The organism is Paenibacillus senegalensis JC66 (assembly GCF_000285515.1).
Classification (GTDB): Bacteria; Bacillota; Bacilli; order Paenibacillales; family NBRC-103111; genus Paenibacillus_L; species Paenibacillus_L senegalensis.
On the sequence record NZ_HE610958.1, the window covers coordinates 507,958 to 565,628 of the forward strand.

Sequence of the window (57,671 nt, forward strand, 5' to 3'; positions counted from 1 at the left end):
CCCCCCAAAGTGAAGAACAGCTGCGAAGCTTATTCAAGTACTTTCGGGGTGCCCCCAGCACAGGATGTCCTGCACTGAAAGCAATATATCCGTAAGAGCGATTAGCTCATATCAATCAACGTTTCGCACACGGTCCTTAGACCGCTGCACTGGCTTTATTACTCACTCATTGTTCAGTTTTCAAAGGGCTGTTGCATTTGCTGTCGCTGTGTGTCAAAGCTTGTCAGCTCAAAAGCGACTTTTATATAGTAGCACGATCTTCTTATCTTTGCAACGGGGACTTTAATTTTCATCTATTCCAATTTTTCAGTCAATTATCTCATTTAGAATAAAAGGACTCTTTATCGAAGAAACAATTCTCCTAAAAGAGTCCTTTTCACACACAGAAACCGTTATTCTCCGCCCAGCAAAGCATAACGAAGGATGATCAGCACTGCTAAAATCCACATCAGCCAATGAATCTTATGCTCCTTGTTCCCCATCAATTGAGCCACTAGAGCAAGCAAGACAAAGGCTACGATACCAAAAGAAATACCATTGGCGATACTGTAGGTCAGGGGCATCAAAACAATTGTCAAGAATGCCGGAATGGCAACGACCATGTCATGGAAGTCAATTTCCCTGATCGACTGGATCATCAGCAGACCAACAATAATTAATGCCGCAGCTGTTGCCGATCCCGGGATTAGTGCGATAACCGGGGCCAGGAACAAGGCGAGCAAGAAGCACACGCCGGTGGCGATAGCTGTCAGTCCGGTACGTCCTCCCATGGCAATCCCCGAAGAGCTCTCAACAAATGCGGTTGTCGTACTTGTTCCAAGCATCGCTCCGCCGCTTACTGCAAAAGCATCAACCAGCATTGCTTTCCCTACGCGCTTACGTCCCTGCTCTTTATCCTTCATCAAGCCCGCCCGGTTTGCCGTACCTACCAGCGTACCGAACGTATCAAACATTTCCACGAACGTAAAGGTCAAAATAACGGATACGATACCTACATTCAAAATCCCCGCAAAGTCAAAGGCTCCAAACTCCAAAGCAGTAAAATCAGGAATCCAGGGAGTTTGACTGCTGCTGATATTCGTCAGATCCACATGACCCATCAGGATAGCGACTAAAGTCGTTCCCAGGATCCCGTATAAAATGGAGCCCTTGACCTTCATCACCATAAGCAGGGAGATCAGGAAGAGACCAACCAGCACCAGTTGAACATCAGGATTGTGCAAACTTCCCATCTGAATGACGGATTCAAAGCTGAGGAGAGGAGTAAACGTACCTGCAGGCACGTCCCCTACTGTTTCAACAGCAATGGACATCAAACCGCTGTTCTTCAATCCGACTATCGTAATAAACAGCCCTATCCCGACTGTAATGGCGTGTTTTAAACTGTCAGGCACAGCCACCAGCAGCATCTGACGGACTCTGGTAATCGTGAGCAAAATAAAAATAATCCCTGAAATAAAGACGGCTGTCAAAGCCATTTGCCAGGTAATCGTTCCATTCGATGAAATGATAACAGTGGCGAAATAAGCATTGAGCCCCATCCCTGGCGCTAATGCCACCGGGAAGTTAACGAAGAACCCCATTGCAATGGTAAAAATACCTGCGGCAAGCGCTGTTGCAAGAAATACCGGATACCATTCCATCCCGGTTTTCCCGAACGCGGTCAGCACGTCTGGGTTAACGGCCAGAATGTACGCCATGGTCATAAAGGTCGTAATTCCCGCCAAAATTTCCGTTCTTACGTTTGTCCCGTTTTGTTTGAGTTTAAAAAAACGATCCATGCATGCTACTCCTCCCAAAATGTGGTTAGAACAACAAAAAAGCTTAAGGCATCGCGACCTCAAGCTTTTCAAAAGAAGACGGGCAAAGCGAAGGCAGAGCTGCTTGTCTACCTTTACAATACCAATCTTTTTTCGTAGCCAGATCATTTACGGTGACCTCGTAGAAACTCCCGAGCCAATTCCCGGGATTATACGAAAACTGTTATTCTCCCCCTCATTTTAGGAGGACGTTTCCGTTCTGTCAACTGTAAACACGAACATTTTTTTCAGAGTGTTCGTTTACGTTCGGATAGCTACAGATTTTTCCATAAAGAACAGGGTATCCTCGTTTAAAAAACTATCGCGTCAACTTGTTCAAGGTATGCTTTCTTAAGGTGTGCTTTCGCTGCCAAAGCCAATATACTGATCGTAGGCATCGAAAATATGACGGGCAATCGGAGCTGCTCCATAGGCGCCAAACCCTCCCTCTGGAACTACAACAGCTACAGCCAACTGAGGATTTTCTGCTGGCGCATATCCTATAAAAATAGCATTTTCCACGGTCTTTCCTGCCACCTGTGACTCGGATGTGCCTGTCTTCCGGTTAAACGAATAAGTAACACCCTCGAAACCGCCCACCTGACTTTTCATCCCATCTCTCAGAACTTTCCAGTAAGCATCCGGGAATGTCTCCTCATTCAACAGCTCCGGCTCAATTTCTTTGATCAGCTCGCCCTCGTAAGTGGTAATCCGGTCGACGAAGAGCGGTTTATACCGTTTGCCTTCATTAGCAAGCATGGCGGCATATTGCGCAAGCTGTAAGGTGGTATAGCGAGCCTCCTGGCCAAAAGAGCCATTAATTAACGGGAATTGTGCTTGCAGCCGCTCAGCGGTATCGTAGTAAAAATAATCACCGGATAATTCACCGGGCAGGCCGCTTTCCGTACTTACACCCAGTCCAAATCTGACCATATAAGAATGCCATACATCCAGCGGATTGGGCACCTTGGTATAGAGTTGATTTCCCACCATTTCCGCCATAAAAGTGTTAGAGGATACTTCAATCGCTCTAGCCGGGGTTATCCATCCAAAAGCTTTGCGATCTGAATTAGGAACCCGGGCGTTGTTATCTCGCCCGTAATAATAAATTCCCTCATCATAATAACGCGTAGTAGGAGTGATCAATTGCTCGTTAAGGCCTACGAGGACGGTTAGCGGCTTTATTGTTGAACCTAAAGGAACCAAGGAAGTCGGATGACGGCCAATCTGGTCCTCAGGTACGTCCGCATATCTTTCCCTGATCGTTCCATTCGTATACTGGTACTGAATTTCCTTCAGCTTATTCTCTAAGATCGTCCCCATCCAGACATTCGGGTCATAGTCAGGCATGCTGGCCATGGCGACCACTTTGCCCGTATTCACCTCCATGGCAACGGCATACCCGGAACGGGCATTGCTTCCGCGCGCATAAGTACGGTTCAGCGGATTCGTATTGAGCATCTTAATATGCTCTGTAATCGCCCTTTGTGCTGCAAGCTGAACTTCATTATGCAGAGAGAGATATAGATTGTTGCCTTTTACCGGGGGGGTAATTTGAACTTCACCGACAATCTGACTGGTTCCGTTGACCGGATAGGTTTTACTCCCATTCTTTCCCCGCAATTCATCCTGATAGAGAAACTCCAGCCCGTCCAATCCTACGTATTCATCATTTAAATAGTCGGACTGCTCTTCCTTGTATTTATTCAGATAGGAGGCTTCCATGTTCATCGCTGTAGAATACGGACGCAGGTAACCGACCAGCTGCACGGCAATTCTCCGTTCATCGTACACGCGTGTGCTTTCTTCTGCCACCTCCAAACCGGGAAGCTCGTCCCGATGCTCGCTGAGATAGGCGATTTCCTCTTTGGTCAGATTAGATTTGATGCGTCTCGGCCAATATAAATATGCCGGCGCTTTCGTCTCCTCACCATGGATATCATACCCGACATCCATCCTCAGCAAAATTTCCTCAGCATTCAACGGCGGCTGCCTAGGGTCTCCCAGCTCGGCAAAAATAGTCTCCAGGCGGTAAGCGAGCGCAATCGTATCCTCCTGCTTATGCCCAGGCTCCAACCGATAAGAAACCGATTGTGTCGAGGTCGTGGAAGCAATGGGAGACTGCTCGCGATCATATATATTGCCGCGAATAGGTGAAATAGTGATGTCCCGGTTCAGACTGTTTTTTTCTACTATTGCCAAGTCCGGCCCTTCGACAAACTGCAGGATAGCTAAACGTACCACAAGCACGGAAAACAATAAAAAGGTAGCGAAAAAGTAAACGTTTAATCGGAGCGAAAGCTTCTTCTTGCGATTCTCTTCTTGCTGCTCATAGTTCGTTAATTCATCAAATTCTGAGTTCATGACAAGCGAATTTTCCTTTCCCTGGACATTCCTTCTTTGTTCATTTTAACCAAAGTGCCGGGAAATCTACCAGGAAATTGACGATCTGTAACGGAAATGTAATGAATGAAATCAGAAAAATACCAGTTGGACTTCCCTATTGTCCGATTGTCAGCTGGTTAAAAAGAGCATAGAGCTGGTTACTTCGATTTCCACTCCGGGCTGACTTCCGCGTGGGAGTACTGGCACGCTAACGCTTGTGAGCCGCCTTATTCCGATATAATTTCCTTATTTCTGGGAATTATATCGGAATAAGATCCTTGATAAGCGTTACATTTTCAGAGCGTCTTTTTTGGACCAAATAAGAACCAGGGCAGGCGTTAGCGCTATCCCGCTGTCACCCCTATCAGGTCGGCGACTTTCCCTCATGCTGAAGTGTTTCCCACTTGAGGACTTCGCGGTACGATTCTTCACACAAACCTCTTACTGCTTTTAAACCGCAGCCGCTAATCAAAAGTCTTATTCCAAATCAAAATTAATCCGAATGATCAATTGGAGTAACTTCGCTTCTTACCCGCTCTCTCCATTTTAATATGTTGGAAATCGCCTGTTCCTCGCCCCCCAAATAGATGTCCTCAATAGTCATCGACCACTGTTTAAGACTCCGTTTGCGGAGTTCATTCGGAGTAGAATTAGCTATTTTGCCTACATGCGATACTAGCTCCCGATTTTTCTTGAGTATATAAGGTGTGTCCCAATCATTATCATAAGCTTCAGTAAATAAACGAACCAAAAGCTGGTACCCTTCGTGTGTAAAATTAGAAGGATGCTGGATCATATAACAAGAGACCAGCCAAAAATGAAGAGCGTACAACTCCGGGTTATTATGTTCCCAAGTAAGGGGAAATCCAAACAAATCATAGCAGGAAAATCCATCGACTCCCCTGGCGCCACACTCCGTGCACCTTCCAGACTCCATTACCGTACTATTGTCTACCATTTGATTTACCTCCGTCGTGCAAAAAATGAAAGCTGCAGATATGTCCCAACAGAATACCCTATCCCCCTGCGTTAGTGTCAATACTAATCAGATAAGCGGGCCCATGCGGATATATCCTCATCCTAATGATACAGAGCTATGTAACAGTGAAGTCACCCGGACCGAAGATGTTTTGAATGGCATTATCGGCTACCGGACCAAATTATTCAAACCACCGTATGGTTTTTTGTACAATGAATTGGTTGGAAGGCTGGCGGAGATGCAATACTTAGTCATCGACTGGTCTTTCGATTCTCTGGATTGGCAGGAAGAAGCCCCTGAAATCATCACCACAAGAGTGCTGGAGACCGTTCAGCCAGGAGGAATCATTCTCATGCATGATGGTGCGGATCGGGATGGAAACCGAACGCCGACTATCGAAGCCCTGCGTCAAATTATTCCAGAGCTGCAGCGCCAAGGCTATCAGTTTGTTACCGTACCCGAGCTTTTGAATGTTCCTTTTGTGAAGTAACGGAAGTTGGTGTTCGCGTTTGAAGTTCATGTATAGAGGGGCATGCGTTTTAATCGGGAGAAAAATTTAGAGCCACCTGCGGGTGGCTCTTTCTTTGCTTATAAAACTCTGCCTTCTTTCTTGACTTTTTCATCCATTCCTGAGCCCATAGCTAACCCTATACCCATTCCAATCGGTAATCCTAATGCAATGTTATCAAAAAGGAGCATGCCAAATAGTAAACCAAAGCTAACTCCAAAAGCCATATACATGCCAATATAGTAGCCCTTCGGCACCAGATTATGCCGCTCCTTTAGATGGGAGGTGAGGTGGTTTATTAGCTGTGTGTGCTCCTTAACGTCATGTTTGGTAAGCTGATCTCCCCTGCCGGCAAGTTGTGCAATATGCTCCTCCAGTTGGATAAAGAACTGATTACATTCCTTACACTCAGATGAAAAGGAATCCAGTCTGTGAATTATTCTCGCAGTTTGCTCCAACGCAAGCTTTTTAGCCCCTTTCGTATTGGCAAGCTCTTCGATTATAGCCTGAAGTCTATCCACCCTCTGTGCTTCCATTGTATCAGCTCCGTCCAATGAGTTCTTATTATGACATACGCATTATATGGGCGTTCGGTTCAAAAAAATAAGAAGGGCATCACCTTTTATCAGTGATACCCTTTTATGACCCAAAAGACTCAGTCTTTTACATTAATTATCTTGCTACTCCCACTCAATCGTGGCTGGCGGCTTGGAAGTAATGTCATACACAACCCGGTTAACATTATCAACCTCATTGACAATCCGGTTCGAAATTCTTTCCAGTACTTCAAAAGGAATTCGTGCCCAGTCTGCGGTCATGCCGTCAATGGAGGTAACTGCCCGCAGTCCAACGGTATAGGAATAGGTCCGAGCATCTCCCATAACGCCCACGCTCTTCATGTTAGGAAGGGCAGTGAAGTACTGCCAGATTTCTCTTTCCAGACCTGCTCTTGCGATCTCCTCATGAAGAATCGCATCCGATTCACGCACAATATGCAGCTTGTCCTCGGTTACCTCACCCAGGACACGGATCGCCAACCCCGGACCAGGGAACGGCTGACGCCATACAATAACTGGGGGCAGCCCGCACTCTTCCCCAACCTTGCGCACTTCATCCTTGAACAGAGCTTTCAAAGGCTCGACCAGCTTAAACTTCATGTCCTCCGGCAATCCGCCCACATTATGGTGCGATTTGATCGTTTGCGCGGTTGCCGTTCCGCTCTCTACAATATCGGTGTACAGGGTGCCTTGGGCCAAAAATTCGAAATCATCGAATTTAGCCGATTCCTCTTCAAACACGCGAATGAATTCATTCCCGATCAGCTTTCTTTTCAGCTCAGGATCTTCCACTCCAGCCAGCTTGCCGAGAAAACGGTCTTTAGCGTCTATTTTCACAACCTTCATATCGAACTTCCCGGCGAAGGTCTCCATTACGCTTTCAGCCTCTCCTTTGCGCAGCAACCCGTGATCGATGAACATACAAGTTAACTGATCGCCGATCGCCTTATGGATAAGCATGGCAACTACAGAAGAATCTACCCCTCCGCTCAAAGCGCATAATACTTTTCCGTTTCCTACCTGTTTGCGGATATCGTTAATCGCGTCATCGATGAATGTTTCCATGCTCCAGCTTCCTTCACACTGGCACACGTTATACAGGAAATTGTGAATCATCTCGTTTCCATAAATGGAGTGGCGTACCTCAGGATGGAACTGTACTGCGTACATCTTCGCTTCCGGACAGCTCATCGCAGCTACCGGGGCATGCTCCGTAGAAGCCTCGATAATAAACTTGTCCGGCAGCTCGATAACCATGTCTCCGTGGCTCATCCAGACCGTCTGCTTCTTCTCCAAACCAAGCATCAGCGCGCTGTCTTGTCTGAACTCAACGTCCGCCTTGCCATATTCACGCTTTTCCGCCCGTTGAACCTTGCCGCCGAGCTGATGCGCCATCAGCTGCATTCCGTAGCAAATTCCCAGCATCGGAAGCCCGAGCTCATAAATAGCCGGATCCACATGAGGGGCGTTTTCTTCGTATACACTGGACGGCCCCCCGGAAAACACAATTCCCTTCGGCTGCAGCTCTTTAATTTTTTCCACCGGGGTGTTATAAGGAAGAAGCTCGCTATACACGCCCAGATCCCGGATTCTCCTGGCAATCAGTTGATTGTATTGTCCGCCAAAATCAAGCACGACTATCATTTCGTTTGGTTTATTCATCGGTACCTGCCCTTTTTATCGTATTAGCGGGCCCGGTTATGGAAGGCCAATCCCGCTCTTCATTAATGAAGATTATTATATAGGAGTGGCGAGAGAGGCGTCAAGAAAAGCAAAACAGTCCTGCCAATGGAACAGGACTGTTCAGGCGTATTGCCCATCACAGGCACATTGCCGACCGACCGCCTACTGCGATCACAAGTATTCTGCCCATTGCTCGCCTACTGTCCATCGCACGCATACCGCCGATCGCACGCGCACCGCCCATCGCACGCGCACCGCCGATCGCAGGCATACTGCCCCTACTCAGCTACCTGCTTTCCGGCTTCGGCTTTTCTCCGGTTTCGCCAAGCCTTTAATGAACGCAAGCCAGGTTCGCCACATCGTTGAGTCCGGCAGCGATTGACTCGGGCGACGGCCGTAGCGCTGCTGTTCGTCCCAGCTTGCCAGCTCCGCCATCCGCTTAGTTTCCTCCTCCGTCAAGCTAAGGGCGCTTACGTATTCCCTTAAGGTCATATGAACCAAGCGCGGCCCTCTTTTCTTATAGAGCCGAAGCCAAAGCTCATCCAAGCGTTTCATCCCGCGTCTAGCCGAACGGGATCTGTTCGGATTCCCGCTTTCTATATAAGCTGGAGAGGTTTGTGACTGTCTGCTTCGCAGCAGCTTCCACCCCCATACAGCCAATATAGCGATCGCGATTCCTGCCGAACATTTGGCTGCTGTGGCTATATGGCTTTTTAGAAAACCAGGAACAGCTTCAACCGGAGCCATTAATAATCCGGCAAGCATGGACCCGAACTGATGGAGCTTCCCGCTCCCAAAGACCCTATTCTCTGAGGCCCCGCCACTAGTACCATCGGCCTCACCGTTAGGCGGCTCTTTCTGCTCGCTTTGACCGGGAAGCATTTCAGCATCAGCAGCGTACTTATTGTCATTTTCCGCGGTCATGTTCAGATTCTCCGCACGAGAAAGCTCGGCAAAGCCCGGAGTCGGCTCGAACGCTACCCAGCCATGCTCCTGCAGGTAAACCTCAGGCCAGGAATGGGCATCGGCATTGCGCACTGTTGCCAAATAGCCGTCTCCCGAGAAGGAGGACAATTCCAGGCCATCAACTCCCGCAGGCTGCGCAGCGCGGATTTCTCCGGGGGCGAAGCCTTTCACCCAGCGGGCCGGCACACCTGCCGACCTCAGTAAAACAACCATAGAGGTCGAGAAATAATCACAATAGCCCAGCGGATGCTCGAAAAGAAAGTAGTCGACGAAATCCTCCCCCGCAGGCGGGACTACTGCCATGTCCAGACTGTAGCTATAGCCGGTGCGAAGGAAATGCTCAATCGCCTTCGCTTTATCATAGTCGTTATCATAGTCGATCGTCAGGTCTGCTGCCAACTGCCGAACGCGCTCCGGGAGTGAGGCGGGGAGCTGCAGATAGGCCTCCCAATCCGTATCCGGGTAAGGCTCATATCCCGAAATCAACAGCTCGCCTTCCCGCTCTGGCAGCATCACTTCCACCGAATATTGCTTTAACGGAGTAGAGGAAGTAAGGACGGACGCCCCGGTGAACAAATCAATGTCCAGGTTTGCCGGATCAGCGGGCTGTCCGTTTTTCAAAACAAGCTCTTCCACCTGACGTATCGTCCCTCCTGCAAACAAGCGGTTAGCCGGAGCCCGTTCGGTCAGAAGCACCTGTTGTACAATCACCCGCCGCCCCTCTTCCGGCTCGGATTGAAGGAGGACAGAAGCTGCGTCATTCTCCAAGAGAGATTCACGGTTAATACTTGCCAGTTCCAAAGTATTCGGAGACTGGCTCCAGCCGCGCCCATCATAATAGTTTCGCGATTCCCCCCGCCAATAGACAACCTCTTCTGTCCAAGCAGCAAAAACAATACCCGAGTCGGGAATTAACGGGCCCCCCAAACTGGAATCATTGCTGGAATAGCCGCTCCTTGCCCCCGCATAGGCGGTCACTCTCACCTCTTCTGCGGACTGCATGGGTGCATCCAGCTTGCGCTTCATCGCTTCCGGCAGAAGATCCGCTAACGCTAAATTCTGGTCTTGGAGCTTCATCGCCTCAGCTACAGAAGGTGCCAGTTGGTACCCTCCCCACCCCGCTCCCATGCATAAAGCTATGACCAGGCCCGCTCCTGCGAGCCAGCCTCTCAGCCAGCGGCCGTGCACGACCGGGATTTGCTCCAACCTGCCCGCCAAAGAAGCCAACGATGCAAGCAGCAGTCCGGCGGCCAATCCTCTGGCCATGGAAGCCGTTGTGTCCAAGCCATAACCCGCATGCAGCAGCAGTAAATAAACAACAGTAAGCAGCGTCAGCCAAAGCATCGATTTCCTTAACAGAACTAGACTATGGAGCACGTAGACCAGCATAGCCATCCCCGCCAAAAACAACAGCGTTCTAGCAGCACCGCTAACCAGCTCCGGCGCTCCCTGCCTTAATGCGTTTATATCTGCCAAAAAAAGATCGGCGAGCGTCACCCACCAGCCATCCAGAGGAAATTGGTGCGGATAATAGAACACCGCAACCCACATAAATACGGATACTCCCTTGACAACTATGTCCAGAGCCGATGGCAGCCGCACCAAGTCAATCGCAAGAAAAGAACCCATAGCCGCTATAAACAAGGGAACATGATACAGCTTGACGGAAGCGGGAAGCTCCCCTAACGGAATAAGCCATTCTCTCAGCAGCAGAAACAACAGCAGTGCCGCCATTGCATCAAGCAGCCATTTTTTCGCTCCAGTAAGCGGGGGGGCAGAATCATCAGGCTCCGAAGCTTGTTCCGGTCGTCGTTCGATCGCCTGTTGTTGGATCGCCCGTTGTTGGATCGGCCGTCGTTCGATCGGTTGCCGTTGTCGATCCAGTTCTTGGAACATAAGTCCCCACCTCCTCACGATGCCGCTGCTTCTGCGTACGCAGGACGCGAATACCTGCTGCTTGAAGACCGTCCAGCCAAGGGATATTGAGCAGCGTCCGCCCAGGCTCCTCCGCATAAATCAAGGTGACCGTCCGCCCCCGATTCAGGCGAACAAGCTTCAGCCTCCTGACCAGCAGTTCGTCTACAGTCGAGCATATATAGATGAAATGACCCGGCGGGGAGCTGGCGCATATGCTTTGGAGCCATTGATCCTCCCAGCCGCTATAACTAGGCTGCAATGCCGCAAGCCACCGCGCTGCCTGGCTCCAGTCCGCTGCCGCAGGCTCAAGCTGGAGTGAAGCTTGTCCGCAAACCATGCGGATTCGGCTGCAGCGGGGCCATTGCTGGAAACTAATACCCGCCGCCAAGCTCACTCTCCATTCAAAGCTGTCTCCTTCGAGCCCATTGGATGGGTCGATGCACAATTCTAAGACTTCGGACCGAGACTCCGCCAATTCGCGGACTTTTAATTCACCGCTCTTGGCTGTCGCCTTCCAATGAATGCGATTATAGGAATCACCATCCACATATCCGCGCAGCTGCGGTGTCCAGTCTTCCTCCGACCGGTATCCTTTAACCGTTAACGCCTCATTCTCGCCGGAGCTAGAATACAGCGAATGCGGAGCGGCAAAGGGGGAGGGATAGACAGTTAGCCACTGCTCCGCACGGAAGCTGCGACGCCGCTGCATCAAACCAAACCAGTCCCCGGCGGCAGCCTCCATTTTTTCCAAACGGTAGATTCCGCGCGGCAGTCCCTGCAAAGGATAGGTGAAAACCACACGAGAGCGAAACCAGGGAAAAAGCAGGCGCCGGATCTGCCTCATCTCCCCTGTGCCTTGATGAACCCAGCAATCCACTAGTTCCAGCCATGGCAGCGGCCAGCGTGAATGGCGTCGCCACTCTCCCTGCACTTCTGTCGTCTCGCAGGGGGATAGACACTCCTTGGAAACGACTCTGCGCATGCTTGTCCCCGCCATACCTAGCCACGGGGTTACGGCGGAATAGAAGAGCAAGCCCCCCAGCACACAGGCGACGAACAGAACGGAGGACTCTGTGCCAACTGCAAACAGAACAAGGCAGAACCCTAGACATAAGACTACCAGCACTACATTCGCCCACCTCATGACGGTCCTGTTCCTTTGCCGATACGCGGCAGGCCTGGAATATGTACTTGATTGACAATCTGGTTTAACAGTCCTTCAGCGTGCTGGCGGTTTATTCTTGCCTCTGCTGTAAGACGCAGCCGATGAGCAACAACAGGAGATAATGTTTGCTTAACATCGTCAGGCAGCACATAGCCTCTCCCCATGAGAAGCGCTCTTGCCTGGGAAGCATGCATAAGCGCTAAAGACGCCCGCGGGCTAGCCCCAAGTGCAATCCACTGGTGGTGTCGGGTGGCTGAGACCAGCTCTACAATGTACTGCTTAACCGATTCATCGACATGGACACTGCGCACCCTGCGCTGAAGCTCCTTAAGCTGCTCCCGTTCAATTACCGGTCTCACCCTGTCTAACGGGTGGCGATCGGGATTTCTCCCCAGCATCTCCGCTTCATGGGCAGCACTTGGATAACCGAGCCTAATACGTATTAAAAAACGATCCAGCTGGGCTTCCGGCAGGGGGTAGGTACCCTCGTACTCTATCGGATTTTGCGTGGCGAGCAGGAGAAACGGGACCGGCAGCGGAAACGTAATTCCATCTACGGAGACATGCTTTTCTTCCATAGCTTCCAGTAAAGCGGATTGGGTTTTCGGTGAAGCCCGGTTGAGCTCATCAGCCAGGACAATATTAGAAAAGAGAGGGCCCTCTCTAAACTCAAATTCATTGGTCTGCCGATTGAGAATGGATACTCCCGTAATATCTGCCGGCAATAGATCAGGAGTAAACTGCAGCCGTTTAAAGCGGCAATCAATCGTTTTTGCCAATGCCCGCACCAGTGTAGTCTTGCCGACTCCAGGCACATCCTCCATGAGCACATGGCCTCCGCAAATCACCGCAATCATCAGCAGTTCTATGGCATCCCTTTTGCCTATGACAGCCTGCTCCATACTTTCTATCATTTGCTGCAGGATTTCTTCCGGCTGATCTGTAAATATCGAACGCCTAATTGTCAAGCTCATCCTGTCGCCCTCCTCACTTAAAGACCTGTTTGTCTAGAATGAGAAGGCTTACAGGCGCCGCAACCCGGCTTTGGCGGAAATACCTCCTCAACTAGCAGCTTTTCACCTGGGTGCATGATCGTTCCCGGGAAAAGGCAAGGCTCTATTTCCTACCATTATTTCCAAATTGCTAGAGCGCTACACCTCGAATGGAAGAGCGATGATATTTTTTTGCAGGATTACTTGGTGGTTTTCCCCACCGATAGTAAAGCCTGTGATCGTATAGCCTAACCATTCGGCTGCCATCCTCAGCCCTACATACACTTCTCCATCCTCGATGAACACGTCGCTTATATAATGCTGCTTAAATCCGTTAAGCCCATCCACAATAATCAGATTGGCTTCAGGTTCAAAGACAGCCTGGCGGGAAAATGTCTGCAGCAGCAGATTCCCCCCCTCTCCATAGCCGGGTAAGCGGCCACTCAAATATTCCGACACAAATGAGAAAGGAACAGCAAAACGATCCCTCTGAAAGCGGTACTGGCCGCTTTCCAAGCTTAAGCTAAGCCCGTTCACGGTTATTTGCAAAGCAGGAGACGCCTGAGCGTCCTCCTTCCAGGATTTGTTCGCATCCGTCTGAGCCTCGCTGGAAGCAAGAGCTGCAAGCTCCTCAGGACCCTTGGAAGGAATATGAGTAGATATGGAAGATGTCCGATAAGGCCCTTGCTCCACCCTTTCCGCTTGCCCGCCTTGTGCTGTCCTGTCTCCCTTGTCTGCCTGGTGGTCCGTCATGGTTTTCATCCAATGTTTGTACTGCGCAAAGGTAAGAGGTTCCCGCTCCCATTTCGATGAACCGATCCGGAACTGAACCGGCCTGGGCTGCCTATCATCTAAAGCAGCAAACGTATAACCTTGCTCCCGATAATAGGCGATAATTTCGGGAAGCGCTTCTACGGTTGCGCTGTGTCCGGGTCCGTCATGCAGAAGAACAACAGCCCGCTCATGCAGGACACTTCTTTTGATATTGTCTATAATTTCCTGCGCGGTTACTCCTTTTCGCTTAGAATCTCCGCTATCCACATTCCAATCGACCACGGTATATCCTGCAGTGCTTAGCAGTTGGTAGTAAAAAGCGTCGAAATTCGTAAAAGTCCCCCCTGGTGCCCTTACCAGCGTTGGGGAAGTTAAAGTTTGACTATGAATAAGAGCCTCGGTTTCAAGCAGCTGTTCCCAGAATCCGCCGAAGCTGGAATAAAGCTCTTCATATCGATGGTTATAGCTATGGTTGCCTAGGGCATGACCTTCTTCTATAATTCTGCTCACCGTATCGGGGGCGCGCTCCACTCTTTCACCGAGCACAAAGAACGTAGCTGGAATCTGCTCGTCAGCCAGAATGTCCAATATCTTCTCCGTATGTATGCTTGGGCCGTCATCAAAGGTCAAATATACCGTTCGTTCCGTCGCTGCGCGGGCTGATTCCGAATCTGCTTCTAAAGCCGCATAGTCTACCCGCTCATTGCGAATCAGCTGCGCATACTCGCTTTTCAGGAGAGCATCATATTGCACCGAGGAATTGGCACAGCCTATCGTAGTAAACAAAGCCTGCACAAACAAGCAGCTGACAAGCATGACCATATACCGGAGCGGGCGACACGGCTTCCTCATCATGATCTTCCTCCCGAGAATCTAGTTTAATCCATGCGTCAATCTTTTAATTCCTTTTAAAAATACTGTTAATAGAATATATATGAGAGAAAACCAGATGTTAGAACCGCCCTATCCTGTACAGACTCTGCCCCAGGTGCTGTGAATCTGCCGCAAATCAATTAAATTAACACCCGGTAAAATCCGTCAAAATAAAGAAACGACTCCTGTTTAAGAGTCGTCTCCCGATAAGTTATAGTAAGAATACAGGCCGGGTGCCTGTCATCCCCTTTTCCGACCAAGCGGTTCGTCCTTTAAATAGGAGCCGCAGGGTTATCCCTGACTTATGTCCGGCTCCCATGCTGCAACCGGAGCAACCTCTTCATTCTCGTATAAGCGGCCCCATATTTTATCCATGACTTTAGTGAGGTTGTCACAGCCGTCTTTATCTTTAGTTTGGTCGCAGAAATATAATGGATGGCCCCCTTCTATTTGGACAACATCCCTTCTCGATGCCGATCCGATAAATGGCAGGCGCCACCATGTCACAACGTCTCCGCTTTCTCTCAAGCAGTACACATCATCCCGCCATTCCGCATGAATGTAGCCGCCAGGTGATCCGACCTGAACGACATGGCGAACAGGATAGCCCTGTTTGCGAAGCATTCGCGCAGCCAAGTAAGCTGCAATACCGCCACCGCTATGTCCTATCAGCAGGATTTCACCCTCTCCGCTGCTGCCATAGTGCTTGCGTATAATGCGGCTCAGATATGCCGCTCTGGGAGAGCGCTCGGCAGGCTGGTACATATCCTGAAACACGTGCCACATCTGTTTGCGAATAGTCGGTTTTAGCTGCTCCCTGGGGATATCATCCATCGTCCCGTACGGATAAAGAGCCTCTGTGTGAGAACAATTCCAGCCATTGTTCCGATAACGCTCCTTAATATGCTTCATGGCTGGACCAAACATATCACCGGATTTCCAAGTGCTGATCCCGGCAACAAAATAAACGGATACTTTAGGCAGGTTAGGGGACAGCTTCCCGGTGCTCGGCGCATCATCTTGCATGTCGGCAATCCTCCCTTCAGGTCTTGATTTGCTGAATTTTTTCCAAAATTTTGTCCAAGTGTCCTTTGATCCGCACCTTTCTCCATTCCTCTAGCAGCTTGCCGTTTTGATCAATTAGAAATGTGGATCTTTCCACTCCCATATATTCCCGTCCATACATTTTCTTCATTTTCCAAACTCCGTATAGGGAGCACACTTCCTTATCCTCGTCTGCAAGCAGTAAAAAGGGAAGGGAGTGTTTGGCGATAAAGGTTTCATGGGAAGTTACCGGATCAGGACTAATTCCTATAATTTCAGCTCCAGCTTCACGGATTTTGGCGGAATAATCGCGAAAATCGCAAGCTTGCTGGGTGCAGGTCGGTGTCATATTTTTAGGATAAAAATAAAGAATGACCAGCTTGCCGCGGAAATCCTTCAGGGAAACATCCCTTCCGTTAGAGCCCGGCAGCGTAAAATCAGGAACAGGCTTGCCTATTTGTAATGTTGTCATGCTAATTTCCCCCTACATATCGTATAATGCTCTTTTTTCTGAAAACCATTCTTTATTTTAGGAAATGCATTTTGGCAGTTTGCAGGTAATTGGCCGGTAAATGTTAACATACATAAAGACTTAAACCGCTAAGTAATATTAATTTTAACAAGTGGTGAGCAAATAATAAAATAGTGCCGCCTTCTGGGCGTTCTGGATGGCGGAGAGCCTCTCTATTAATCTGGCAAACCGTTCTACTTGCGACCGGACAGACGAAAGAACTATAATATAGGATAGATTTTTGTTTCTTGATGTCAACATTTGTCGCCTGCTATTCTAACAGATGTATCAGGAACATAGTAGTTCATACTACTAACTAATCTTAAACTGGATAATTGCGAAACCGCGCTGTGCATAAAGCGCACTCGGAAGGGAGTAATCATGCGCAAAAAAATAAAGTGGATTGTGCTAACCCTTACCGTTCTGATCTTGGGAACAGTTTTTTATTTCGGTTACCACATTTTTACATTCGCTGGTGATATTTATGTTGGGGACGATCCGGATGATCACAAATTTTTCTCCCCTGCGAATCCGACTGAAAATCCTCCTCCACCCAAATGGGAAGGAACAGAACGAGTTAACATTTTACTGCTGGGCGCAGACGCCCGCGACGATGGTGCTCCGGGCAGGGCTGATACTATTATGGTCGCCTCTATTGATCCCGTCAGCAAGAACACCTATCTGTTTTCTATATTAAGGGATACTTATGTTGAAATTGGCAACCGCGGCAAAGACCGTATCAATGCGGCGCTCGTATATGGCGGCCCCAACTTGGCTATGCGAACAGTAAGCGAATTAATGGGCATACCTATTCAATATTATATTTACACCGATTTTAGAGGATTTGAAGCTCTTGTAGATTCAGTCAATGGCGTTGAAATCGATGTTGAAAAGGATATGTATTATTACGACAGCTACGATGATTACGAAATTAATTTAAAAGAAGGGCTCCAGGTACTTGATGGGGAAAAAGCACTGCAATATGTCCGCTTCAGGCACGATAAATTAGGCGACTACACCCGGACAGAACGCCAGCGCAATTTGCTCAATGCATTGGCGCAGAAGATGCAAAAGACTACATCGCTCATCCGCCTGCCTTCTATTTTACAAAGCGTAGAGCCTTATATTGAAACGAATATTTCCAGAAATAATTTGATAAAGCTGGCCGCGCTTGGCTTTGAAGCCAAAACGAGTGACATGGTCACCGAGCAAATTCCGCCGATGTCCCTGCTCAGAGAAACGACAATAAATGGAGCGCAGGTTATTCTGGCAGACGAAGATGACCTTCATCAATATATAGAAGAATTATTTATCCAGCATGAACAAGAGCCAGAAGAAGATACCGAACCGGAGCCCAACAGTATTCCGGGTTCCAGCTCTTCAACGCCAAATCCTAATAACCAGCCATCGGCGCGTTAACGGACAGAGGAAACAGCTGGTCGCAGTTTGTTATAAAGGAGTTTCTATACTATGGAAAAAAAACAATCTGCCGCCTTATATGAGGAGGCATTGCAGCACATTGTCGGAGGGGTTAACAGCCCCTCCCGTTCTTTTAAAGCCGTCGGCGGAGGAGCGCCGGTATTTATGAAGCGTGCCGACGGCGCCTATTTCTGGGATGAGGACGGCAACCGGTACATAGATTATTTGGCCGCTTACGGTCCGATTATACTCGGCCATGCCCATCCCCATGTAACTGAAGCGATTTGCCAGGCTGCCAGGAATGGTGTGCTTTACGGTACGCCGACCGCTCTGGAGAATGAATTCGCCAAAAAACTGAAGGCAGCGATTCCCTCCCTCGATAAAGTGCGCTTCGTCAATTCCGGCACCGAGGCAGTGATGAGTACAATTCGTGTAGCCAGAGCCTATACCGGTCGCTCCAAAATTATTAAATTCGCCGGCTGTTATCACGGTCATTCCGATTTGGTGCTCGTCGCTGCCGGATCGGGTCCCTCCACACTCGGCAGTCCGGATAGTGCCGGGGTTCCAGCTTCCATAGCTCAGGAGGTCGTGACCGTTCCCTTTAATGATCTGAGCGCTCTCGAAGAGGCTTTGCGCCATTGGGGAGACGAGACTGCGGCCGTTATGGTAGAGCCAATTGTCGGCAATTTCGGGATGGTCATGCCGAAGCCCGGCTTTCTTGAGGGCTTGCGCGAGCTGACCCATCGATACGGAGCGCTGCTGATTTACGATGAGGTGATCACCGCCTTCCGCTTCCATTACGGGGCGGCTCAGACTTATCCGGGCATCCTTGGGCCCAGTGAGTCCGGCAGCTCCTCCTATGAAGCAATTGAGCCTGATTTGACAGCGCTAGGAAAAATTATCGGCGGAGGGCTCCCCATAGGCGCTTATGGAGGCAAGCAGCATGTGATGGACCAGGTTTCCCCGCTTGGCCCCGCTTATCAGGCCGGAACGATGGCCGGCAACCCGGCTTCTATGGCGGCAGGACTTGCCTGCCTTGAAGCATTAAGCGATCCGAATGGCTATGAGCGAATGGAAAGGCTGGCGTCACGGCTTGCCGATGGAATAGCGAGGCTTGCCGCTGAAGCGGAAATCCCCTTGACGGTTAACCGGATAGGAGGAGCTTTCTCCACCCACTTCTGCGCACATCCCGTCACCAACTACGCGGAAGCGCAGGCTGCCAGCGGCGAACAATTTGCCCGATTCTTCAAGCTTATGCTCGACCAGGGTATATGCCTCGCTCCATCTAAATATGAAGCCTGGTTTTTAACTACCCGCCATACGGAGGAAGACATTGATTTTACACTGCAAGCTGTCGAGTCCGCATTTCAAAAAATGGGCTAAACCCGAACATTCCTTTACAAAACCATTACAATTAAAAGTCTCATCCTGCTGCCCTAAAGCGGTGGGATGAGCTCCTTCACACCTCTTTTTTTCATCTCATTAGGGGGTAAGAAATGCATCGCTGGGGCTGAAACACTCACCCGCCTTCCGTCACCCGACCAAGACAATCCTCCCTGTTGGATATCCCTTACAGCAAAGTTACATTAATAACAGCTATAAAAAATATTATTCAACTTTTATACATATCTTTAAAAAAAGAGCGCTTACATCAGGCTATCCAAAATGTTCACTATTGTCTGATTAACAAAATCGTGTTATTCTTTATTAACGCTAATTATCGATAAAGTTTCGACTGCACCACGTAGTATCCTCACCTTTTGGGACACCTTCCTCGTCCCGATTTCCTAGCAATGTTTCAGCGTCTCTTCAAGGCAGGGCCCCTTCGTTTGAAGAGGAATGCTATACATTAAATTGAATTTTTATACACATTTCTTAACAGGAGGTGACGGTCAGATTTCTGACCCAAAGCAATGAATAGAGCTATGATTAATGAAAGTCGATTTCAAAATTTGCTAGAAGTCGAACATGACAGCTGTGGTATCGTTTGCGTCATTGAGAAGGATGGAAACCCGTCTTCACAAAACATTCAAAAAACGATTGATGCACTGGTCAAGATGGAGCATCGTTCGGGTTTTATCCACGGTGAAGGAGACGGCTGCGGAATCCTGACCGACATTCCGAAAGCACTGTGGAAGAAACGCTTAAGTGATGCCGGACTGGACGAGGCTCTTGCGGATCGCGAGCAATTTTCTATAGGCCATATTTTCGTGCCGCGCAAGCTGGACATTTCCGTAACCGAAATTCAGCAGGGCATCCGAAGATTATTCGAAGAGCACGGCGTATCCATTCTGTTGGAGAAAGAGAATGAAGTCGACAACAGTGTGCTTGGACCAAACGGACTGAATGATGAGCCAACCTTCTGGCAAATTGCCGCCTTGTGCGAGAAAGAAGGCGTCAACACAGCCGACCATTTGTATAACCTGCATATTGCGATTGAAGAGCAATACCACGTACACGTAGCTACGCTGAGCAACACCACTGCAGCATATAAAGTTATGGGTGCCGCAAGCATTCTCCCCAAGTATTTTAATGATACCCGTGATCCTCTGTTCGCCGCTCAGGTAACAATCGGACATAACCGCTACTCGACAAATACCTTGTCAAACTTTTTCCGTGTTCAGCCGTTTTCCTTGCTCGGCCATAACGGGGAAATCAACACCGTCAAGAAGCTGCGCTATGAAGCTGAGATGGTCGGCGTTTCTCTAGTGGACGGCGGAAGTGACTCCCAAGATATGAACCGGACGATCGAGCACTTTATTCATCGTCACGGAATGAGCCTGTTTGAAGCTATGGAGCTTATCTTCCCGCCGATCATTAATGAAATGAAGCACTATCGTCCAGAGCTTCAGGATTTATACGTTTATTATCGCCAAATTTGGGGGCATTACGCTCAAGGGCCTGCCGGTATCGTATCCCGTTACGGCAACGAATGCGTCTTCAGTGTCGATGCGCTTGGCTTGCGCCCGGTATGGATGGTAGAAACCGAGCAATCTCTCTACTTCTCATCGGAGCAAGGTGTGGTCACCGTAGAAGAAATGGAAGCAGAGCCAAAACCGATCGCTCCTGGCGAAAAAGTTGGGGTAGTGCTGACTCCAGGCGAACACATTCAAGTTATCCCTTACCATGCTATTCAAGAGCAAGTGCTTGAGCGCGCAAAGAAAAAAGTTGATTTCAGCGGTTACCGCAAGCATTTGTCCTATGAATCGGTTGGAATCGAAGCGGAAGCAGCGGATCGCGTAACGGCCAGCGATAATATGTACAGCGCTTTTGGCTGGGATCGCCAAGGCATTCAAATGATAGAATCAATGTCTACAACAGGTGCAGAGCCTATCCGTTCTTTGGGCCATGACGGACCACTGGCAAGCATTCACTGGGAAAGACAGAACATTCCTGATTTCATTAAGGAAAGCGTCGCTGTCGTTACCAACCCGGCCATTGACCGCGACCGCGAAACCGAGCATTTCTCTACCCGTGTCGTTGTCGGTCCTCGTCCGGCAATCTATGGCCAATCGGTGAGCAAGCTCAGCATAGAGCTGCTGACTCCGCTTGTAGTAGAAGGCTCTTATGGTCTGAATAGTGAAAAAGATCTTCAACAGCCTTCTTATGAACAACTGCTTGGCTTTTTCCAAACTCAAGGAACACAAGCGGTTGCTGTGCTGCCTTTATACTATAAACGCGGCAGCTCGCTTCGTGAAAGTTTGCAGCAGCTGGCTGAGCAAGCCGTTAAAGCGGTAGAAAACGGTGCCCAGCTCCTCGTACTGGATGACGAAGGAGTGCACACCGAGGATCGCTTGTGGCTGGATCCTCATTTGGCCGTGTCCGCAATCGATATTGCTCTGCGCAACGTAAAGCTGGGCGATGGCGACAATCTTCGCCGCCGTACCTCCATCGTTCTGCGCTCTGCCGGTATACGGAACCTGCATGACATTATTGTCGCCTGCGGTCTTGGCGCAGATGTCATCTCTCCTTACCTGCTATTTGCCACAGCGGCAAACAAATCCGGTGCAGAATCGGTAGTGAAAGTTCATTCTGCCCTGACTAAAGGAATGGAGAAAGTCATCTCCACGATTGGAACTCATGAACTGCGCGGATATACCCGCTTCTTCTCCGCTATCGGACTGAAGCCGGAGATCGCTGAAGTTCTGGATATCGTCAGCTACCTGGGCAGCGAACAAGCGGGAACAGGCTTTGCCCGGCTGGAGCAGGATGCGGAAGCACGTTACGAAAGCTTCGCGGATCCGAAAGCGAAAGCGGGCCGCAATTTCCACTTCTTCGCAAGAATGTGGAAAGCGCTCGTGGAAGCAGCTTCCGGTACTTCTCCATACGAGGATTACCGTGACAAGCTTCGTGAAGAGGAACAGAAGAACCCAATTTCGATCCGCCATGTTGCCGACTTTAATTATGAGAAGGCGCTGGAAGGACGCAAGCAATTGGATCCTGCCCAGGTTGACATTTCCGTTGGCGATCATGATCTGCCGATGCTGATCTCCTCCATGTCGTTTGGTTCCCAAAATGAAATTGCTTTCCGTGCTTATGCGGAAGCCGGGGAACGCCTGAACATGGTAACGATGAACGGCGAGGGCGGAGAAATTAAAGACATGCTCGGCAAGTATAAAAGAACACGGGGTGCCCAAGTAGCTTCCGGCCGCTTCGGAATCAACGTTGAGCTGGCCAACTCTGTGGCGTTCCTGGAAATCAAGATCGGTCAAGGGGCTAAGCCTGGCGAGGGCGGTCATCTTCCGGGTACGAAGGTTACAGCCAAAATCGCCGCTGCCCGTAATGCAACTATTGGTTCTGACTTGATTTCTCCTTCGAACAATCATGATATTTATTCGATCGAGGATCTAGCGCAAATCATTTCCGAGCTTAAAGAAGCAAGTGGCAGAAAAGCAAAAATTATCGTCAAAGTTCCGGTTGTTCCGAATATCGGAACCATCTCCGTCGGGATCGCCAAAGCAGGCGCCGATGTGATTACGCTCTCCGGCTTCGATGGAGGCACAGGTGCCGCCAGGGTCCACTCCTTGACTCATGTCGGTCTGCCGACGGAAATCGGCACCAAGCTTGCGCATGTTGCATTGATCGAAGCAGGCTTGCGCCATAACGTTGAGCTTTGGTCGGATGGCGGTATGAAATCCGGTGCCGACGTTGTCAAAATGATGATGCTTGGCGCAAACCGCTGCGGATTCGGTACACTGTCCATGCAGGCCATCGGTTGTACAGCTTGCCGCGGCTGTCATCTCGACACTTGTCATGTCGGTATCGCAACCCAGATCGATTCTATGGAAGAGGCAGAAGAGAAAGGCTTGCGCCGTTTCGTGCCTCGTGAATACGATGTAGCGGTTGACTCCCTTGTTCGCTTATTCAGCAGCATGGGCAACGAGATCCGTGAAATCGTAGGCAAACTCGGCTTCAAGAGCGCACAAGACCTGGTAGGCCGATCGGACCTTCTGCATCAAGTTGCTCAGCATGACCGGATGGATCTGTCCGACCTGCTTCGTCCGGCTCCTATCCAGTTCATCTCCGCAGAGCAAGGAGCCCAGGAAGCAGCAGTGTCCAGCGTGCCTTCTTCGGATATCCGCCTGGCTGCCGGGGCTGAGACTCAGGATTTCTTCCCGGATTCCCTGTCCTTCGACGCTCCGGTGGAAAGAACCTGGTCCCGCGTTTCGGCTGAAACCCGTATTATCGGAAGCCGTTACTCCAGTCACCGCGTTCGCGGCCATCTGGACGGCAGCCATGACAGCCTGCCTGGAGTGAAGCTTCAGCTGGTTGACGGATCCGTTCCCGGTAATGGTCTGGCCGCCTTTAACGCTCGCGGTGTAGACATTACGGTATTCGGCGGAGCCGAGGATGGTGTCGGTAAAATGGCTAATGGCGGTAAGATTGCCATTCTCAAAGCACAGAACAAGCACAAAACATTCATCAATGGCTCAGTAGGTAAATCCTTTGGGTACGGAGCGCAAAAAGGGTTGTTCCTCGTCCAAGGAAACGCCGACACCCGCGCATGTATTCGTTTCTCCGGTGCCGATGTCGTATTTGGCGGAGAAATCACTCAACCGCTGCAGGATGAACTGGGTACGATCGCCAGCCGCGCTAATTTGAAGGGCTTTGCCTTTGAATACATGACTAACGGCCGTGCTGTTGTTCTTGGCGATCCAGGACCTTGGATCTGTGCGGGTATGACCGGGGGCGTTATTTATCAGCGTATTATCCCGGAGATGGGCTTGGACGAAGCTGCTATTCAGCGCCGTATTGCTAAAGGTGCTAAAGTCAGCATCGAAGCTCTCGATGAGAAAGCCATTGCCGACCTGAACGAGCTTCTCGGTATTTACCGGCAAGAGCTTGCAGACTCCGGACAGTCCGAGGCAGCTGCGGCGATTGACCGCCTTCTGTCCAATCTGACTGCAAACTTCGTAAGAATCGCTCCGGTACAGCTGCAAGCTGACCAATCGGTAGCTACCGAGTAACCCAGTAATATAGCCTTTTGGGAACAGACCTTCGACAATTCAAATCAACCTAGACCTCAAGGCGATGTTGGATAAGCTACAGAGTTCACGGAATGATATATAGCGTCATTAACTACCACAAAAGTGGGGCTGTCCAGAAAGTCCCCAAAATAAAAGTTGGGCGGAAAAACATATCATAATGTTTTCCGTCCAACTTTTTTTGTCATTTTGTTTTTGTAAGCAGCGAGGCGGATGCCTGCTGCTTTCAGTAGGTTGTGGGCCAACGCCACAATCCCAAACTCAACATGAATCCTGTCTGAGCAATCTCGGGTAATCGTACCTTAATCACATAACTTGTACGACATTTCGTCTAGGGATTATTGCAGCTCCTTAATAGCTTAAAGCCCTGCTTTGTACGCAAACACGTTTGCAAATCTCGAATAATAGCAGAAAAAGCCGTCCAGCCAACGCAGATATGCTCTGCCTGGAGGACGGCTCATGATTCTTTGCATCATCGTGGAACATTTCTACGTTATTTTTGGGGATGCTCTTCTTGAAAATGGAGCCTGCCTGCTATCGCAGATTAGCTGACCAATTCTCCGCCCTTTTTTGCAAATCATCCAGGAAGCTTTGGATGTCTGGGGCATTGCCTGTCGCAGCACGGCTAATAAAGCCATTAACCGCCGGAACAATATCGCTCATGAAGAACGGATTTGCTTCATCCATCAGCTCGGAATGCCCGACCTCGGCTATTTCCAGAGCCTTCTTAATAAATTTATCCTGCTCCAAAACGAAGTCCGCATTAGACAAAGTCGGCGTGTTAGAGAAGTTGATGTAAAGATGCTTTTGAGTCTCATAACCGGATAAAAATTTCATAGCAATCCAGGCTGCTTCCACATCCTCAACATTTTTGGCCATGACAAACGGGTCAACGGCTACCCAGCCTTCTCCATTCGGCCCCAAGTTCATAACAGGCTCAAAGCGATTAAGCAGTTCCTGGTCCTCATTGGCTCTAAATTCACTCATCGTTGAGCCGCCTGTTTGGTCTATGCCGATAGCAATCTGGTTATTTTCCAAACCGAAGTTTTCCGCTCCCTGAGCATTGACGAATCCTGGAGGGGGCAGAACAGCCGCTTCTTTAAGCCATTCCATCACTTTGACCATCTCCGGGCTGTTCAGCTTCCATTTAATCGACTTAAGGTCAGATAGCGTTCCCTCTGCTCCCGGGGCATTGAAAGCAAGTGTCAGCGCTACAAAGGTAGAGCCATTTAAAGCGTTGCCGCTCCAATACAAGCCATAATTCTGCTCTCCCGTAACCGGATTCGTGCCATGCATGCTCTTTGCTTTTTCCAGTACTTCTTCCGGAGTCGGATTCTCGGACAGCCTTTCCACTCCCCATTGCTCGAACAATTGAGTATCCATAATAATCATTCTTCTTCCTAATACCGTCGGGATTCCAAATTGGTGCTCCCCATCCGGTGACTTGGTACTGTAGGAATTATTCCATATTCCCTCCAGATATATACTAGGGTCAAAATCGGGATCGCCCTCAATCAAATCATCCAGATCCCTCAGCAGGCCTTCCTGGTACCACTGGGATGCGAAGGCACCACCGGTATACATAATATCCACATCGTTGGACATTAACATCGCCGTTTGCTTGGCTTTTACATTTTCCCAAGGAATTTGATAAATTTCCAGCTCGATGTTGGGATACATTTTCTCAAATGTATTCTTCAAAAAAGTATTCAGCCCTGTCGTCCGGTTCCCGGTTAATGGATCAATCCCATCCTCCAGCTCCCACCCGGCCAAAGCAACCCGGACCTTGCCGGAAATATCCGATACCATCTCTACTTCTCCTGTACTTTCGCCTGAACCGGGAGCGGAGGAGCACGCAGCAACAAACACGGTCAACAAGGAAAGCATTAGCAAAGCAAGCTTTTTCATAAAGATACCCCTTTCCTGATATACATGATAGAATCCGCTTATCTGCGGTTGCGTCCGGCCGGATTCAACATTCCATGAAGCCGGAACTAGCAGCCCGTTTACTGCTTGATTCCAGTTAAAGCGATGCTTTCGATAATGTAGCGCTGCAGGAACAAATATACCGCTACGACTGGAATAAGACTGACCGTTGTAGCCGCCATAATAATAGCAGGCAGTTGGTTGACTCCATTATTGTAGGTGAACATAGCCAAGCCTATTTGGATAGTGTACTTATCCGCACTCTTCAGGGCCAGCAGCGGCCACAGCATGTCATTCCATACTCCCAGGAATAACAGAATAATCATGGTGGCAATAATGGGCGTGCAAAGCGGAAAATAAATTTTCCAGAACACGGTTGATTCCTTTGCCCCGTCAATGACCCCTGCCTCACGCAGGGTGGATGGCAGCTGGTCGATGAAGGCCTTCGCCAGAAACGTGCCAAAGGCATAATTAAGCGCTGGAAAATAAAACGCCCAATACGTATCGATCAGGCCCATTTTGCTAAACAGCAGGTATTGCGGGATCATCGTCATTTCAAAAGGGATCATCATCGTGCTGAGAGCCAGCAATAGCACGATATTGGCGCCTTTGAACCGAATCTTGGACAAGGCGTAGCCGGACAATAGAGCCGACAAAGCGCTGACCAGAATAACCCCTCCGCTGACTACGATGGAATTGAAGATGTAACGCATCATCGGGATATTAGTAAAAGCCGCCTCATAAGGCCTCGTTGAAGGAATTTCCGGCCACAATCTGGGCGGAAACTTAATGTTCAGTCTTGCCCCCCAGTCAAAGCTGGTAAGCAGCATCCACAGAAAGGGAATGACCATAACGAACGAGCCTAGGAACAAGATCAGGAATAATAGGATTTGTCCGGCAGAGCGCGGCTTTTTGCTTGCTCCCGCTGGAGGTGTGCCTACGGGCGCGGGGATAGGCTGCAGCGGATTAGCTTGTGACAAAGAGCATCACCCCTTGAGTTAATTTTCGCATCAGGCTACAGCAAAACCGGAGCCAAAAGTAAGCGATTTCAATATAGCGGTTATTAAATTCAAATATGCAGGTATAAATCGCAAATTTAACGAAACATACTGATTGGAATATTAGTCCACCGAGCCCGATCTTCGGTTCATAGCGAGTAAGAACATGGTCAGCACCAAGATGATCATAAATAGAAGATAGGACGCCGCTGTAGCCAGGCCCATCTGGGAAGCGAGAAACGCGTTGCGGTAAATATAAAGTACTGCTGTCATCAGACTTCCTCCCGGATTTCCGGCAGTACCTCCGATTAGCCAAACATCTGTAAACCTCTTCATGCCGCCGATAGTCCCCATAATCAGCATGAAGAACAGAATCGGCTTTAGATAGGGTATCGTAATATAATACCAGCGATGCAGCCAGTTCGCGCCATCTACTTCCGCAGCTTCGTACAAGTCCCGCGGCACGCTCTGTAATCCGGCCAGGAAAATGATTGTATTATAGCCTAAAGCTCCCCATAAGCTCATCATCACGATACTGAACCTGGCGTAGCTGGGATCTGTAAACCAGCCAATCGGTTCAATATTGACGAGTCCAAGAACATAGTTGAGCAGTCCTTCCCTGCCGGGGAAAAATAGAAAGGAAAAGAGCAATGTAGTAGCAACGGCAGATACGACATTCGGCAAAAAATAAATGCCCTTGAACACATTTTTGGCCAGCTCCCATTTCAATCCATTAATTAGACTGGCCAATATGAAAGATAGGCCAATGCCCAACAGTACTGAAAGAATGCCCATATAAAAGGTGTTATAAAGCGCTTGCCAGAACAAGTTGTCTGAAAGCACGTACCGATAGTTGCTCCAGCCCACCCATTGACCTGACATCGCATTGGAGCTGATCTGTTGAAAGCTCATATACAGCGCGGCGATCATCGGGTAAATGGCAAAAACAAAAATACCGATTAACAGCGGAGCACTGAACAAATAACCTACCAAATCATTGCGCGTCAACCATCGTTTGCGTGTCTTCATGCGGCCATGATCCCTCCTTTGATCTGATCTCGCGCTTCGTCTTTTCCTGCATTTTCCGTTCCATCTCACGCAGAGCCGCTTCCGGAGTGATATAACCCTTCATAGCTTTGTACATCTCCAATACCGCTATTTCGCGGGCCACTTTGAAATCGTTGGAGAAATAGACGGGTTCAGACTCTTTACTTAATTCCACAAACAACCGGCCGGTTACTTGACCTGCAAAAAACGGTTGGGGCTCATCATACATAGGATTCTCATATGCCTCCTTTAACGAAGGAAACACGTCGGCTACCCGGTGGATCCGGTTAACTGTATCGGCATTGCCCAGCATATACTCGATGAAAGCCCAAGCCGCTTCCTTGTTTGTCGACTGCTTGGAGATTCCGAAGTAAGAGCCCCCTCCTTCTGCAGCTCTTGGACCGCCTTCTACCCATGCAGGCATTTTGACAACTCCCCACAGCCCCTCACTGTCCTTGGCAATATCCCTCAAGGTGCCTCCCATCCAGACTGGATCCAGGGTTGTCGCAACCTTGCCTTCATTCATCGCCTGCTGCCAAGGCTCCGACCCGACCTCGGCGTCCAGCAGCAGGTTTTCCCGTTTCAATTCGATAAGCAATTTCAGCGCCCGCAAGGCTTCAGGACCATTAATCGCAATTTTGCCTTCATTATCGACATAAAGCGTTCCCTGCTGTGCCATCATATGCTCCAGGATCCTCGTCATCCCAACTGCGGAATCCAGAGCCATCGTGTGCATAGCAACTCCTGTGCGTGCCTTAATCTGCTTACCCACCTCAACATACTTATCCCAGGTGCTTACCAGCTCGGACACTGACTCCGGGTCCGAGGGAAAACCCGCTTGCTCAAACACATCTCTTCGATAAAAAAGAGCTACAGGGCCGGAATCCCAAGGCATCGCGTATATCCGCCCGTCCTTGATCGCATCCGGCCATTTGGAATCTACAATCCGGTCACGGTAAGGGGCAATCAGCTCAGTTAAATCCTCCAGCGCATTCGTTTCAATGTACTGGCCAATATAATAGCCTGACAAGGTAGCAACATCCGGGGCTCCCTGATTGGCCGCATTCGCTAGCAAAAACTTTTTGTAAGCGTCATCATGCGACAGCAAAACCGTGTTTACAGAAATGCCGGGATAAGCTCCTTGAAAGCCTTCCAATTCGGATTCAATTGACTTCATGGTGTATTTCCATGACCAAAAGGTGATCCCTCCTTCTACCTCATACTGTTCTTGATCTGTTTCCTGGGACATGGAATTAGGCACTGTCCCTTTGCAAAACTGAGATAAGCAGACAATCAGGAACAACAAGCTAAGCAGCAGCAATAAAGAAGATAGTCTAAGTTCCACCGCTTTTCTCAGTGCAGATCCCCCTTTCCAATGATGCCCTTAAGCAACCATGAAATGGATATGCCCATTATAGCTTTCCAATCGGAGCATACCCATGACACGGACTCAGTATTGTTTGCACAATTTTCAGTTTATTCGGAGATTTCCCGTCAATATTGGAATAACTTCATATTTCTCCCCCTTGGAGGTGGAAAAAGCTCAGACTAAAGTGGACAAAATTAAGATTTTGCTGCTCTAACCGGAACAAAAATAAGCCTCCTCCTGCGGATTCGGCTAATTTTTCCTGCCATGTCGGCATTGACTATTTGCAAGTTTAATGCCGAGCTGTATGCTCGGACTTGAATCGGGTAGGGCTCATTTGTGTTACCCTTTTGAACACCCTGCTAAAGTATCGAAAATCACTGTAGCCAACCTTATCCGAGATATCCGAAAGCGTATCCGATGAGTGAAGCAGGAGCTGCTTGGCTTTTTCAATTCTTAGGCTGTTTAAATAGTGGGTGAAGGTAAGTCCGGTCGTTTCTTTAAACAGATGGCAGAGGTAATTTTTGTTGACATGAAAATCAGTAGCTACCTGCTCCAAGGAAATTTTGCTTGCATAATGCTGGTTTAAATATTTCTCGATTTGACTGACCAGGCGTTTGCCGCTGCTTCCGGCCAGCTGGCTTTTTTGCTTGATAAGCTGCCGGCAATAGCTCTGGATGCGCAGCTTCGTTTTTTCCATGTTCCAGTACAAATTGAACGGTTCCTCACCGAAGGGATCAACTGCTTTTTCTCCCGCCGCTTTCAAATGACTGTTCACTTCCATAGCAGATACATGAATCAGGGAGATCATTTTGTCCACACACAACTTGGCTGTTTTTCCGGAGTATTGGCGCTCTGCCAGCCAATCAAAAAATTGTCCAATAAGCGCCATCGCCTCTTCCATATCGCCAAAGCTGAGCGTATTGGCAATCCGCTCGCGGAATTCCGTATCTATCCATGCTAAAGATTCCCTCTCGCTCGGCACTTCTCCTGCCCTGTAAGCAGCCAGCTCCCGGTGATGGAAAACTTGCCGCTCCGGGTGGAACCATTGAAGCTGCGAAGCCATATGCGCGTGTCTATATCCGGTAAGAAGCTGTTCGCAGCGGCCGCAAACCGGACTGATGCCAAAGCAGACATCCACCTTGAGCACCCGGAGTATAAGCTTGCCCAGCTCCTGCAAGCTGCTCTCTACCCGCTGTTCAAATGCATACCGGGACTCATGCTGTAGCAGGTCCATAATAAATACATATTCATCATGCTCTACCTTGAAAAAATCAATAGCTTCCTTCTGAGGTACGGTTGTGAAATGCTCCTGCAGCAGATTTATGATAGAAAAGGCGACCAGCCTGCTTCCTTCCGGTTCAAACCGGTGCTGGGCTTCGACCATATTTACCCTCATTACGACTACGAAATAGGACTGAAAGGAAGAATGAAACCGGTACATTCGGGCAATTTCCATGATCTGTGGAACAGTATATTTGTAAGTGAGGATGTCACGAAAAAAATTTTCCACTTTATAATGATCATCCGGCAGCACCGTTCCCACTTTTTTCGCAAGCTGAGCCGAGCTGGTTATTTCTTTGGTAACCTTGCTGACCGACTTCACCAAATCCTCAGGTCTGATGGTCATTTTAAGCAAATAATCGGTAGCCCCCAGCAGCAGTGCCTCTCTGACATATTCAAATTCGTTTGCGCAGCTGAGTACAATAAACTTGCATTCCGGGCTTCTCCTGCTGACCTCTTTGATCAGATCAATTCCATCAATGACAGGCATGATAATGTCAGTAATAATAATATCCGGCCGCCAATGATTCAAATTCTCGAGCACTTCACTGCCGTCAGCCGCCTCCTCTACTCTGCCGATGTTAAGCTGTTCCCAATTAACTGAATGCTTGATACCGTGGCGGACAATAGGTTCATCATCTACGATTACCAGCGTGAGCATGATTACTGACTCCTCCTTTTGGATTTAGGCAAGATCACCTTCACAATAGTTCCTACCCCCGGTTCACTCTTCCAGCGGACACCGTAGTCAGCACCAAAATATAGCTGAATCCGTTTATCGACATTTATGATTCCTACTCTCTCCCTCCCCGGCCGGGGAACAGGATGGGACACGGATCCTACTCCGTTATCCTCTACTTCAATGATCAAGTGGTCCTCGGCCTCGCGGCCTCTCACTCGAATCGTTCCTTTCTTGCGTTTAGGCAGTATACCATGTAATATAGCATTTTCCATAATCGGCTGCAGACTCATTCTCGCGATTTCGCCTTCCTTGACGTTATCGTCCAGATCATAGATTACTTCAAACTGATCCGGATGAGCCATAGCCTGGATCTTCACGTACTGCTGCAAGTAGCCTATCTCTTCGGCAATCGAAATAATCGGGTCATCCAGGCGGAAAGCCCCCACCAGAACTTCATTCATAGATGTTATCATCTCAAAAACCGGCTCTGTTCTTCCCACTTTGACCAGCCAGCGGACATTGTTCAGCGTATTATAAATAAAATGCGGGTTAATTTGCGCTTGCAGCGCCCGGAGCTCCGCCTTTTTCTGCTTGTCTCTTTCCTGTTCAATGTGATCGAAGGAAGCCTGGAGCCTGCTCACCATTTGGTTAAAGCTGCGAATGAGGAAGCCAATCTCATCCTTCATTTCCCTGCTTTTGTAAGGAGCCAGCTGGTCCTGATTCATTTTCTTCATATACAGAGCCAGCTGCAAAATCGGTTTGACAAAGTTATAAGCAAGCCCCAAGGATAAGGTCATCGATATAAGCAACAAAACGACAACGATGAGCGCCAGCTGATTTCGCAGGGAAGCCGCTTCCTTCAGCAGCGCCGGCTCCGGAATCAGACCAACGATCTGCAGCGGGGACAGCGCGCCTTCCTCTTCAGCTACGGACAGATATAGATAACCGTCCTCTATCAGTCTCTCGGTATTGTCTTGGAAGGACATCCCCGTCAGCCTGTCGATAACCTCCTGCTGCGGAGAAGCTACCGGGTTAATTAACCGGGCGTTCCGGTCCAGCAGCAGAATCATTTCGTCATATTGTTTGTCCTGTTTATCAATAATTTGGTAAATGCGGTCAGCGTAAACGGTTACAATTACAACGCCTTCGATTGAGTTCGTTTGCGGCGACTTGATCTTTCTGCCGAGAAACAGCACCTCTTCCTCAGCCTTCTCGGTATTCATGACAAACTCGGGGTAACCCATAGGAGAAACTACCAGCTCGCCATCGCTCTGCTCAATGATCTGATAAATATCAGAAACCAGCAGCCGGTCTTTATAAGCTGAAGAGGTACCGCCCACTTCTCCGTATTTATTGATGAGAAAAATGTCATTAATGAAATCTCTGCTGTATTTGAAGCTGTCAAAATATGCCCGCATCTCGATTCTTTTTAAAGGGTCATTAAGCAGCGTAAACATATCCTCTTCAAGAAAAAATAAGCTCATAGTCATGAAGTCGATTTCTTTGAGATACATGTTCAATTCATTGTTCATGGAGCGGACATAATCCTTGGCGTAATAGGCGGTGTTATTCTTAATGCTGTTAGCTGTATACTGATACACAAACATGGTGCTGACAACGAGAATGACGATGTTCATCAAGAACAGATATAGGGCTAATCGCAGCAAAATATTACGGCTGGGCAGGATACGTTTTCGCAAAGACTATGGGCACCTCCCGTGAAAAGGGAGTCGGTCTTACCAAGTATTACAGGGTAAGACTGACTTTTCAGCAATTAAAACATGAAAACCTCCAAAAGACAACCGGGTGTGGTCTTTATTTGGAGGTTTGGGCTGATGTGCTAACCTTTGGCAGCCAGATAAGCTTGTTTGTATTGTTCCGCCTTGCGGGCGACTAGACTGTAATCCCCGGTTTTGACTGCTTCGGAAGTTAAGTCCGAGCCTATTCCGACCGCAACCGCTCCTGCTTTGATCCAATCGGCCAGATTGTCCAGGGAAACTCCTCCGGTCGGCATCAGATTTGCCTGCGGCATTGGCCCTTTAATCGCTTTAATCATAGACGGTGAGAACAAGTTCCCCGGGAACAGCTTCACGATGTCCACGCCAAGCTCTAAGGCGCTTTGAATTTCCTGAATGGTCATAACTCCCGGCAGCACCGGAACCCGGTACCGGTTGCACAAGGTGACTGTTGGTGCATATAACGATGGTCCAACTACGAATTCGGCACCTGACAGGATAGCTGCACGGGCTGTTTCCGGGTCAAGCACGGTACCCACACCGATGACAGCGAATTTCGACGGGTCCGATGCGGTAGCCGAGTAGGTTTTGGCCAGCTGTTCAATCGCCTTCAGGGCAAAAGGAACGGTCATGGTCACTTCAATGACTTTAATCCCTCCTGAAATAGCCTGTTCAGCCATCTCTACAACTTCCTCTGGTGAATCTCCGCGTAAAACGGCGACAACGCCTTCTTCCATAAGCTTCTGGGTGATTTGCAATTTTTTCATATTCTCAACTTCTTTTCTTATAAATTTTTTTGGATTTTATTGTAAGCTTACTGCACTATTGGCATTCAATCTTCCTTCGTATCTGCTGCCCGTTCAAGCTTGGTATTTAATCTTCAGTATTCTTTACAAAACATTCCTTGACTTATTCATGTCTTCTCATTATGGTTACTGGCAGCCGTCTCACCGTTCAATATGTTTCTGATTGGTTAAAATTGCTTCGACCTGGCTCCATGTAGGGATTCCCTCCCAGTCTCCCTCTGCCTGCACAACGAGAGAACCGATCAGATTGCCTAGGCGGACCGCTTCGTCCAAGGAATATTCCCGCAGAATGCCGCTGATGAACCCGGCACAAAAGCCGTCACCCGCACCTACCGTGTCCACAACCTGCTCCGCTTTGAAATAGGGGACCGAACGAACCTCTCCCTGCTCCACAATATACGTCTCGTCTTCCCCGCCCTTTACTATTGACACGGCTCTTAGCTGAGCAAGGCGACTTATGATCTCATCAAATTCCTCAGTGCGGTACAGCAGCTTCAGCTCATCCAGGCCCGGGAGAAAATAATCCGCTTCTTCAGCCAAAGCGAGCAGCACGCTTCTCGCCTCATCAACGTTCCACAGCTTTAGCCGGAGATTAGGGTCAAAGCATATTTTAACTCCATGCTGTCTCGCTGTAGCCATTGCCGATGCTATCGCTTGCTTGCACGTCTCGCTTAAAGCAGGAGTAATTCCAGTCACATGCAAAATCGACGCCTGAGCTATATAATCGCGGTCGATGTGGGACGGCTCCATACGGCTCGCTGCCGATTGTTGGCGGTAATAATAGACCGAGCTCTTACCGGAAATGACTTCTCTGAACATTAACCCTGTAGGAGCATCATCGGAGAGAACAGCGCGGGAGACATCAACCCCTTCGCCACGGATTTTTTTCAAAATCATGCGCCCTAAAGGATCATTGCCTAAACGCCCAAACCACCCTGCTTGATGCCCCAGTCTCGCAAGCCCAATCGCCACATTGCTTTCTGCTCCCCCAAAAGATGTTTCCAGATGCGGAGAATGCTCGATGCCCTTAGCTCCCATTGGCAGCATAAGTGCCATAGTCTCGCCAAATGTAACCACTTCCGGTTGTTTCATTCTCTTATCCTCCTCATGTGATCCTTCACAAATAGCGGTCAAATCGTTAATGGGCTGAATGCTTATGCTGAATGCTTATGGACTCAATGTGTATGCACCGAATGTTTATGGACTTAATGTTTATGGATTGACCATTCGGACAAACAAACCGTCTTCGTTAAATCTGCAACGGACATGGATAAAACTATCTATTCATCGAGGCAGCGGCAGCGAACACGGAAGTGACCAGCAGGCCGTAAGCCGTTTGCTGCCCGCTGCAGTCCGATGCGATTTCTACCACCCTTTTCGAAAAAAGCGCCAGCAGCATAAATTCGAGTTTTCTGTGAAAATAATACGCCCCGCATGATGAGCACTCTCGGGTAATACGCACCTCGATAACATGATTTGGAGGATTGTACGATATTTCGTTTAAAACACTGGCGGCAGCTCCTTAAAGCTTAAACCCCAGCGTTTGTACGATTTGTCATACAAATCTCGGGCAATCGCACTCCAATACCATGCATTTGTACGATTTGTCATACAAATTTTAGGTAATCGCTCTTCAATCTCCTAATTTGTACGACGTTTCATACAAATTTCCGGTATTCGCACTTCAACCCCATGAATTTGTACGACATTTCGTACAAAGCGCAGGCAACAAGCCCGCGAACCTTGCGAACCCCGCAAACCTCGCGAGCCTCAACGAGCCTCGCCAACCTCGGCTATTTATATGCTGGAGTTGTGCCTGAGAAATCATGGCATGACTGTTTTCATAAAGAAAAATTGCTTCGGAGGCACGGGTGAGTTATTACACGGCTTATAAATAATAATGATTAGTTCAAACTATAGTTTCATTATAGAGGAAAGCCACTGTGTATACCAGTACATAGTACCGGAACGCTGCTGTTCATACTCATTAAAGACTGGGCGTGCCAGCTTTTTCGCCGTAAAGGCCGGGGCGCTTCGGGACGTACAAGCTTTTTCGCTGTGTAGACTGAGACAAGCCCGAGACAATAAGCTATTTTGCTGCAAAGGCCGGGACATACAAGCTTTTTTCGTTTAAATTGTGGAAAAATAGGGTACAACAAAACTAAACCCTTTTAACTGGGAACAAGAGGTGAACTCGGATGATGGACGTTCTGACAGCCTTTCTGACAACTATCGATCCCGTATGGCAAATCGCTGTAGTCGTCGTACTTGCCTGCCTATCCGGCTCCCTGCTATTTCTGTTTACCGGACGCCATGAGCAGGTTAGCGATCAGGAGTTCGAGGATTTCTCCTCGTTCTTTCCCCAGGTGAAGCCGGTGATGCACCGATACTCCGATGAACAGGAAGAGTCAGATGGACAAGCTCAGGCCCAATGGATAGAGGATGACTATAGATCGGGCAGCCCTTCTTCAAGCGCAAATTCAAAGTCCTCCAAATCGACTACCTGAACGGGAATTGCCGCTTCGATAACTTTTTCTATCAGTTCGAACTGATCCGTTAACAACGGAGTATGATTCCGCAAGCTCAAGAGCAGCAGCTCTGTTTCTATAGGATCGAAATTTTCCCCGTATTCCCCATTATCCATGGCCGATACAACAACAAGCCTTGTCTTGTCGTTAAGCAGCAGCGGAGGACTTTGCCGCCAGGGCATAGCAAGTGCCCGCTCCAGCTTTTTGGCATTGAAAGGCTCTTCCAAAAAAGCAATAAACTCCTTGATCCTTTCTTTGACATACGCATCATCGTCCTCATCGGGCATTATCGGGTCTCCGCATTCCAACAGCTCATACAGCTCTCCGATGCTGGAGTAGGGAACAAAATAAGTAACCTCCCTGCTCGGTACAAGCAGTTCACCATAAGCCGCTAGCATCACGGCCTCTATTACAAAACTTCTATCCGTCGAATTCAATTCACAACTGCCTCCCGAATATGAAAAGCTTCAAACGAAGCCCTTTCGAAGATGAATAACCCGGTATTTGCGGTAACTTTTCATGCCAATCAGAAAGCATGCTTTCGGAGATCGAAATCTTACACTTTCTGATGTGGTAAGAAAAGCTTCTATCGAAGCCCTTTCGAAGATGAATAACCCGGTATTTGCGGTAAAGCGGATCCTTGGCCCTTTGCCGCTTTTTTCTTCTAATAGTAATCTGTTGCCGATGAGCAGGTCAAGAAACGCCTTGAAGCGAGCATATCCCGGAGCGTTCCTCTAGTGTACAATATAACTATTCCAACTATATAAGTATTTCAGCAAATTGTTCGATAACTCATTAGTTTATTATATGAATTACGGCAGCATCTGCCGCTTCGACCTTAATCCTTGGAGGAGCCTTTTTGTGAAAATATTAGTTATTGCCGAAAAGCCGGACATGGGAAGGAATATCGCCCGCGCGATTGAGCCCCGTGCCGTTAACAAAAAAACTCACATTCTTGGAGAAACCTACATCATCACTTGGGCTATCGGTCATCTGGTTACTCTGGCCGAGCCCGATCATTACGATGCTCGCTATAAAAAATGGAATTTGGCTGACCTGCCTATTATTCCTGATTCCTTCAAGCTTATTCCCTATTCCAAAACCCGCAGTCAGCTAACCGTCATTCGCGATTTAGCCAAAAAATGCGGGCAGATCGTCAATGCCTGCGATGCCGGAAGAGAAGGGCAGCATATCTTCTCCTTAATCCAACGCCATTTAAAGCTGGCCCAGCCTGTCAAACGGTTATGGATTTCAGACTTAACTCCGGAAACCATCCGCCACGGTTTCGCGCATTTAAAGGACGGTTCGGAATATGACAATTTGACAAGAGCAGCTCGAGCCCGAAGTGAAGCCGACTGGCTGGTCGGTATGAATGGCTCCCGCGCGTTTACAACAAGGCATCAGGCTCTGCTTTCGGTAGGGAGAGTGCAAACACCGGTACTTGCACTCATTTATGACCGGCACAAGCAAATCGAAGCGTTCACTTCACAAAAATACTACGTAGTGGAAGCCAGCTTTCAGCAAAAAGAAACCAGCTACCGCGGTGTCTGGCAGGGTGAGCGCATTGTCGATAGAAGCAAGGCGGAGCAGCTTTCCCTCAAAGTCAATGGGCAGCCGGGAACGATCACCTCTTACGAAGAAAAAAATGTAAAGGAGTTTCCTTTCAAGCTCTATGATCTGACCCTGCTGCAGCGGGAAGCTAACGGCAAGCTGGGCTTTTCCGCCAAGAAAACATTGGATATTGCCCAAGCCCTGTATGAGAAGCATAAGGTGATTACTTATCCTAGAACCAACTCCAATTATGTCAACGAACAAAACATTCCCGAAATGCACAGAGCTCTCGATGCCTTAAAGTCTTCCCCTTACCGGCAATGGGTGGAGGGAGCCCACCGTCCGTTAGTAAGCGTCCGCAACCGGCAAGTATGCAACCCGGCCAAGGTGGAGGATCACCATGCCATCCTGCCTACCGTGAAGCAGGCAGGGAAGCTTTCAGCCGATGAGCAAAAGATTTATGATTTAATCGTTCGCCGCTTCCTATCCCATTTTTACCCCGCAGCGGAGTACAAGGTTCATACCGTTCATACGGAAGTGGCCAAGGAGCCGTTTAAAACTACTGTCAAAGAGCTGATTTCCTTGGGGTGGAAAGCGATTTATGCCGACCATGCGCAGGCGTCAAACCGCAATGACCGCAGCAGCAGCCGGGGCAAAGGCCGACAGAATGAAGAGAACGAGGATGAATTGCAAATCGAGACGGAGCTGCCGTTTCAGCTCACCCCATCCCTGCCCGTTCATTGTACAGAAACCACCGTTAAAGACAAAGAGACCCAGCCGCCTAAGCCCTACACGGAAGGAACTCTATTGAAGGCCATGGAAAGCGCGGGCAAGCAGGTGGAGGATGACGAGCTGCGGGAAATCATGAAGGAATCCGGACTCGGTACCCCTGCTACAAGGGCCGCTACGATTGAACGCTTGAAGCAGGTCGGTTATATCGAAATGCAGGGCAAGCGCATTGTTCCTACATTGAAGGGATGCACAGCTATCGAGCTGATCCGTGGTGCGGGGATCGAGCTGCTTACTTCCCCCGAGATGACCGGACAGTGGGAAAAGCGGCTGAATGAAATTGCCAGGGGCCAAGCCTCCGATGAAGCGTTCATGGCCAAGGTGAAACAATTTACCGAGCTGATTGTTCGCAAGGTTAAGCTTCAGGAGCAGGCCAATGGAGATGCTTTGGCGGCTCCCGCTAAAGCTTCCCGGAGCGGCCGCGGAGCAAGGAAGTCTGCAGCCGGCAATTCGGCAAAGAAGCGTTCGGACAGGCCGGGTTCAGGCGATGTACAGGCCTCGCAAGCCTTCACACAGGCTGCAGCCTCCGCTTCCAGCCAAACAAGCGCCCGCGCTTCAGCTTCCGGCCGGACAAGCGATACCAAGCCCGGGAGCCGCAAAAAAACCGCCGCCCAGCCCGGGAAAATCATCGGACTTTGTCCTCGTGAGGGATGCGGCGGCAGCGTGTTTATGGGCAATAAAGGCTATGGCTGCAGTCACTACAAGCTGGGCTGCACCTTCGTCATTTGGAAAAAAACGAAGTATAATAAAACGCTGAGCGATGCCATGGTTAAATCTCTGCTGCAAAAAGGAGAGACCGGCAAGCTTAAATTTAAAACGCAAGGCCGGGAATATAGCGGCAAGTTCATTCTGCGCGACAAAAGCACCGGGGAATTGGATGTTGGCCCGGTTTAATCACCGGTGAATTCAATCCAGACCGCCGTTTTATCATCCGATTTCTTGAAACGCGGGTACTGTGTGCACTCGGGGTCGTTTTCTTCGAGCTCTACGAGCCACTTTGCGTAGTTGGCCAAGCCATCGGTTTTTATTCGCTCAGCCAGCTGCTCGATGGTGGCTCCCTTCTCCCCTTTTTTAGTCGGTAAAAAAAGACCGTCGGTAACCATCAGCAGTCCGCTCAGCCGGATCCGGTTCATTCGGCCATACTCCAGCAGATCAGCGACTTCCGGCTCTCCGCTGATCACCGTGTAGCCATTCAGTGTGTTCAGGCTCAACCGATTTTGCTGAATTTGCGGGCTTACGTACTCTCGTAATTCCAGCGGCGAGGAGAGTCCTTTTTCGATGCCTTCCACCCACTTGCTGCGGGTCAGACTGTCCAGCGGAGCTACCTGGTCCTGAGTCAGGACACGGATAGAGCCATCCCCGTAGTAGGCCACGAGCATACAATCCCCTGCCTGTGCAAATTCCACGTAATGATCCGTAATTTTCACCACAGCAATGCCGGCTGTCCATAACTCCCGCTTATCTTCCACGTTAATGCCGCTCTTCTCCATGCTTTCCCGCAGCTTGCGGTTAGCCTCCAGCACTGCAGAATATAGCGGCTGTTCGGCACTGTCTCCCGTTAGCGACTCCAGATGCTCGCTAATTAATCTCGAGGCCAGCAGCCCTCCTGTTTCCCCGTTCGGTCCGCGGTACGGCACCATAGAGGTAGCTCCATCAACGACACCATATATAGCCAAGTGATCATTGATAATGAGTGAGTCTTCGTTGAATGTATTGCTGCCTTGAATAGTTAGCTTTTGCACTTTGATGCTCGTCATGTTGGTTTGCCCCCTAGTCGATTAGTCGATTTGTACCGGTTTGTCCGGATCGCGGTAATAGTTGAACATTTCTCTGATTTGGGATTCAGTGTTTCTTTCGACAGACAGCTCTGGAAGCTCATGCTCTGCAAAAAAAGCCGCCTCACTTGTCTCCAGGCCTGCCGCCAGATCCCCGCCAGTAATCTCGCAGCGAATAAAGAATTTATAGAGATGGTAGGGCGCTGGAGGATGCGGATGAGCCAGAATATCGTACACAGCGAGCAATCTCACCGCTTCTACCTCATAACCGGCTTCTTCTTTTACTTCCTTAACGGCTACTTGCTTAGGCGATAGTCCAATATCCGCCCAACCTCCCGGCAGTGCCCAACAGCCATCATGCTTTTCCTTGACCATCAACAGCCTGCCTTCTTGAAACACTACAGCACGCACATCGACCTTAGGAGTGGCGTAGCCCTTTTCCGAGGCGAATAACCCCTCAACCAAGGGCATCGGCGTTGCAGAATAAGCAGACATAATTTCTACACTGATTTTGCGGATTTGCTCGAATCTTTCCAAATCGTATACATCTCTTGAATACTCCAATCCGGCCTGAGCAATAGCTTGAAGCTGCTTGCACCATTCCAGCCATTTCGGTTCGTTCAGTCGGCCATTCAATTCGCTCATGGTATACCCCCTTAGGAATAAGGTGATTCTTTACCTTGGCAAAGAAATTCGTTCTATTTCGTTTTCTTCCAGCAGCCGGATAATTTCCGGGTCCTCCGTATCCGTGATGACAGCATCCATTTCTCGTAAATCGCAAACGTTATAGCGTCCCCGCCGATTCCAGTTTTTCTGGTCAATAAGCATAATCGCCATATCCGACTGTTTTAGAACCGCCCGTTTTAATTCCAGGCTTTCCTCCAAGCTTGCCGTCACCTGCCAATCGGAAGAGATGCCTGCCGTACGAAGGAAGCATTTGTCGAAGTTCATTTGCTCAATCGCCTGCATGGCAAAACAGCCATAAGCCGCCTCGTCACCCTCGTGGACCTTTCCGCCAATATGAATAAGGCTTACCCTGGTTAACAGCTCTGGCAAGGCATGAATGCTGTTGGTGACGACCGTAACATCTTTCAGGGCGGGCATTGCGCTAAACATCAAATTGGTGAAGCTTGACGATTCGATAAAGACCGTGTCTCCTGGCCGGATCAGCCCGACTGCCGCCTTCGCAAACGGATGCTTGCCCTCCAACCCGCGATCCTTGTAAGCGATAAACTCCGGCAGTTGGGCGGGCAGCACAGCTCCTCCATAAGTTTTATGAACGAGCCCTTTTTTATCCAAAAAGCGAAGGTCTTTGCGGATCGCATCCTCGGTGACTGAAAATTGAGCTGCCAGCTGCTTCACCTGAACTCTTCCATCCCTGCGGATGATATCCACGATTCGTTTCCTGCGCTCTTCGATGAACAAGATGTCCTCCCTCCTCTCCATACGCCCATTGGGCCCTAAATGGTGTGGCTGACGAGCGCTGTTATTTCGAAGCATTGAAAACGGCCAATAGCGTTGTTACACGGCTGTCGCTTTATTGTGAACAATATCCCCATCGTCCGCCAGCAGGTTATGCGGGAATCCCCCTAATTTTGGCCAAATAAGGACCACTGCGAGCATTTGAATCCGAAACACTGCGAATAAGGTGCGCATAGAATGCGCACAGGATGCATCAAGGCGCACACAAGATGCATCAAGATGCACACTAGATGCATCAAGGCGCACACAAAGCGCTCACAAGGCGCGCACAAGGCAATCAAGGCAAAAGGTGACACCTCTGCATCCGGACTGAAATCTTTGGATCTCTTTCATCACCCTTTAGCACGCCCACGTCCATTCATTATCAATCATTATTGTTTGTTATTATTCTGTATTAATCCAATTGTAAAAGGCTGTACTTGGTTCGTCAAGTACAGCCTTCTTATTTCCATATATTCTTTTGTATTATTACTTTTTACTAATTCGGTTAATTCCCTCGCTGATCGCTTCCCGATTTTCTCTGAACAAAGCAGCTAAAGATGCTAAAGAAACCAACTAAAAGCCAAACGAGCGACAAAAAAAGCCATGATGAAGCCCTAAGTCTAGGTGATCATCTTTTGCCAATTCATTTCAACATAAAACGGTTCCTTCTAATTTAAATCGTCCAGTCGTTCCAATCCTCTTTGCGCTTGGTGATCGAAGCAAGCCATCTGCCTGTCGTCTCTAACAATTGCCGGGTATGCTCATAGTTGGAAAAGGTATGGTTAGCCTGCAGAATTACTTCTTTATCGCACTGTCCGAGACTGCGCATCCAGAACATTTTTTGGTATAGGAAGCAGTAATCCACCGGTACCAGATCATCGGCGGTGCCATGAATAAGCAGCACGTCTCCGCTAAACTTGGCGGTCTCATGAAACGGATGTCTGCCTGTCATGGAGTCAAAGAAATGGCGGGATAACAAATAGCCGCTGTAATCGGCATGACCTTTCTGCACAGCCTGCTCATAGACCTGGTCACCAACAATCCGTTTGATATCGCTTAGCGGGTTAGCAACGGCAGCCCATAAAGCCAAGGAGCGCACCCTTTTATCCAGAGAGGCCGTCAAGACGGCTACTGCTCCTCCCAGGCTATGACCGAGCAGAGTTACTCTTTCAGCATCAACGCAATCCATATCCAGGCCGTAATCCAGGACGCGTCTCGTTTGGGCAATCAGCTCATCCAAGCCGTAATCCCCATAATTGCCCGTGCTTTCTCCGCATCCGGCATAATCGAAGCGAATGACTAGATATCCCTGCTTGCTGAGGTAGTTTGCAGTTTTAACAAATAGCCGATCTACGCCAATCCGGCTGCCGATAAAACCATGGCAAATGATGACGAGAGGCCAGCGCTGATTCTCTGCTGTATCTGGTGTGCTATTGTTCGGGTAATGAATTGCTGCAGCAAGCTGCTGTCCGTTCCAATCCAGGGTAATTTGGCGGCTCATTATATAACCTCCTTGCACTGATCCACAACTTTTCAAAATAAAACAATCAACAAAACCTAGAGCAACATTAGTAATTATAAACTAAATAAATTTTAATTTCATAATTCCTATATGTTTAATCGGAATAATGTTATGATAACACCCGGCTCACTAAAAATCAATGGCCGGGTAATCAGGCAATGCTTCCAAAACTCTGATAGCGCTCAGCACCAACATTTCAACACGGGCAGCTTGTCCGGTACGTATCTCAACCTTTGCTAAAATGCTAATTTTGCTCTGTAATACTAATTTTGTATCTCTGTATGAAAAGCCGCTTCTTCCTGCATTAACTCATTCAGAACGCTGTCGTGAATATGTCCGTTAGTGGCAACTACATCGCTAACCGTCAGTCCGTAAGCCGCTCCCTTCGTATCCGTAACCGTACCGCCCGATTCCTTGACGAGCAGTGTGCCGGCCGCCTGGTCCCACACGCTTAATCCGTACTCCCAAAAGCCGGATAGTCGGCCAGCAGCTACATAAGCCAAATGCAGAGCCGCAGAGCCGCTGGAGCGTATGTTCCTAGTCTGCGGTGCTATTCTTTGCAGGCAGCGCATATTAAGCGGCAGAGCCCTGCTGCGATCGGTTGGAAATCCGGTAGCCAGCAGGCTGTCGGCCAGCTTTTCTTCAGCGGAAACCTCCATCCTTCTACCGGTCAAATAAGCTCCTTTTCCCTTTTCCGCCACAAACATCTCGTCTTGCACAGGATCATATACGACCCCAACGATGACTTCATGCTTGTAAGCCAGTGCTATAGAGACGCTGAAATAAGGGTAACCGTGTACGAAATTCGTAGTTCCGTCGATTGGATCGACAATCCACAGGTATTCACTATCCTTATGGTTGTCCAAAGCCTTTACAAATGCACCCGGTCCAGGCGTTACACCCTCTTCTCCGAGAAAAGCATGATGCGGGAAATGCGTCTGGATCAAGTTGCGGATCAAAGCTTCAGCGCCTTTATCCACCTCTGTTACGAGATCGTTCGCGACGCTCTTTTGCCGCAATTTGTTGTAGCCGCCGACCTTGCTTTTGATCCACTCCCCGGCCTTGGCTGCTGTATTAATAGCGACAGCGGTGAAGCTTTTGCTGCCTACTGTATAAGCATCATTATTCGAAAGACTAGTCACTTTCCTCAACTCTTTCCATCCATTAATCTGCTTCCGTATTTTGCACCAATCCCATTATAAGACACTATTGTCAAACGAGCACTTTGTATACATCCCGGCCTGTGTGATATAACCATGCAGCTGAGCTTAGTTCACTAATCTGTCATGATCTATTGTTGCCCCATAAAGTAGGATGAAAGCGAATTATGCAAAATACTCACTTAATAGTATATGGCATACCCTGCTTGCCCGCATCGGCGGATTCACTTAAAAACTTGTCCAAAGGTTGACATTTCTAGCCAAGCCCTGCCCAAATCATGCGAATCGCCAACGCCAGCAAGGTTAGTCTAAGCAGCCAGAGCAAGCCTTTTCCGCTCATTCGCGTTGCAATCTTGGCCCCCAGCCAGCCGCCAATCAGTGCTCCCGGAGCAAGAGCGGCTGCGCTTAGCCAGTCGATATCCCCAAACACCATATGACTTCCCGTACCCAAAATTGAACTGAGCAGAATAACAAACATCGACGTGGCTGCTGCTATATGGGGCGGATAGCGAAACAGAAGCACCATAGCCGGGACGAATAGCGAGCCGCCTCCTATGCCGAACAAGCCGGAGATCAAGCCCACACCTAACCCAAGAATAAGCGCGGAGGTAATATTATAGCCGTAGGAATGGGTAATCCCCATTGCGTCGGTAAATTCTCTATTTATTTTCCATTTGATCTCAATTGGCTTCATATAATCTCTTGCTATCATCAGCATAGCCATAAACAGCATGAATGAACCAAACACAAGCTGGAACGTTCCCTGCTCGAAGTTGCCGGTCAATGAAGCACCAAGTATGGCCGCCGGGCCACTCGTAATAAAAAACAGCCATGCACTGCGAAAATCAATCCGTTTCAGCTTGTAATAGGTGTAACTGGACGATAATGCGGTTAAAATCAGCACCGCCATGGAGGTTCCAACAGCTGTTGCTGTTGTTATTTCCCTATCCAATAGGAGCGGCCCCAAGTAAATCAGAGAGGGCACGATAATGACTCCGCCCCCCAAGCCGACGATACTTCCAAAGGTTGCAGAAACAACACCAATCAATACGAGTAATAATAATGTAATAAACAAAATGCAATCCTTCCTTCTTTCTGTCTGTCTGAAACGGCCCGCCAACCTGAACCTGTTTCCGATACCTCATTATGCTAATTAGCCCCCATCTTATCACAGCCCAGGTAGACCGTAAAGATGCCCTTCTTTACAAAAATTCAGCGCCTCAGCTTCTTTTTTTAATGCGTTCTCCGCAACTAACAACGAGCCAAGCCCTACTAGCGGATGCCGCTGCCAGACTTACTACTTAATACTACTTAATACTGCCAGCAAAAAGCGGAAGGAGCGCAGCCAGCGCTTTCCGATAAGATAGTGTCTTTGACTCGCCAGTGCCAGCCGTGTACGGCTTGAAATCATGGAGCTAGCAAAAAAATATTGTTTCTCGCTCGGAACCGTGCTATGGTAAAAGCAGACAACCAAATAGTCTACGGGAGCTTGGTGTTGCCAGGCTGAGAGGATGACCATAAGTCGTCGACCGTTGTACCTGAACTGGATAATGCCAGCGGAGGAATCGAATGTTTTGACATGGAGTCAGAAGACCGCCCATTTTTCCTGTGCGGTCTTTTTTATTTCTATGGATTCCCTCCGGGACTAGGTACGCCTAACAAACCCTAATATTTTAGAGGAGGCAAAACTGATGTCTACGGAAAAAAACAAGTAAGTATTGCCAAAGTTAATCCTTTCCCGGGAAGCCGCAAGGTGTATGTGCAGGGCTCGCGAGCTGATTTGCAGGTGCCTATGCGCGAAATTGAGCTGTCCCCGACAACCGGCTCCTATGGGAGTGAAGAAAACGCTCCTGTCCGGGTCTATGACACGAGCGGTCCTTATACCGACCCCCAGCAAGCTCCGGATATTAGGCAGGGCATTCCCGCCAACCGCTTAAACTGGATTTTGGAGCGGGGAGATGTCGAAGCTTACGAAGGGAGAACCGTGAAGCCTGAAGACAACGGGCTGCGGGACGATGCTGCGGAGATTCCGTTCTCCTTCCCGGGTCTGCGCCGCAAGCCTCTTAGAGCCAAGGCCGGCAGCAACGTCACCCAGCTGCATTACGCCCGCCGCGGCATCATTACGCCCGAGATGGAATATGTCGCCATCCGCGAGAATGTCTCGCCGGAGATGGTTCGGGAAGAAATTGCCAGAGGCCGGGCCATCCTGCCATCGAACATCAATCACCCGGAAAGCGAGCCGATGATTATCGGCCGTAAATTCCTTGTTAAAATTAATGCGAACATCGGTAATTCGGCCGTCACCTCCTCGATTGAGGAAGAGGTAGAAAAGATGACATGGGCTACCCGCTGGGGCGCCGACACTATCATGGATTTGTCCACAGGGAAAAACATTCATACGACAAGAGAATGGATCATCCGCAATTCTCCCGTGCCTATCGGAACCGTTCCTATTTATCAAGCTCTGGAAAAGGTTAACGGTAAAGCCGAGGATTTGACTTGGGAAGTGTACCGCGACACGTTAATCGAGCAGGCCGAGCAGGGCGTCGATTATTTCACGATTCATGCCGGAGTTCTCCTCCGCTACATTCCGTTAACCGCTTCGCGCACAACGGGTATTGTCTCCCGCGGCGGCTCCATTATGGCGGCCTGGTGTCTGGCTCACCATCAAGAGAACTTCTTGTACACCCATTTCGAAGAAATCTGTGAAATCATGAAGACCTACGATGTGGCCTTTTCCCTTGGTGACGGGTTAAGACCAGGCAGCATCGCTGATGCCAATGATGAAGCGCAATTTGCTGAGCTGGAAACGTTAGGCGAGCTGACAAAGATCGCCTGGAAGCACGATGTCCAGGTCATGATCGAGGGCCCCGGTCACGTCCCCATGCATCTAATTAAAGAAAATATGGATAAGCAGCTGGAAATCTGTGACGAGGCACCCTTCTATACTTTAGGCCCTTTGACCACAGATATCGCCCCCGGCTACGACCACATCACTTCGGCCATTGGAGCGGCGATGATTGGCTCCTTCGGCACAGCCATGCTCTGTTACGTGACCCCTAAGGAGCATCTTGGTCTGCCGAATAAGGAGGATGTCCGTGAGGGGGTCATCACCTACAAGATTGCTGCACATGCAGCCGATCTCGCCAAGGGTCATCCAGGAGCCCAAATTCGTGACGATGCCTTGTCCAAAGCTCGCTTCGAATTCCGTTGGAGAGATCAATTCAACCTCTCTCTTGATCCTGAACGCGCGATGGAATATCACGATGAGACGCTTCCCGCTGAGGGTGCAAAAACAGCGCATTTCTGTTCGATGTGCGGACCAAAATTTTGCAGCATGAGAATTACTCAGGACATCCGGGACTATGCGCGAAAACAGGACCTCGATGAGCAGCAGGCGATTGAAGCCGGGATGAAAGAGAAAGCGCAGCAATTCAAGGAAGAGGGCGGCAAAATCTACAGCTAGAATTCTATGGAATAACCAGTATAGAATTACTGCGGCTAGAGCTGCTTGTGCAGCTAGTGCTGCTGGGGCAGCTAGTGTGGCTGGGGCTTGCTAGTGCAGCTAGTGCGGCTGGTGCGGCTGGGACGGCTATAACACCTGAACTTCTTTGGAGGGTAGAACTTCTGGAGAACTACTGGAGAACTACTGTTGTATTGCCATAGTTAGAGCCGCTAGAAAAGACTGGCTTATGCAGGATGCAATGCTTTTGAGTGCAGCGCTGGAGGGCTGGCTTTCTCACACCGCGCAGCTTACGCGCGGTGTTTCGCTGCACGACTATGATCGGTCGCTGATTCTCGCAGCATCTCGCAGACCTCGCGGAGCTTCACTCGAAGCTTCTCGCAGCTTCTCATGCAGACCTTGCGGCGCTTCTCTCGAAGCTGCTTCTCGCGGCGCTTCCGCGCGTTAAAAGGACAAGCATCTAGCAGGAAGTCTGTTGCTCAACGAGAGTGTTGCGCCCATTCACTGACACATGGAAAAAGGACTTATGGCTTTCCATAAGTCCTTCATCTATTTTTTTCATTGCGCTCTCGTCCTTGACCTGCACCTTCTATTCTAAAGAGAGCTTCATGCAAAGGCTTAAGTTGCTGTTATGTTATTTACCTAGTTGTAATACTTGCATTTAAGCCAAGGGGGGGCTAACATAACACCGGACATCTATCCCAATCAAGCAACTGTCTTTTGTCCAATCAAGCGGCCGCCAGTTGCCCAATCCAGAGCCGTTATAGTTCTATCGCAGCTTGATCAATGGCGGTAACTCCTTCTTCCCCGGCCAGCTCCTCCATCAGCCTGAACAAGGCCCCATCCTTTTGCTTGGCTTCAATCATCACGTCCACTCTCGGCGTCTGATCTGCAATGGACCGTAAAAAGCCCAGCAGTTGATCCTTGTCCACATAATCGGCATGGGCACGAGGTTCCTTCTCGCTTTTCGGACTGGAGACATGGATTTTCGGCGGAAGCGGGCTGGAGACGCCATTGTTTGGCTCATTTTCCCAAGTGCGCTGAATACGTGACCATAAAGCGACAGCATCTATACCGCCGTCATTCACTTGATGGTGGTGAATATCCAGCACCATAGGAACGCCCACCTCTTCACAGGCCGTTAGCGTTTCCAAAGCAGTGAACGTCTTGTCATCATTCTCCAGCGTAATTCTTCTTTGGATCGCAGGATCCAATTGCCGAAATTGCTTGATAAAACGCTCTATGGCCGTCTTCCGGTCGCCATATGTACCCCCAATGTGAATATTGCACTTGGCGGTTTCATCCAGGCCCATAGCATCCAGCATCCGTACATGCGTATGCAAATCTTGCATGGACTGGCGGATAACTTGCTCACGCGGAGAGCTCAGCACGGTGAAATGATCCGGATGAAAGCTTGTCCGCATCTTGTGCAATCTAACGTACTCCCCCAATTCCTGAAAGGATGCGGCCAGCTGCGGGAACGGATCCCAGCCTTCCAGCAATTCATGGCCAATTAGCGGGATCAGCTTGGAGGAAAAGCGATAAAGCTTAATGTCATAAGCACGGTTGTGACGAAGCAGGCGAAGAGTGTTGTGCAGGTTTTCCATGGCAATCCGTTCGAGTTTGCGTACAGCCGCCTCCCTATCCTCCAAACCGGAGAAATGCGTAGCCGTCATTGTTTTTGAAGGAGAGGCATTTTTCACCATAACCGACATCGCCACATAGCCAAAACGGACAATCACTGCAGCTCACCCCTTTCTCCCAATCGCGGGACTTAATCCTTAATAGAATTCCCGGGGCAGCCTGTTCCTATGTGAAGCTGTATGCAAATGCCTGCTGCTGCCAACTTATTCCTCAAGAGGGGGTAGGTCCCTGGCTTCTATTAAAATACATTTCACGGGCCAGCTCGGTTTGAACCCGGCTCTCTTCCTCCGTCAGCTTGCGGATCAGCTTTACCTCGACGGAAGTGACCTCTTCTCCCTGAAAATTGATTTCAGCTACCGAAACGAACACTTCCACGATGGCAACCGCTTGATTCTCCGGAGTATAAGCTATCACTCTCTGTCCCGTCGGATATATGCGAAATCCGCTTTTGACGACCTTGGTCATCCCATATTCCAACAGCTCGTACAATTCCTGTTCAGTATTGAACTTGCATACGGAATTAAACTCAGTTTGAAATCCCATTAATGTATCCCCTTTCCTTAGGAAATATCAAAAGTGTATTGGATATGGTTGCGCTCCTGATGACGCTCAAATGCCAGCGTGATTAAATCATCAAGCAGCTCTTGGTAGGACTTGCCGCTTTCCTTCCACAATAACGGATACATGCTGAAAGGAGTAAAGCCTGGCATCGTATTAATCTCATTAACTAAAATCTTTCCGTCATCCTTGCCCACGAAGAAGTCAACCCTCGCCAGACCCGAGCCTTCAATGGCCTGGAACGCTGTAATGGCCATGTCACGGAGCTGCTTGGCTGTTTCCTCAGAGACCTCGGCCGGAATAATCAAGGCTGATTTGCCATCAATATATTTGGCTCTATAATCATAAAATTCATTCGATGAAACGACTTCGCCCGGCACAGAAGCTTGCGGGTCGTCGTTGCCGAGTACGCTTACTTCGATTTCACGGGCATTCACATATTCTTCAACAATAACCTTCAAATCATAACGGAATGCTTCATCTATGGCTTGTAAAAGCTCTTCCCGATTGCTGGCTTTAGAGACCCCTACACTGGAGCCTAGGTTAGCCGGTTTGACAAAGCAAGGGTAGCCGACAGCCACCTCAATCTCCATCAGGAAGTAAGCCTGATCCTTAAGCCATTGGCTTTTCTTGAAGTAACGGTAGACACACTGCGGGAGTCCCGCCTGGGCAAAAAGCTTTTTCATCATGACCTTATCCATGCCGACCGCAGAGGCAAGAACCCCTCCTCCCACATAAGGGATATTAGCCATTTCCAATAATCCTTGTACCGTGCCATCTTCCCCAAAAGTTCCATGAAGCAGCGGAAAAACAACATCCAGCGTCTTATCGGACTGGCCTGCCTCATCGCTCACCGCAACCTCCTTGCTGGAGAAATCATTAAACAGGAAATGAATGCCCTGTCTGCTTTCGTTGTCCAGGGAAGGGGGCTCTTCATTTCCCGTCAGCTGTTTAATTTCATTAATCGGCCCGTGCAGCGTTTGGCCAGCCTTCCATTGCCCTTCTTTAGTAATATAAAAAGGTTGAATCTCATATTTGGAATGATCCAAAGCGTTGATAACCGCCTGCGCCGTCTGCAGAGAAACATCGTGTTCTCCCGATTTCCCTCCAAATAGCAGCCCAACCCGTATTTTTTTAGTCATGATTACCTCCGGTATCTTTTAAATAAGAAATTGAGTATAACTGAAAAGTGTATGATGTCCGCCGTCCAGGAGTGCCCTATTCCGAGCAAACGAGGGTCTGGGATATGATCGATCCGTTCTGTCCTAAATTCCCGCCCTTCTGGTATTTAATATTGTAAGAAACAAAAATATTTCTGCAAAACGAAATCCGATGAATTACAACCAATCGGGTATATGTAGAAACCGGTAAACGGTCCGCTCAGTCCAAGCATAAGAATCCCTGTAATCCCAAAAGCGATGCTTGCTGTTCACTGTATGGGCGTTAACCAGAGGCGAGCCATCCTTGGAAAACGCGGTTACTACCGTCGTATGCTGGTAGCGTCCGGTTCCGTCCCAATCATAGCAAATGACATCGCCAAGCTGCAGATCCCCGGCAGAAGGAACAACCTCTGCACGAAGTCCTGTTTTGCTGGAAACCATATGACGGTACAAACTGTTCGAGACGGCCCAGCTATAGCTCCACAGCTCCTGCTTGCCGGAGCGGCCGCGGTACCACCAGCCCGCATTTCTCTTTCCAGTATAGTTCATCGGGGCTCCCCCTGCAAAGATGCATTGCGAGACATAATTGGTGCAGTCTACGTCAAAGGCTAAAAATTCAGGATTTTCCGAGTCCCACCACCGGTCCGCGTATTGGACAGCAGCCAGCCGCTGATAAGGAACAACCCGCTGGGTGAATCCATCTCCGTGCAGGACGGCGCGATTTAAGTAAGGCTGGGACTGCAAAATGCCGTGGCGATCCTGCCACCAGCCTATTTTCTCTTCGTAGGGAGAAGCTGTATGCATCCTTTCTTGCTCTCGTGTAAGATTAACTACCGCGTCATCCCGATGTGTAAGCGGGAATTCGACTTTTGATATTACCCATTGTCCCCTGATCTCTTTTAACAGCAGCCTCTCGCGGTCTATCCTGGCTTCCGTTTGTCTCTGATCATGTATTTCATACTCAAAGTGGTGCCGCAGCTCAATATCAGCTATGATCACCCCTTCTTCTTCTCCGATACATGTGAGCTTTACGCGAGATTCATTCTGAATGGGAGTCAGTCTGCGCTCACGATGAACTAGAGAACGGCGCTGCAAATGGCGCGATAGCTTGTATAAATACTCTTCATCCCATACATAGGGAAGAATCGGTTTGATAGTATAGTCCATTTCCATCCGATTACGTTTGTCCACATATTCATAAACAACCGATTTCCAGCTCATGTTCTTCCCCCTTCAAGCATTCCTTTTTCTCCTTGCAGCTGTGCACAACTGCCTGCACCATTGCCTAGCAGCATGAACAAGCTTCCGCCCGCATCAACTGTTGCTTCAACTATATGAATGAATCATGTATAAAATGTTTATTTTTGCAGATTAGGGCATTGTGTAAAGAGAAAATAAATCCGCTAAAAAGGGTTTACGGCTCATCTGGGAAAAGGTATACTATAGAAGGAAGGATTTTTTGAAATCCAATTTCATCTGATGAAACGATGTTAGTTTTTTTATTCTGTGAGGGGGGATACCGAATGGCTAGAAAAGACCACTTTTCTGTCAAAACAACTCTTGGTGTAAACAATCGGGAGTATGTTTATTACAGCCTGAAAAAGCTTGAAGAAAAAGGGTTTGGTTCGATTTCCAAGCTGCCTTTTTCGATTAAGGTGCTTCTTGAAGCTGCCGTTCGTCAATTTGACGGCCGGGCGATAACGAATGATCATGTTAAGCTCATCTCCAATTGGGCGGAGAGCAAAGAACACAACAAGGAGATTCCTTTCATTCCTGCACGTATCGTGCTGCAGGACTTTACCGGCGTTCCGGTTGTTGTGGATCTGGCTGCTATGCGCAATACAGTTGAACGCGCGGGTGGAGATCCTAAGCAAATCAATCCTCTCGTTCCCGTTGACCTAGTGATTGACCACTCCGTAATGGTTGACGCTTTCGGTAACGGTCAAGCCTTGGCTTACAACGAGGCGCTGGAGTTCGAGAGAAACGAAGAACGCTACCGTTTTCTGCGCTGGGCGCAAACTGCATTCGACAACTTCCGCGCCGTACCGCCGGACACCGGAATCGTGCATCAGGTTAACCTGGAGTTCCTGGCCTCGGTTGCCGCAACGAAAGAAGTCGACGGCGAAATCGAAGTATATCCGGATTCCCTCGTAGGTACCGACTCGCATACGACCATGATCAACGGTCTTGGCGTTGTTGGCTGGGGTGTTGGCGGTATTGAGGCCGAAGCCGGTATGCTGGGACAACCTCTATACTTTGTTACCCCGGAAGTAATCGGGTTTAAACTGACCGGTAAGCTTTCCGAAGGTGCAACCGCAACCGATCTTGCTTTAACCGTAACCGAAATCTTGCGTAAAAAAGGCGTTGTCGGCAAGTTTGTCGAGTACTTCGGCGACGGTCTTGATAACCTCGTATTGTCCGACCGTGCGACGATCGCCAACATGGCGCCTGAATATGGAGCTACAATCGGTTTCTTCCCTGTCGATGAAGAAACGCTCAAATATTTGCGCCTCACCGGACGCAGCGAAGAGCAAGTTCAATTGGTTAAAGCTTACTATGAAGCACAAGGCTTGTTCCGTACCAGCGATACACCGGATCCAGTATTCAGTGATGTAATCGAGCTCGATCTGTCTACCGTTGTACCTAGCTTGGCTGGTCCTAAGCGGCCGCAAGACCGGATCGAACTGACAGATATGAAGAAAGCTTTCAACGATATCGTCCGTACACCGGTAGACAAAGGCGGTTACGGTCTGACCGAAGAGAAGCTGCAGGAAGTGGTTGAGGTTAAGCATCCGGGCGGAGAAACTTCCCAGATGAAGAACGGTGCTGTCGTTATTGCCGCTATCACCAGCTGTACCAATACATCCAACCCAAGCGTTATGGTTGGCGCCGGGCTGGTAGCGAAGAAAGCTGTTGAATTCGGCCTGACCAAACCAGGTTATGTAAAAAGCAGCTTGACTCCGGGTTCTCTGGTCGTTACCGAGTACTTGACCAAAGCCGGACTGATCGAGCCTCTTGAGGCACTCGGCTTCCACGTTGCCGGTTACGGATGCGCGACCTGTATCGGTAACAGCGGACCGCTTCCGGATGAAGTGTCTCAGGCCATTGCTGATAACGATCTGACTGTCGCTTCTGTACTGAGCGGTAACCGTAACTTTGAGGGACGGATTCACGCCCAAGTTAAAGCGAACTATCTGGCTTCGCCGCCGCTTGTAGTAGCTTACGCTTTGGCGGGTACAGTTGATATCGACCTGGTCAATGATCCGATAGGTTACAGCAAAGGCAACAAACCGGTTTACCTGAAAGATATTTGGCCTAGCGATCAGGAGATTCAAGATGCGATCAACCAAACCTTGACTCCGGCTATGTTCCAAGAGAAATATAAAGATGTTTACCGCGCTAACCAACGCTGGAACGAGCTGGATGTAGCAGAAGGCGAGCTGTATGAATGGGATGCTAAGTCCACTTACATTCAGGAGCCTCCTTTCTTCACCAACTTGAGTCCGGAAGTTGGCAGCATTGAAGATATTCGCGGTGCTAAAGTATTGGCCCAGCTTGGGGATTCCGTTACTACGGACCACATCTCCCCTGCTGGTAACATCTCGCCAAGCAGCCCTGCGGGTGAATATTTGCTGAAGCACAATGTAGAGCGTAAGGACTTCAACTCTTACGGCTCCCGCCGTGGTAACCATGAAGTAATGATGCGCGGTACGTTCGCTAACATTCGTATCCGCAACCAGGTTGCTCCAGGCACCGAAGGCGGCGTAACGACTTATATGCCAACCGGCGAAGTCATGTCGATCTATGATGCTTCCATGAAGTATCAAGAGCAAGAAACTCCGCTTGTTGTACTGGCCGGTAAAGAATACGGTACAGGCAGCTCCCGTGACTGGGCGGCTAAAGGTACCTTCCTGCTGGGCGTCAAAGCGGTTATCGCGGAGAGCTTCGAGAGGATTCACCGCAGCAACCTGGTAGGCATGGGTGTGCTTCCACTGCAATTCCCTGAAGGCTTTGGCTGGAAAACTCTTGGCCTGACCGGTACTGAAACTTACGACATCATCGGCCTGGATGACAGTGTACAGCCTGGCCAAAAGGTGAAAGTTGTAGCTACCCGTGATGATGGAAGCAACTTTGAATTTGAAGTTATTGTTCGTCTGGACAGCATGGTGGACGTGGATTACTATCGCAATGGCGGTATTCTGCAAACCGTCCTGCGTCAAATGATGGCCAGCGGCAACTAATCTCAATTATCTGTAACAGCCATATACAAAACAGCGCCCCTTGACTCTTCAGTCAGGGGGCGCTTTCTTTGTTAAGGTGCGGATTACCGCATGCACATTTACAGCTCCGCGCTTTAGGCCAGATCGAATGCGAGCAATGACAAATTTGTGCTAATAGGAAAAATTCCGCGAGAACCATAGCTATAGCCTGGCATGGGCGAGCTTTATTTCAGCATTTTGCCCATGCGTTTGGCAGCTTCAACAATAGCAGGGGCATCTGCAAGCATCTGCTCCAAGGTAAGACGGTTGGCGGGGCCCGATACGGCTAGCGCAGCGACCAGCTTGTGCGAGCGGTTAAAGACCGGAGCGGCGATCGCCGCAGCCCCTGCCTCCCTCTCCTCTACGCTGGTGGCAAAGCCCAGCTTCCGGGTCTCTTCCAGCTGAGCTTGAAACCGCTGCATATCCAGCTCCTGCGGCCAAGACTCAGGCTGTAACAGCTGATCGTCCGGTTCAGCGAAAGCGACCAGCACTTTGCTGGATGCTCCTACGTAGAGCGGCAGCCGAGCGCCGACCTGGGCCACCCGGCGAATCACCTGCTTGCTTTGTACCGCTTGAACACGTACCCGCTCCAGACCGTCCCTCACATACAAGCTGACTGTCTCCCCAAGCAGATCCCGCAGCCGTTCCATTTCCGGCAGCAGAACCACGGCCGGCTCGTCTGTATCCGACATCCCGGCGGCTAGCTCCCATACCCGAAGGCCGAGCCTATATTTGTCCGAGGCGGTATTTCTGACAAGAAAGCCTTTGCCCTCCAAGGACGCAATCAGGCGATGGGCCGTGCTCTTATGCAGCCCTACCCGCTGGGAGATTTCCGTCAGGCTTAAGTCGGAGGCCTCAGTAAAACAGAGCAAAATATCTAGAGCTCGTTCTACCGCGCGAACCGTTAATTTATTTTCCTCTGCCATAAGCTACACGCCCTTCAATGTTTCATCTCATGAAACTTAGTTACACCTAGTATACCTGATAGTGCTCTCAGCCGTAAACCCATATAAGCGAAACCTATCCTCATTTTCAGGCATATTTCCTTATTCTCCTCATATAGTTTTTATAGCGTCTTTAACTGAGGAAACCGAATAGGATGAACGTGAGGAAGGGAGTCACAAAAATGCTTGCTGTGTACGGAACGATGATGCCATTAAGGTTGTTGGAGGAAATTCAATTTTGGAAAATGCAGGAGAAGGAGCATACCGTAGTCATTCTAGAATTAATTCCTGACTTAGAGCCGAATTATGTAAACCTTCTCAAGGAATGGGAGCCTATTTTTGAGCAAACGGAAATGGCCGCCACTCAATGGATTGAAGCCCTGCTGCGGTCCCCTTCAGGGATTACTCCTCATGTGCAAGCCCAGCTTGAACGAATTATCGATATGTCCATTCAGCAGTCCCGCTTATGGATCAGCCAGCTTCTATATATGCTCAACAATAGCGAAGCTGTTCAGCGGCACGCTACAGCCCCAGTAGTTATACGGCACATTATCCGGGAATCGGAGTATTTTCTCGGAGTTTTGGACGCCTTTCTTAACAGCCGTGCACAGCAGCAAACCGGTTTTACTGGCTACACAGGCTTCAATGGCTTTGGCTTTAATGGCTTTACAGGCTTTCCGGGGATCACTCAGCCCTTCACTCCACCCGCCGCTGCAAGTGCAGGCATCCCCGCCGGGGTCCAGCAGCAGAAACTTCCTGTGTCAACGATAACCGTGACCAATCAAGCCGAGAAGGTATCTGTCCATGCAGCGTCAAACCGCCAGGAAGCAGACTACAATTTATCTGGTGAAGGGAGCTGGTCGCAAATCCGGCCTGAGTCCCGGCCTGTACCTATAGGCGGACATACGCTTCCTCCGCTCCCCTATGATTATTCTGCCTTGGAGCCCTATAT

General features: G+C 49.2%; 40 protein-coding genes and 2 riboswitches (1 of these 42 running past the window's edge). Of the genes, 9 read left to right on the top strand and 31 right to left on the bottom strand.

Translation table 11 applies throughout. The features are described 5' to 3' along the window. Nucleotides 1-392 precede the first annotated feature (392 nt). From PSHG_RS10745 to PSHG_RS10755, 3 genes are all read right to left on the bottom strand, one after another. Nucleotides 393-1,781 (bottom strand): NCS2 family permease, encoded by a 1,389-nt coding sequence (locus tag PSHG_RS10745; RefSeq protein WP_010272666.1) that lies wholly within the window; start codon nt 1,779-1,781, stop codon nt 393-395. 115 nt (nt 1,782-1,896) lie between these two features. After that, nucleotides 1,897-1,997: riboswitch (purine riboswitch) on the bottom strand. 153 nt (nt 1,998-2,150) lie between these two features. Beyond that, a complete protein-coding gene (locus PSHG_RS10750) occupies nt 2,151-4,163 on the bottom strand; it encodes a peptidoglycan D,D-transpeptidase FtsI family protein (protein ID WP_010272668.1) in 2,013 nt (670 codons plus the stop codon). 514 nt (nt 4,164-4,677) lie between these two features. Beyond that, nucleotides 4,678-5,142, bottom strand: coding sequence for a DUF5946 family protein (locus PSHG_RS10755; protein ID WP_010272670.1), 465 nt, complete (start codon nt 5,140-5,142; stop codon nt 4,678-4,680). A gap of 103 nt (nt 5,143-5,245) precedes the next feature. Here PSHG_RS10755 and PSHG_RS27280 point away from each other — a divergent pair, with 103 nt between their 5' ends. Then, on the top strand, nt 5,246-5,653 hold the full coding sequence (locus tag PSHG_RS27280) for a polysaccharide deacetylase family protein (protein ID WP_010272672.1): 408 nt from the start codon (nt 5,246-5,248) through the stop codon (nt 5,651-5,653). A gap of 98 nt (nt 5,654-5,751) precedes the next feature. Here the strand turns inward: PSHG_RS27280 and PSHG_RS31460 are convergent, their stop codons facing one another. The 8 genes from PSHG_RS31460 to bcp all read right to left on the bottom strand — a co-directional run bounded on the left by PSHG_RS31460 (nt 5,752) and on the right by bcp (nt 16,114). Then, nucleotides 5,752-6,207, bottom strand: a complete 456-nt coding sequence (locus tag PSHG_RS31460) for a hypothetical protein (RefSeq protein WP_010272674.1) — start codon at nt 6,205-6,207, stop codon at nt 5,752-5,754. A 144-nt stretch (nt 6,208-6,351) separates the two neighbouring features. After that, nucleotides 6,352-7,890, bottom strand: coding sequence for a glutamine-hydrolyzing GMP synthase (gene guaA / locus PSHG_RS10770; protein ID WP_010272675.1), 1,539 nt, complete (start codon nt 7,888-7,890; stop codon nt 6,352-6,354). Nucleotides 7,891-8,193: 303 nt separating this feature from the next. Beyond that, nucleotides 8,194-10,773, bottom strand: a complete 2,580-nt coding sequence (locus tag PSHG_RS10775; RefSeq protein ID WP_010272676.1) for a transglutaminase-like domain-containing protein — start codon at nt 10,771-10,773, stop codon at nt 8,194-8,196. Further along, nucleotides 10,661-11,920: a DUF58 domain-containing protein gene (locus tag PSHG_RS10780; RefSeq protein ID WP_157213446.1), complete on the bottom strand. Its 1,260-nt coding sequence runs from the start codon at nt 11,918-11,920 to the stop codon at nt 10,661-10,663. The genes PSHG_RS10775 and PSHG_RS10780 overlap by 113 nt, the downstream gene beginning before the upstream one ends. Nucleotides 11,921-11,934: 14 nt before the next feature. Next, on the bottom strand, nt 11,935-12,933 hold the full coding sequence (locus PSHG_RS10785) for an AAA family ATPase (RefSeq protein WP_010272678.1): 999 nt from the start codon (nt 12,931-12,933) through the stop codon (nt 11,935-11,937). Nucleotides 12,934-13,110: 177 nt separating this feature from the next. After that, nucleotides 13,111-14,580: a polysaccharide deacetylase gene (locus PSHG_RS29325; protein ID WP_081505109.1), complete on the bottom strand. Its 1,470-nt coding sequence runs from the start codon at nt 14,578-14,580 to the stop codon at nt 13,111-13,113. 309 nt (nt 14,581-14,889) lie between these two features. Next, complete coding sequence (locus PSHG_RS10795; protein WP_010272680.1) at nt 14,890-15,624, bottom strand: esterase/lipase family protein; 735 nt, start codon at nt 15,622-15,624, stop codon at nt 14,890-14,892. Nucleotides 15,625-15,640: 16 nt separating this feature from the next. Beyond that, nucleotides 15,641-16,114: a thioredoxin-dependent thiol peroxidase gene (bcp, locus tag PSHG_RS10800; protein ID WP_010272681.1), complete on the bottom strand. Its 474-nt coding sequence runs from the start codon at nt 16,112-16,114 to the stop codon at nt 15,641-15,643. Between the two features lie 420 nt (nt 16,115-16,534). Here bcp and PSHG_RS27290 point away from each other — a divergent pair, with 420 nt between their 5' ends. The 3 genes from PSHG_RS27290 (at nt 16,535) to PSHG_RS10815 (ending at nt 24,039) form a co-directional block, all read left to right on the top strand. Then, the gene (locus PSHG_RS27290; protein WP_010272683.1) at nt 16,535-17,572 is read left to right on the top strand and encodes an LCP family protein; all 1,038 of its coding nucleotides are present in this window, start codon (nt 16,535-16,537) and stop codon (nt 17,570-17,572) included. Nucleotides 17,573-17,623: 51 nt separating this feature from the next. Then, on the top strand, nt 17,624-18,955 hold the full coding sequence (locus PSHG_RS10810; protein ID WP_010272684.1) for a glutamate-1-semialdehyde 2,1-aminomutase: 1,332 nt from the start codon (nt 17,624-17,626) through the stop codon (nt 18,953-18,955). A 542-nt stretch (nt 18,956-19,497) separates the two neighbouring features. Beyond that, on the top strand, nt 19,498-24,039 hold the full coding sequence (locus PSHG_RS10815; protein WP_010272685.1) for a glutamate synthase-related protein: 4,542 nt from the start codon (nt 19,498-19,500) through the stop codon (nt 24,037-24,039). Between the two features lie 552 nt (nt 24,040-24,591). Here the strand turns inward: PSHG_RS10815 and PSHG_RS10825 are convergent. The 8 genes from PSHG_RS10825 to PSHG_RS10860 form a co-directional block, all read right to left on the bottom strand. Beyond that, complete coding sequence (locus tag PSHG_RS10825) at nt 24,592-25,965, bottom strand: extracellular solute-binding protein (RefSeq protein ID WP_010272686.1); 1,374 nt, start codon at nt 25,963-25,965, stop codon at nt 24,592-24,594. A gap of 98 nt (nt 25,966-26,063) precedes the next feature. After that, nucleotides 26,064-26,873, bottom strand: a complete 810-nt coding sequence (locus PSHG_RS10830) for a carbohydrate ABC transporter permease (protein ID WP_235782051.1) — start codon at nt 26,871-26,873, stop codon at nt 26,064-26,066. A gap of 231 nt (nt 26,874-27,104) precedes the next feature. Continuing rightward, nucleotides 27,105-28,010 (bottom strand): carbohydrate ABC transporter permease, encoded by a 906-nt coding sequence (locus PSHG_RS10835; protein ID WP_010272688.1) that lies wholly within the window; start codon nt 28,008-28,010, stop codon nt 27,105-27,107. Continuing rightward, nucleotides 27,976-29,373, bottom strand: a complete 1,398-nt coding sequence (locus PSHG_RS10840; RefSeq protein ID WP_010272689.1) for an ABC transporter substrate-binding protein — start codon at nt 29,371-29,373, stop codon at nt 27,976-27,978. Before PSHG_RS10840 ends, PSHG_RS10835 begins: the two co-directional genes overlap by 35 nt. A gap of 313 nt (nt 29,374-29,686) precedes the next feature. Further along, complete coding sequence (locus PSHG_RS10845) at nt 29,687-31,339, bottom strand: response regulator transcription factor (protein WP_010272691.1); 1,653 nt, start codon at nt 31,337-31,339, stop codon at nt 29,687-29,689. Between the two features lie 2 nt (nt 31,340-31,341). After that, the gene (locus PSHG_RS10850) at nt 31,342-33,060 is read right to left on the bottom strand and encodes a sensor histidine kinase (RefSeq protein ID WP_010272692.1); all 1,719 of its coding nucleotides are present in this window, start codon (nt 33,058-33,060) and stop codon (nt 31,342-31,344) included. Nucleotides 33,061-33,200: 140 nt separating this feature from the next. Further along, on the bottom strand, nt 33,201-33,863 hold the full coding sequence (locus tag PSHG_RS10855; protein ID WP_010272693.1) for a bifunctional 2-keto-4-hydroxyglutarate aldolase/2-keto-3-deoxy-6-phosphogluconate aldolase: 663 nt from the start codon (nt 33,861-33,863) through the stop codon (nt 33,201-33,203). 180 nt (nt 33,864-34,043) lie between these two features. Further along, complete coding sequence (locus PSHG_RS10860) at nt 34,044-34,994, bottom strand: sugar kinase (RefSeq protein WP_010272694.1); 951 nt, start codon at nt 34,992-34,994, stop codon at nt 34,044-34,046. A 1,106-nt stretch (nt 34,995-36,100) separates the two neighbouring features. Here PSHG_RS10860 and PSHG_RS30510 point away from each other — a divergent pair. Next, entirely contained in the window at nt 36,101-36,409 is a 309-nt protein-coding gene (locus PSHG_RS30510; protein WP_010272695.1) for a hypothetical protein, read from the top strand. Here the strand turns inward: PSHG_RS30510 and PSHG_RS10870 are convergent. Next, nucleotides 36,349-36,867 carry a hypothetical protein gene (locus tag PSHG_RS10870; RefSeq protein WP_010272696.1) on the bottom strand — a complete coding sequence of 173 codons (519 nt, stop codon included), beginning with the start codon at nt 36,865-36,867 and terminating at the stop codon, nt 36,349-36,351. The two genes, PSHG_RS30510 and PSHG_RS10870, sit on opposite strands and share 61 nt — an antisense overlap. Before the next feature lie 424 nt (nt 36,868-37,291). On the opposite strand from PSHG_RS10870, the gene PSHG_RS10875 reads away from it, so the two are divergent. After that, a complete protein-coding gene (locus tag PSHG_RS10875; protein WP_010272697.1) occupies nt 37,292-39,664 on the top strand; it encodes a type IA DNA topoisomerase in 2,373 nt (790 codons plus the stop codon). Here PSHG_RS10875 and PSHG_RS10880 read toward each other — a convergent pair. The 6 genes from PSHG_RS10880 to PSHG_RS10905 form a co-directional block, all read right to left on the bottom strand. Beyond that, the gene (locus PSHG_RS10880; RefSeq protein WP_010272699.1) at nt 39,661-40,527 is read right to left on the bottom strand and encodes a protein phosphatase 2C domain-containing protein; all 867 of its coding nucleotides are present in this window, start codon (nt 40,525-40,527) and stop codon (nt 39,661-39,663) included. The two genes, PSHG_RS10875 and PSHG_RS10880, sit on opposite strands and share 4 nt — an antisense overlap. 21 nt (nt 40,528-40,548) lie before the next feature. Then, nucleotides 40,549-41,190: an NUDIX hydrolase gene (locus PSHG_RS10885; RefSeq protein WP_010272701.1), complete on the bottom strand. Its 642-nt coding sequence runs from the start codon at nt 41,188-41,190 to the stop codon at nt 40,549-40,551. Between the two features lie 30 nt (nt 41,191-41,220). Continuing rightward, nucleotides 41,221-41,970, bottom strand: coding sequence for a DeoR/GlpR family DNA-binding transcription regulator (locus PSHG_RS10890; RefSeq protein WP_010272702.1), 750 nt, complete (start codon nt 41,968-41,970; stop codon nt 41,221-41,223). 712 nt (nt 41,971-42,682) lie between these two features. Further along, entirely contained in the window at nt 42,683-43,510 is an 828-nt protein-coding gene (locus PSHG_RS10895) for an alpha/beta hydrolase family protein (RefSeq protein WP_010272703.1), read from the bottom strand. A 284-nt stretch (nt 43,511-43,794) separates the two neighbouring features. Further along, a complete protein-coding gene (locus PSHG_RS10900; RefSeq protein WP_010272704.1) occupies nt 43,795-44,673 on the bottom strand; it encodes an inositol monophosphatase family protein in 879 nt (292 codons plus the stop codon). 274 nt (nt 44,674-44,947) lie between these two features. After that, entirely contained in the window at nt 44,948-45,766 is an 819-nt protein-coding gene (locus tag PSHG_RS10905; RefSeq protein ID WP_010272705.1) for a sulfite exporter TauE/SafE family protein, read from the bottom strand. Between the two features lie 396 nt (nt 45,767-46,162). Continuing rightward, nucleotides 46,163-46,274: riboswitch (TPP riboswitch) on the top strand. Nucleotides 46,275-46,408: 134 nt separating this feature from the next. Between PSHG_RS10905 and thiC the strand changes: the two genes are divergently transcribed. Next, nucleotides 46,409-48,157, top strand: coding sequence for a phosphomethylpyrimidine synthase ThiC (gene thiC, locus PSHG_RS10910; protein ID WP_026021314.1), 1,749 nt, complete (start codon nt 46,409-46,411; stop codon nt 48,155-48,157). A 758-nt stretch (nt 48,158-48,915) separates the two neighbouring features. Here thiC and uvsE read toward each other — a convergent pair. The 4 genes from uvsE to PSHG_RS10930 all read right to left on the bottom strand — a co-directional run bounded on the left by uvsE (nt 48,916) and on the right by PSHG_RS10930 (nt 52,737). Beyond that, the gene (uvsE, locus tag PSHG_RS10915) at nt 48,916-49,896 is read right to left on the bottom strand and encodes a UV DNA damage repair endonuclease UvsE (protein WP_010272708.1); all 981 of its coding nucleotides are present in this window, start codon (nt 49,894-49,896) and stop codon (nt 48,916-48,918) included. A 112-nt stretch (nt 49,897-50,008) separates the two neighbouring features. Continuing rightward, nucleotides 50,009-50,341: a hypothetical protein gene (locus PSHG_RS10920; protein WP_010272710.1), complete on the bottom strand. Its 333-nt coding sequence runs from the start codon at nt 50,339-50,341 to the stop codon at nt 50,009-50,011. Nucleotides 50,342-50,358: 17 nt separating this feature from the next. Continuing rightward, on the bottom strand, nt 50,359-51,498 hold the full coding sequence (locus tag PSHG_RS10925; RefSeq protein ID WP_010272711.1) for a D-alanine--D-alanine ligase: 1,140 nt from the start codon (nt 51,496-51,498) through the stop codon (nt 50,359-50,361). Between the two features lie 195 nt (nt 51,499-51,693). Beyond that, a complete protein-coding gene (locus tag PSHG_RS10930) occupies nt 51,694-52,737 on the bottom strand; it encodes an amidase domain-containing protein (RefSeq protein ID WP_010272712.1) in 1,044 nt (347 codons plus the stop codon). Between the two features lie 302 nt (nt 52,738-53,039). On the opposite strand from PSHG_RS10930, the gene acnA reads away from it, so the two are divergent. Next, nucleotides 53,040-55,757: an aconitate hydratase AcnA gene (gene acnA / locus PSHG_RS10935; RefSeq protein WP_010272713.1), complete on the top strand. Its 2,718-nt coding sequence runs from the start codon at nt 53,040-53,042 to the stop codon at nt 55,755-55,757. A 203-nt stretch (nt 55,758-55,960) separates the two neighbouring features. On the opposite strand, the gene PSHG_RS10940 is transcribed toward acnA, so the two are convergent. Continuing rightward, nucleotides 55,961-56,701, bottom strand: coding sequence for an IclR family transcriptional regulator (locus tag PSHG_RS10940; RefSeq protein WP_010272714.1), 741 nt, complete (start codon nt 56,699-56,701; stop codon nt 55,961-55,963). Nucleotides 56,702-56,874: 173 nt separating this feature from the next. Here PSHG_RS10940 and PSHG_RS10945 point away from each other — a divergent pair, with 173 nt between their 5' ends. Further along, nucleotides 56,875-57,671: the 5' portion of a Fe-Mn family superoxide dismutase gene (locus tag PSHG_RS10945; RefSeq protein WP_235782045.1), read on the top strand. 559 nt of this gene lie beyond the right edge of the window; 797 of the gene's 1,356 nt are visible here — the first part of the coding sequence; it begins with the start codon at nt 56,875-56,877; the stop codon falls past the right edge of the window.

Bases quoted from the DNA above. Each gene is read 5' to 3' on its own strand.
- PSHG_RS10895 (WP_010272703.1), bottom strand. From the start codon at position 43,510: ATGAGCCGCCAAATTACCCTGGATTGGAACGGACAGCAGCTTGCTGCA.
- PSHG_RS10860 (WP_010272694.1), bottom strand. From the start codon at position 34,994: ATGAAACAACCGGAAGTGGTTACATTTGGCGAGACTATGGCACTTATG.
- PSHG_RS10815 (WP_010272685.1), top strand. From the start codon at position 19,498: ATGATTAATGAAAGTCGATTTCAAAATTTGCTAGAAGTCGAACATGAC.
- PSHG_RS10855 (WP_010272693.1), bottom strand. From the start codon at position 33,863: ATGAAAAAATTGCAAATCACCCAGAAGCTTATGGAAGAAGGCGTTGTC.
- PSHG_RS10810 (WP_010272684.1), top strand. From the start codon at position 17,624: ATGGAAAAAAAACAATCTGCCGCCTTATATGAGGAGGCATTGCAGCAC.
- bcp (WP_010272681.1), bottom strand. From the start codon at position 16,114: ATGACAACATTACAAATAGGCAAGCCTGTTCCTGATTTTACGCTGCCG.
- PSHG_RS10930 (WP_010272712.1), bottom strand. From the start codon at position 52,737: ATGAGCTGGAAATCGGTTGTTTATGAATATGTGGACAAACGTAATCGG.
- PSHG_RS27290 (WP_010272683.1), top strand. From the start codon at position 16,535: ATGCGCAAAAAAATAAAGTGGATTGTGCTAACCCTTACCGTTCTGATC.
- PSHG_RS31460 (WP_010272674.1), bottom strand. From the start codon at position 6,207: ATGGAAGCACAGAGGGTGGATAGACTTCAGGCTATAATCGAAGAGCTT.
- PSHG_RS27280 (WP_010272672.1), top strand. From the start codon at position 5,246: ATGCGGATATATCCTCATCCTAATGATACAGAGCTATGTAACAGTGAA.
- PSHG_RS10755 (WP_010272670.1), bottom strand. From the start codon at position 5,142: ATGGTAGACAATAGTACGGTAATGGAGTCTGGAAGGTGCACGGAGTGT.
- PSHG_RS10825 (WP_010272686.1), bottom strand. From the start codon at position 25,965: ATGAAAAAGCTTGCTTTGCTAATGCTTTCCTTGTTGACCGTGTTTGTT.
- PSHG_RS10835 (WP_010272688.1), bottom strand. From the start codon at position 28,010: ATGAAGACACGCAAACGATGGTTGACGCGCAATGATTTGGTAGGTTAT.
- PSHG_RS10920 (WP_010272710.1), bottom strand. From the start codon at position 50,341: ATGGGATTTCAAACTGAGTTTAATTCCGTATGCAAGTTCAATACTGAA.
- guaA (WP_010272675.1), bottom strand. From the start codon at position 7,890: ATGAATAAACCAAACGAAATGATAGTCGTGCTTGATTTTGGCGGACAA.
- acnA (WP_010272713.1), top strand. From the start codon at position 53,040: ATGGCTAGAAAAGACCACTTTTCTGTCAAAACAACTCTTGGTGTAAAC.
- PSHG_RS10880 (WP_010272699.1), bottom strand. From the start codon at position 40,527: ATGACGAGCATCAAAGTGCAAAAGCTAACTATTCAAGGCAGCAATACA.
- PSHG_RS10795 (WP_010272680.1), bottom strand. From the start codon at position 15,624: ATGCAAGATGATGCGCCGAGCACCGGGAAGCTGTCCCCTAACCTGCCT.
- PSHG_RS10750 (WP_010272668.1), bottom strand. From the start codon at position 4,163: ATGAACTCAGAATTTGATGAATTAACGAACTATGAGCAGCAAGAAGAG.
- PSHG_RS29325 (WP_081505109.1), bottom strand. From the start codon at position 14,580: ATGATGAGGAAGCCGTGTCGCCCGCTCCGGTATATGGTCATGCTTGTC.
- PSHG_RS10940 (WP_010272714.1), bottom strand. From the start codon at position 56,701: ATGGCAGAGGAAAATAAATTAACGGTTCGCGCGGTAGAACGAGCTCTA.
- PSHG_RS10785 (WP_010272678.1), bottom strand. From the start codon at position 12,933: ATGAGCTTGACAATTAGGCGTTCGATATTTACAGATCAGCCGGAAGAA.
- PSHG_RS10775 (WP_010272676.1), bottom strand. From the start codon at position 10,773: ATGTTCCAAGAACTGGATCGACAACGGCAACCGATCGAACGACGGCCG.
- PSHG_RS30510 (WP_010272695.1), top strand. From the start codon at position 36,101: ATGATGGACGTTCTGACAGCCTTTCTGACAACTATCGATCCCGTATGG.
- PSHG_RS10925 (WP_010272711.1), bottom strand. From the start codon at position 51,498: ATGACTAAAAAAATACGGGTTGGGCTGCTATTTGGAGGGAAATCGGGA.
- PSHG_RS10745 (WP_010272666.1), bottom strand. From the start codon at position 1,781: ATGGATCGTTTTTTTAAACTCAAACAAAACGGGACAAACGTAAGAACG.
- PSHG_RS10845 (WP_010272691.1), bottom strand. From the start codon at position 31,339: ATGCTCACGCTGGTAATCGTAGATGATGAACCTATTGTCCGCCACGGT.
- PSHG_RS10885 (WP_010272701.1), bottom strand. From the start codon at position 41,190: ATGAGCGAATTGAATGGCCGACTGAACGAACCGAAATGGCTGGAATGG.